This is a genomic window from Peribacillus sp. NPDC097675 (genome assembly GCF_050277655.1).
Classification (GTDB): Bacteria; Bacillota; Bacilli; order Bacillales; family DSM-1321; genus Peribacillus.
On sequence record NZ_JBNNSK010000001.1, the window covers coordinates 230,686 to 288,356 of the forward strand.

At 42.5% G+C, this 57,671-nt stretch carries 51 protein-coding genes, 1 other RNA gene and 1 other annotated feature (1 of these 53 running past the window's edge); of the genes, 46 read left to right on the forward strand and 6 right to left on the reverse strand.

Translation table 11 applies throughout. The features are described 5' to 3' along the window. Window positions 1-152: 152 nt before the first annotated feature. The 5 genes from secDF to dtd all read left to right on the forward strand — a co-directional run bounded on the left by secDF (window position 153) and on the right by dtd (window position 8,380). Window positions 153-2,405, forward strand: coding sequence for a protein translocase subunit SecDF (gene secDF / locus ACQKL5_RS01105; RefSeq protein ID WP_427606117.1), 2,253 nt, complete (start codon window positions 153-155; stop codon window positions 2,403-2,405). 121 nt (window positions 2,406-2,526) lie between these two features. Further along, window positions 2,527-4,902, forward strand: coding sequence for a single-stranded-DNA-specific exonuclease RecJ (gene recJ, locus ACQKL5_RS01110; RefSeq protein ID WP_427606119.1), 2,376 nt, complete (start codon window positions 2,527-2,529; stop codon window positions 4,900-4,902). Next, complete coding sequence (locus ACQKL5_RS01115; protein ID WP_427606121.1) at window positions 4,893-5,405, forward strand: adenine phosphoribosyltransferase; 513 nt, start codon at window positions 4,893-4,895, stop codon at window positions 5,403-5,405. Before recJ ends, ACQKL5_RS01115 begins: the two co-directional genes overlap by 10 nt. A 317-nt stretch (window positions 5,406-5,722) precedes the next feature. Beyond that, window positions 5,723-7,921 carry a RelA/SpoT family protein gene (locus tag ACQKL5_RS01120; protein WP_427606123.1) on the forward strand — a complete coding sequence of 733 codons (2,199 nt, stop codon included), beginning with the start codon at window positions 5,723-5,725 and terminating at the stop codon, window positions 7,919-7,921. A 15-nt stretch (window positions 7,922-7,936) separates the two neighbouring features. Beyond that, a complete protein-coding gene (gene dtd / locus ACQKL5_RS01125) occupies window positions 7,937-8,380 on the forward strand; it encodes a D-aminoacyl-tRNA deacylase (protein WP_427606125.1) in 444 nt (147 codons plus the stop codon). Between the two features lie 73 nt (window positions 8,381-8,453). Here the strand turns inward: dtd and ACQKL5_RS01130 are convergent, their stop codons facing one another. Next, the gene (locus ACQKL5_RS01130; RefSeq protein WP_427606127.1) at window positions 8,454-10,211 is read right to left on the reverse strand and encodes an SH3 domain-containing protein; all 1,758 of its coding nucleotides are present in this window, start codon (window positions 10,209-10,211) and stop codon (window positions 8,454-8,456) included. Window positions 10,212-10,339: 128 nt separating this feature from the next. Here ACQKL5_RS01130 and ACQKL5_RS01135 point away from each other — a divergent pair, with 128 nt between their 5' ends. The 15 genes from ACQKL5_RS01135 (at window position 10,340) to ACQKL5_RS01205 (ending at window position 27,444) form a co-directional block, all read left to right on the forward strand. Beyond that, window positions 10,340-10,513 carry a hypothetical protein gene (locus ACQKL5_RS01135; protein ID WP_427606129.1) on the forward strand — a complete coding sequence of 58 codons (174 nt, stop codon included), beginning with the start codon at window positions 10,340-10,342 and terminating at the stop codon, window positions 10,511-10,513. A gap of 79 nt (window positions 10,514-10,592) precedes the next feature. Continuing rightward, window positions 10,593-10,829 (forward strand) — a binding site (T-box leader). 75 nt (window positions 10,830-10,904) lie between these two features. Continuing rightward, entirely contained in the window at window positions 10,905-12,176 is a 1,272-nt protein-coding gene (gene hisS / locus ACQKL5_RS01140; protein WP_427606131.1) for a histidine--tRNA ligase, read from the forward strand. Window positions 12,177-12,188: 12 nt separating this feature from the next. After that, a complete protein-coding gene (aspS, locus tag ACQKL5_RS01145; RefSeq protein ID WP_427606133.1) occupies window positions 12,189-13,958 on the forward strand; it encodes an aspartate--tRNA ligase in 1,770 nt (589 codons plus the stop codon). An 87-nt stretch (window positions 13,959-14,045) separates the two neighbouring features. Next, window positions 14,046-14,231, forward strand: a non-coding RNA gene (ssrS, locus tag ACQKL5_RS01150) — 6S RNA. 205 nt (window positions 14,232-14,436) lie between these two features. Further along, window positions 14,437-15,408, forward strand: coding sequence for a nuclease-related domain-containing protein (locus ACQKL5_RS01155; protein ID WP_427606135.1), 972 nt, complete (start codon window positions 14,437-14,439; stop codon window positions 15,406-15,408). A 215-nt stretch (window positions 15,409-15,623) separates the two neighbouring features. Continuing rightward, window positions 15,624-16,736 (forward strand): M20 family metallopeptidase, encoded by a 1,113-nt coding sequence (locus tag ACQKL5_RS01160; protein ID WP_427606137.1) that lies wholly within the window; start codon window positions 15,624-15,626, stop codon window positions 16,734-16,736. A gap of 111 nt (window positions 16,737-16,847) precedes the next feature. Next, on the forward strand, window positions 16,848-17,609 hold the full coding sequence (locus ACQKL5_RS01165; RefSeq protein ID WP_427606139.1) for a tRNA threonylcarbamoyladenosine dehydratase: 762 nt from the start codon (window positions 16,848-16,850) through the stop codon (window positions 17,607-17,609). A gap of 159 nt (window positions 17,610-17,768) precedes the next feature. Next, complete coding sequence (locus ACQKL5_RS01170) at window positions 17,769-18,956, forward strand: ABC transporter substrate-binding protein (RefSeq protein WP_427606140.1); 1,188 nt, start codon at window positions 17,769-17,771, stop codon at window positions 18,954-18,956. 535 nt (window positions 18,957-19,491) lie between these two features. Continuing rightward, complete coding sequence (locus tag ACQKL5_RS01175) at window positions 19,492-20,676, forward strand: ABC transporter substrate-binding protein (protein ID WP_427606142.1); 1,185 nt, start codon at window positions 19,492-19,494, stop codon at window positions 20,674-20,676. 141 nt (window positions 20,677-20,817) lie between these two features. Further along, entirely contained in the window at window positions 20,818-21,696 is an 879-nt protein-coding gene (locus ACQKL5_RS01180) for a branched-chain amino acid ABC transporter permease (RefSeq protein WP_402960472.1), read from the forward strand. A gap of 13 nt (window positions 21,697-21,709) precedes the next feature. Continuing rightward, window positions 21,710-22,675: a branched-chain amino acid ABC transporter permease gene (locus ACQKL5_RS01185; RefSeq protein ID WP_427606143.1), complete on the forward strand. Its 966-nt coding sequence runs from the start codon at window positions 21,710-21,712 to the stop codon at window positions 22,673-22,675. Further along, entirely contained in the window at window positions 22,647-23,429 is a 783-nt protein-coding gene (locus ACQKL5_RS01190) for an ABC transporter ATP-binding protein (protein ID WP_427606144.1), read from the forward strand. Before ACQKL5_RS01185 ends, ACQKL5_RS01190 begins: the two co-directional genes overlap by 29 nt. Next, on the forward strand, window positions 23,429-24,136 hold the full coding sequence (locus ACQKL5_RS01195) for an ABC transporter ATP-binding protein (protein WP_427606146.1): 708 nt from the start codon (window positions 23,429-23,431) through the stop codon (window positions 24,134-24,136). Before ACQKL5_RS01190 ends, ACQKL5_RS01195 begins: the two co-directional genes overlap by 1 nt. Before the next feature lie 124 nt (window positions 24,137-24,260). Further along, window positions 24,261-25,892, forward strand: coding sequence for a S8 family serine peptidase (locus tag ACQKL5_RS01200; RefSeq protein ID WP_427606147.1), 1,632 nt, complete (start codon window positions 24,261-24,263; stop codon window positions 25,890-25,892). A 127-nt stretch (window positions 25,893-26,019) separates the two neighbouring features. Beyond that, window positions 26,020-27,444 carry a S8 family peptidase gene (locus tag ACQKL5_RS01205; protein WP_427606149.1) on the forward strand — a complete coding sequence of 475 codons (1,425 nt, stop codon included), beginning with the start codon at window positions 26,020-26,022 and terminating at the stop codon, window positions 27,442-27,444. Window positions 27,445-27,542: 98 nt separating this feature from the next. On the opposite strand, the gene ACQKL5_RS01210 is transcribed toward ACQKL5_RS01205, so the two are convergent. After that, the gene (locus tag ACQKL5_RS01210; RefSeq protein ID WP_427606150.1) at window positions 27,543-27,929 is read right to left on the reverse strand and encodes a hypothetical protein; all 387 of its coding nucleotides are present in this window, start codon (window positions 27,927-27,929) and stop codon (window positions 27,543-27,545) included. A gap of 515 nt (window positions 27,930-28,444) precedes the next feature. Here ACQKL5_RS01210 and ACQKL5_RS01215 point away from each other — a divergent pair. Continuing rightward, window positions 28,445-28,948: a VanZ family protein gene (locus tag ACQKL5_RS01215; protein WP_427606151.1), complete on the forward strand. Its 504-nt coding sequence runs from the start codon at window positions 28,445-28,447 to the stop codon at window positions 28,946-28,948. Between the two features lie 57 nt (window positions 28,949-29,005). Beyond that, a complete protein-coding gene (locus ACQKL5_RS01220) occupies window positions 29,006-29,407 on the forward strand; it encodes a hypothetical protein (RefSeq protein ID WP_427606153.1) in 402 nt (133 codons plus the stop codon). Window positions 29,408-29,922: 515 nt separating this feature from the next. Here ACQKL5_RS01220 and ACQKL5_RS01225 read toward each other — a convergent pair. Next, window positions 29,923-30,852 (reverse strand): LytR family transcriptional regulator, encoded by a 930-nt coding sequence (locus tag ACQKL5_RS01225; protein WP_427606155.1) that lies wholly within the window; start codon window positions 30,850-30,852, stop codon window positions 29,923-29,925. Window positions 30,853-31,223: 371 nt separating this feature from the next. Between ACQKL5_RS01225 and ACQKL5_RS01230 the strand changes: the two genes are divergently transcribed. From ACQKL5_RS01230 to ACQKL5_RS01240, 3 genes are all read left to right on the forward strand, one after another. Further along, a complete protein-coding gene (locus ACQKL5_RS01230; protein ID WP_427606157.1) occupies window positions 31,224-32,507 on the forward strand; it encodes a hypothetical protein in 1,284 nt (427 codons plus the stop codon). A 204-nt stretch (window positions 32,508-32,711) separates the two neighbouring features. Continuing rightward, a complete protein-coding gene (locus ACQKL5_RS01235; RefSeq protein ID WP_427606159.1) occupies window positions 32,712-33,851 on the forward strand; it encodes a hypothetical protein in 1,140 nt (379 codons plus the stop codon). Between the two features lie 219 nt (window positions 33,852-34,070). Next, window positions 34,071-34,718, forward strand: coding sequence for a DUF2642 domain-containing protein (locus ACQKL5_RS01240; RefSeq protein WP_427606161.1), 648 nt, complete (start codon window positions 34,071-34,073; stop codon window positions 34,716-34,718). Window positions 34,719-34,745: 27 nt separating this feature from the next. On the opposite strand, the gene ACQKL5_RS01245 is transcribed toward ACQKL5_RS01240, so the two are convergent. Both ACQKL5_RS01245 and ACQKL5_RS01250 read right to left on the reverse strand, forming a co-directional pair. After that, the gene (locus tag ACQKL5_RS01245) at window positions 34,746-36,017 is read right to left on the reverse strand and encodes a replication-associated recombination protein A (protein WP_427606163.1); all 1,272 of its coding nucleotides are present in this window, start codon (window positions 36,015-36,017) and stop codon (window positions 34,746-34,748) included. A gap of 139 nt (window positions 36,018-36,156) precedes the next feature. After that, a complete protein-coding gene (locus ACQKL5_RS01250; RefSeq protein ID WP_427606165.1) occupies window positions 36,157-37,143 on the reverse strand; it encodes a nuclease-related domain-containing protein in 987 nt (328 codons plus the stop codon). 272 nt (window positions 37,144-37,415) lie between these two features. On the opposite strand from ACQKL5_RS01250, the gene cymR reads away from it, so the two are divergent. The 14 genes from cymR (at window position 37,416) to ACQKL5_RS01320 (ending at window position 51,110) form a co-directional block, all read left to right on the forward strand. After that, window positions 37,416-37,835 (forward strand): cysteine metabolism transcriptional regulator CymR, encoded by a 420-nt coding sequence (gene cymR, locus ACQKL5_RS01255; protein ID WP_427606166.1) that lies wholly within the window; start codon window positions 37,416-37,418, stop codon window positions 37,833-37,835. 184 nt (window positions 37,836-38,019) lie between these two features. Then, entirely contained in the window at window positions 38,020-39,165 is a 1,146-nt protein-coding gene (locus ACQKL5_RS01260) for a cysteine desulfurase family protein (RefSeq protein WP_427606168.1), read from the forward strand. A 27-nt stretch (window positions 39,166-39,192) separates the two neighbouring features. Further along, a complete protein-coding gene (mnmA, locus tag ACQKL5_RS01265; RefSeq protein WP_427606170.1) occupies window positions 39,193-40,308 on the forward strand; it encodes a tRNA 2-thiouridine(34) synthase MnmA in 1,116 nt (371 codons plus the stop codon). A 136-nt stretch (window positions 40,309-40,444) separates the two neighbouring features. Further along, the gene (locus tag ACQKL5_RS01270) at window positions 40,445-41,110 is read left to right on the forward strand and encodes a tetratricopeptide repeat protein (RefSeq protein WP_427606171.1); all 666 of its coding nucleotides are present in this window, start codon (window positions 40,445-40,447) and stop codon (window positions 41,108-41,110) included. Window positions 41,111-41,147: 37 nt separating this feature from the next. Further along, window positions 41,148-43,577 (forward strand): SF1B family DNA helicase RecD2, encoded by a 2,430-nt coding sequence (recD2, locus tag ACQKL5_RS01275; RefSeq protein WP_427606173.1) that lies wholly within the window; start codon window positions 41,148-41,150, stop codon window positions 43,575-43,577. A 99-nt stretch (window positions 43,578-43,676) separates the two neighbouring features. Next, the gene (locus ACQKL5_RS01280; RefSeq protein ID WP_427606174.1) at window positions 43,677-44,243 is read left to right on the forward strand and encodes a LemA family protein; all 567 of its coding nucleotides are present in this window, start codon (window positions 43,677-43,679) and stop codon (window positions 44,241-44,243) included. Continuing rightward, entirely contained in the window at window positions 44,243-45,010 is a 768-nt protein-coding gene (locus ACQKL5_RS01285; RefSeq protein ID WP_427606175.1) for a TPM domain-containing protein, read from the forward strand. Before ACQKL5_RS01280 ends, ACQKL5_RS01285 begins: the two co-directional genes overlap by 1 nt. A gap of 111 nt (window positions 45,011-45,121) precedes the next feature. Then, a complete protein-coding gene (locus ACQKL5_RS01290) occupies window positions 45,122-45,583 on the forward strand; it encodes a PRC-barrel domain-containing protein (RefSeq protein WP_427606177.1) in 462 nt (153 codons plus the stop codon). Window positions 45,584-45,600: 17 nt separating this feature from the next. Beyond that, window positions 45,601-45,792: a hypothetical protein gene (locus tag ACQKL5_RS01295; protein WP_427606593.1), complete on the forward strand. Its 192-nt coding sequence runs from the start codon at window positions 45,601-45,603 to the stop codon at window positions 45,790-45,792. Between the two features lie 229 nt (window positions 45,793-46,021). Beyond that, on the forward strand, window positions 46,022-47,098 hold the full coding sequence (locus tag ACQKL5_RS01300; protein ID WP_427606179.1) for an AI-2E family transporter: 1,077 nt from the start codon (window positions 46,022-46,024) through the stop codon (window positions 47,096-47,098). A gap of 305 nt (window positions 47,099-47,403) precedes the next feature. Then, complete coding sequence (gene alaS / locus ACQKL5_RS01305; protein ID WP_427606181.1) at window positions 47,404-50,040, forward strand: alanine--tRNA ligase; 2,637 nt, start codon at window positions 47,404-47,406, stop codon at window positions 50,038-50,040. A 67-nt stretch (window positions 50,041-50,107) separates the two neighbouring features. Next, window positions 50,108-50,377: an IreB family regulatory phosphoprotein gene (locus ACQKL5_RS01310; RefSeq protein ID WP_402970790.1), complete on the forward strand. Its 270-nt coding sequence runs from the start codon at window positions 50,108-50,110 to the stop codon at window positions 50,375-50,377. Next, window positions 50,377-50,802, forward strand: coding sequence for a Holliday junction resolvase RuvX (ruvX, locus tag ACQKL5_RS01315; protein WP_402970731.1), 426 nt, complete (start codon window positions 50,377-50,379; stop codon window positions 50,800-50,802). Before ACQKL5_RS01310 ends, ruvX begins: the two co-directional genes overlap by 1 nt. An 11-nt stretch (window positions 50,803-50,813) precedes the next feature. Further along, window positions 50,814-51,110, forward strand: a complete 297-nt coding sequence (locus tag ACQKL5_RS01320; protein WP_402869697.1) for a DUF1292 domain-containing protein — start codon at window positions 50,814-50,816, stop codon at window positions 51,108-51,110. A gap of 57 nt (window positions 51,111-51,167) precedes the next feature. Here ACQKL5_RS01320 and ACQKL5_RS01325 read toward each other — a convergent pair whose 3' ends face one another. Beyond that, complete coding sequence (locus tag ACQKL5_RS01325; protein WP_427606182.1) at window positions 51,168-51,323, reverse strand: hypothetical protein; 156 nt, start codon at window positions 51,321-51,323, stop codon at window positions 51,168-51,170. 326 nt (window positions 51,324-51,649) lie between these two features. Between ACQKL5_RS01325 and mltG the strand changes: the two genes are divergently transcribed. The 7 genes from mltG to ACQKL5_RS01360 all read left to right on the forward strand — a co-directional run. Beyond that, window positions 51,650-52,786, forward strand: a complete 1,137-nt coding sequence (mltG, locus tag ACQKL5_RS01330) for an endolytic transglycosylase MltG (protein WP_427606183.1) — start codon at window positions 51,650-51,652, stop codon at window positions 52,784-52,786. Between the two features lie 311 nt (window positions 52,787-53,097). Then, the gene (locus ACQKL5_RS01335) at window positions 53,098-53,709 is read left to right on the forward strand and encodes an O-methyltransferase (RefSeq protein WP_427606594.1); all 612 of its coding nucleotides are present in this window, start codon (window positions 53,098-53,100) and stop codon (window positions 53,707-53,709) included. Then, a complete protein-coding gene (locus ACQKL5_RS01340; RefSeq protein WP_427606184.1) occupies window positions 53,696-54,625 on the forward strand; it encodes a peptidase U32 family protein in 930 nt (309 codons plus the stop codon). Before ACQKL5_RS01335 ends, ACQKL5_RS01340 begins: the two co-directional genes overlap by 14 nt. A 24-nt stretch (window positions 54,626-54,649) precedes the next feature. After that, window positions 54,650-55,921: a peptidase U32 family protein gene (locus ACQKL5_RS01345; protein ID WP_427606185.1), complete on the forward strand. Its 1,272-nt coding sequence runs from the start codon at window positions 54,650-54,652 to the stop codon at window positions 55,919-55,921. A gap of 1 nt (window position 55,922) precedes the next feature. After that, window positions 55,923-56,561: a uridine kinase gene (udk, locus tag ACQKL5_RS01350; RefSeq protein WP_427606187.1), complete on the forward strand. Its 639-nt coding sequence runs from the start codon at window positions 55,923-55,925 to the stop codon at window positions 56,559-56,561. A gap of 285 nt (window positions 56,562-56,846) precedes the next feature. Further along, window positions 56,847-57,323 (forward strand): transcription elongation factor GreA, encoded by a 477-nt coding sequence (gene greA / locus ACQKL5_RS01355; protein WP_402970756.1) that lies wholly within the window; start codon window positions 56,847-56,849, stop codon window positions 57,321-57,323. A gap of 92 nt (window positions 57,324-57,415) precedes the next feature. Further along, window positions 57,416-57,671, forward strand: partial view of a peptidoglycan D,D-transpeptidase FtsI family protein gene (locus tag ACQKL5_RS01360; RefSeq protein ID WP_427606189.1) — the beginning only. 1,496 nt of this gene lie beyond the right edge of the window; the window shows 256 of its 1,752 coding nt (coding positions 1-256); its start codon is at window positions 57,416-57,418; its stop codon lies off the right edge, out of view.

The window sequence follows — 57,671 nt, forward strand, 5'->3', positions numbered from 1 at the left end:
AATAGATATGGTTATGCTTTTTTTTGGAAAAAAGCATGAAGAACTGTGCCTTTTTTCTTAAAATTAAAAAGCAAACTAGCTCATTCATGAAAAAATAAGCAGTTATTTATACTCCAAGAACAGGCGTAATAAAGAAAGGGGCCTACTACATAATGGTAAAAAGAAGCAGAATCGTTGCGTTTTTTCTAATCGTCCTTTTGATTGCCGCAGCGATGGGAACGACTTCAAAAGGAATCCTTGGGAATATCAAGCTTGGTCTTGACCTTCAAGGCGGTTTTGAAGTGTTATATGAAGTTAAACCGCTTGACGGGGAAAAAATTACCCAGGATGTTTTGAGCAGTACAGCGAGTGCGCTCGATCGGCGTGTCAATGTACTCGGGGTCAACGAACCTATCATCCAAATTGAAGGGAAAGATCGGATCCGTGTTCAGCTAGCGGGTGTTCAAGATCAAAATAATGCCAGGGAAATTCTTTCGACCCAGGCGAAATTATCCTTCCGTGATTACAATGATAAAGAAATGATGACAGGAGCTGACCTGAAAGAAGGCGGCGCTAAGCAAACGTTCCAAGATAATAAGCCTGTCGTTGAAGTCACATTGAAAGATGCAAACAAGTTTAAAGAAATCACTCAGAAAATTTCCTCAATGGAAAGCCCAACGAATGTACTGGCTATCTGGTTGGATTTTGAAGAAGGAAAAGACTCCATTAAAAAAGTAGATTCACAGGACAATATGATTTCCGCACCAGCTGTCAGTGAAGTCTTCAGTACTAATAAAGTATTCATAACGGGTCAATTTACGGTAGAAGAGGCGAAAGAGCTTGCCGGATTATTGAACGCAGGTGCCCTACCCGTTGACTTGAAAGAAGTGTACTCCACTTCCGTTGGGGCCCAATTTGGTGAAGGGGCTTTGAATGATACCATTTTTGCCGGCATTATCGGAATTGCACTTATTTTTATCTTCATGCTTGTGTATTATCGCTTCCCAGGTTTCATTGCGATCGTCACATTGAGCATTTACATTTTCTTAACGCTATTAGTCTTTGATTGGATGAATGCGGTTCTTACGTTACCTGGTATAGCCGCTCTAGTACTCGGTGTAGGGATGGCAGTCGATGCCAATATCATCACCTATGAGCGAATCAGGGATGAGTTGAAACTTGGACGATCTGTGAAGGCAGCCTATGCAGAAGGTACGAAGAACTCACTTAGCACAATTATGGATGCTAACTTGACAACATTGTTGGCCGCAGCCGTACTATTCTTCTATGGGACAAGCTCGGTTAAAGGGTTTGCCACAACGTTGATCATTTCCATCTTAATGAGTTTTATCACAGCCGTATATGGTACACGTCTTTTCATGAGCCTTTGGGTGAAAAGTGGGTTCCTGGACAAACGGAAATCTTGGTTTGGCGTGAAGGAAAAATACATTCACAATCTATCCGAGAAAATCGATTTAATGTCATTGCCAACTCGCTTTGATAAAATCGACTTCGTAAAACATCGGAAAGCCTTTTATGGCATTTCAATCGGGGTTACAATCATCGGGATCATTTTCTTGTTCGTATTCAGATTGAATCTGGGCATAGACTTTACCAGTGGTACCCGCATCGAAATTGCTTCAAAAGAGGCATTGACAACTGAACAGATTAAGAGTGAGATGGACAAGTTCGATATTGACGCGAAGGATATCAGGCTTGCCGGTACAGATAATAAAAATGCTGTCGTTCGTACGGTCGGTGTCCTTGATAAACAGGAAATCGCCGAATTGAAGGACCACTTCAATAAAGATTATGGTGCCGAACCTAATGTCAGTACCGTCTCTCCAACGGTCGGAAAAGAACTTGCCAAAAATGCCATGATCGCGTTACTGATCGCATCACTCGGTATTGTCCTTTATGTATCAATACGCTTTGAATGGCGGATGGCTTTACCGGCTATCGTAGCTCTTATACATGATGCATTCTTCATCATTACGATATTCAGCTTGCTTCGCCTGGAAGTGGATATCACATTCATTGCGGCAGTGCTGACGATTGTTGGTTATTCTATTAACGATACAATTGTTACTTTTGACCGTATCCGTGAGAACCTTCGATTTAGCCGTAAGGTCAAAACGGTCGAAGAGCTTGAGAATATTGCCAACATCAGTATTAGACAAACGTTGACGAGATCGATCAATACGGTCTTGACCGTTCTTGTTACAGTAGTAGCGTTAGCGATATTCGGAAGTGATGCTATTCGAAACTTCTCAATTGCATTATTTATCGGTTTATTATGTGGCGTATACTCGTCCCTACTGATTGCTTCTCAGTTCTGGCTCGATTTAAAAATCAAAGAATTGAAGAAAAAGGGACCACTGAATACAGCAAAAGAAAAGAAACAGAGTATGGAAGGTCAAGTTTAATAACTGAGAGGAGGCTGGCATAATTGCCGGCCTTCTTTTTTTTCTGAACAATAAAGTCTATAATATAAAATTGAAACCAAACTTGTGATTTTGTATAATAAGTAGGTTAAGGGGTGAATGCATGTTAAAGCCAAAAACTCGGTGGAACGTAAAATCCGTCGATGAAAATAAAGTAGCCATACTAGCCGAAGAGCTTCATGTGACACCTTTGGTTGCGACATTACTAGTGAATAGAGGCCTGGATACCATTGAAAGTGCCCGTTCCTTTCTATTTGTAAAAAATCAAACTTTCCATGATCCGTTTTTAATGAAAGATATGGATAAAGCGGTATATAGAATAAGAGAAGCGATTCAAAATAAAGAGAAAATCAGGATTTTCGGGGACTATGATGCTGATGGTGTTACGTCCACAACGGTCATGATGACGACATTGACTAAACTAGGTGCTGATGTCGATTTTTACATTCCCAACAGGTTTACAGAAGGATATGGACCGAACCCGATGGCTTTCCGTCTAGCGGCGGATCAAGGGGTCAAGGTATTAATAACCGTCGATACAGGAATCTCTGCAGTGGAAGAAGCGAAGCTAGCGCAAGAACTGGGCATGGATTACATTTTGACGGATCATCATGAACCGGGTCCTGTCTTGCCTGAAGCTCTTGCCATCATTCATCCTAAGCTGGATGATAGCGACTATCCTTTCAAAGATCTTGCAGGCGTAGGCGTTGCTTTTAAACTGGCACATGCCTTGCTTGGTGAAATGCCCGAAGACCTGCTGGAAATTGCAGCAATTGGTACCATTGCTGATTTGGTCCCATTACAAGGGGAGAACCGTCTGATTGCTGCAAAGGGAATCGAGCAGCTACGGGTGACCAAACGTCCAGGATTACTAGCTTTGATGAAAGTGGCGAATATTCAGCAAGAAGCATTGAACGAAGAATCAATTGGATTTGGGATGGCACCTCGGATCAATGCTGTTGGTCGCCTTGGAGATGCCGATCCAGCTGTCGATTTACTGATGTCGGATAATCTGGAAGAAGCAACGGAGCTTGCTGTTGAAATTAATGATATCAATAAAGAGCGTCAAACGATGGTAGCGTCCATGGCGGAAGAAGCCATTCGGGAAGTGGAGGAAAACTATCCGCCTGAGTCCAATGGTGTACTTATCATTGGAAGGGAAGGCTGGAATGCTGGGGTAGTCGGTATTGTAGCCTCTAAGCTGGTAGAACGCTTTTACCGTCCAACCATTGTTTTGAGTTTCAATCAGGAAAAGGGACTTGCCAAGGGATCGGCCCGGAGCATAGCCGGTTTCGATCTTTTCGAAAGTCTATCTACTTGTCGTGAACTATTGCCACATTTCGGTGGACACCCTATGGCTGCCGGGATGACATTGAAAATCGATGATGTTCAAGAGTTGCGGGACCGTATGAACCAGATTGCGGGCGAACAGCTTAACGAAGAGGATTTCACACCAGTCACCAATCTAGATGGAGCGACGACCTTAGCAGAAGCCTCCATCCAAACGATTCAGGAAATGAGTTTGCTTGCGCCCTTCGGTGTAACGAACCCAAAACCCAAAATCTTGATAGAGTCTGTCCAGCTTGCAAGCGTGCGGAAAATTGGCGCTAATCACAATCACTTAAAAGTGCAGCTAGAAGATAGTGAAAACCATAAACTTGATGGAGTGGGGTTTGGTCTTGGCCACTATATGGATGAGATTGCTCCACATGCAAAAGTTTCACTCATTGGGGAACTTTCCATTAACGAATGGAATAATATCAAAAAGCCGCAAATCTTTGTCCAAGATATAGAAGTCGACCATTGGCAACTTTTCGACTATCGAGGTAAAGGACAAGCTGAAAAATGGATCGCCGATATTCCGGCATATAATCGGAAAATCGTTATTTTCTCTGAAGATACGATTAAATCCTATCCTTTTTTACAGCAACATCCGGATCTTGTCTTTATCGAGAATGAAGAAGATGCGTTGCTACTAGATTGCCATGATGGACATGTCGTATTTATGGACATGCCACCATTCCGCAACCTTTTGAAACAGGTGGTTGAAAACAAAAATCCAGCACGTATTTATGCCCACTTTTCCCATGTGCAGGATCATTTTTTGAGTACGCTCCCGACACGGGATCATTTTAAATGGTTTTATGCGTTTCTAGCCAAAAAGGGTCCACTTGATGTAAAAAGGTACGGGGATGACCTTGCAAAATATCGCGGCTGGTCAAGAGATACAGTAGATTTTATTTCTAAGGTGTTTTTTGAGCTCGATTTTGTTACAATAGACAATGGATTAATTATGCTCACGACCAACCCGAAAAAACGCGATTTCAGTGAATCTGTTTCATTTAGAAGAAAGAAAGAACAATTTGAGCTCGAGCAAGAGCTAGTTTATTCTTCCTATCAGCAATTATTCGATTGGTTCAATCATATATTGATTCATGAGGCAATAGACCTTGAGGAGGAAACAAAGCAATGGATTTAAAGCAATTTGTAACGATTGTGGAAGACTGGCCAAAACCGGGTGTAATTTTCAAAGATATTACAACATTAATGGATAATGGTGCCGCTTATAAATACGCAACAGATCAGATCGTCGAGTATGCTCGCGATAAAAAGATCGACTTAGTTGTGGGACCGGAAGCGCGCGGATTTATTATCGGCTGTCCAGTCGCGTACTCATTGGAAGTGGGATTTGCACCAGTGCGAAAAGAAGGAAAGCTTCCACGGGAAACAATCAAAGTTGAATACGGCTTGGAATATGGCACGGATGTATTGACCATCCATAAAGATGCCATTAAACCTGGCCAACGCATCCTAATTACCGACGATTTGCTAGCTACTGGCGGTACAATCGAAGCAACGATTAAATTAGTCGAACAACTTGGTGGGATTGTAGCAGGTATTGCATTCCTTATTGAATTAACAGACCTAGATGGTAAAGATAAATTAGAAGGTTATGATGTTTTAACATTAATGACTTTCTAAAAAACAAGGGCACTCTGACCAGAGTGCCCTCTTTTTTTACGATTTTCACTGATTTTGTCGAATTTCCAATGAAAAATTGAAGCATTCTAAAGAAAATACATGTTTTACCCTTTACATCCTTGCATTTTTTTTCGATAATAGTAATAATAAAGAGTTTTTCTTCTAATAAGTTTATTTGCACTTGCATCCGTTTAGACGGATTTATTTTTTTTGGCAAATCATGTAGGCTTTTGCTGAAAGAAGGAAAGTCTTACCAATCATACTCAATCCGGACGAAAAATATCCGGTGGCAGTTAAAGTGGGGTTAAGGTGATTAAATGGCTAATGATCAAATATTGACTGCCGAGCAGGTTGTAGAACGGGCCAGCTTATATCTTCAGCCGGAAGAAGCTGAATTTATTCATAGAGCTTTTAAATATGCAGAGCACGCTCACCGAGAACAATTTCGTAAATCGGGAGAGCCGTATATTATTCATCCAATTCAAGTCGCTGGTATACTAGTTGATCTGGAAATGGATCCTGCAACTATTGCCGCAGGTTTTTTACATGATGTTGTTGAAGACACGGAGATAACGTTAAAGGATATTGAAGAAAATTTCAGTCCTGAAGTAGCCATGCTCGTCGATGGCGTAACCAAATTAGGAAAAATCAAATATAAATCACAGCAAGAACAACAAGCGGAGAATCATCGGAAAATGTTCGTTGCGATGGCCCAAGATATCCGGGTCATTTTAATCAAGCTTGCCGATAGATTGCACAACATGCGGACATTGAAACATCTTCCGCAGGAAAAGCAAAGAAGGATCTCAAACGAGACTTTGGAAATCTTTGCACCGCTCGCACACCGTCTAGGAATTAGCACGATTAAATGGGAGCTTGAAGATACCGCTCTACGGTATTTGAATCCGCAACAGTATTACCGCATCGTCAATCTCATGAAGAAAAAGCGTGCGGAACGAGAAGAGTACTTAGAAGAAGTCATTGAAGAAGTGCGTAAAAATGTTACGGAAGTCCATATAAATGCCGACCTTTCCGGCAGACCGAAACATATTTACAGTATCTATCGTAAAATGGCTCTCCAAAACAAGCAGTTCAGCGAAATTTATGATCTGTTAGCGGTTCGAATTGTGGTGAACAGCATCAAGGATTGTTATGCGGTCTTAGGTATCATTCATACATGTTGGAAACCGATGCCTGGCCGATTCAAGGACTATATCGCGATGCCAAAGCCAAATATGTATCAATCCTTGCATACGACGGTAATCGGGCCTAAGGGCGATCCACTTGAAGTGCAGATCCGTACATCCGAAATGCACCGCATTGCCGAGTTCGGGGTAGCTGCTCACTGGGCTTACAAAGAAGGAAAAGATGTTGATGAACAGCCATCCCTAGAGGAAAAATTGACATGGTTCCGGGAAATTCTAGAATTCCAAGATGACGCTACAAATGCCGAAGAATTCATGGAATCCCTGAAAATCGATCTTTTCTCCGATATGGTGTTCATTTTTACACCTAAAGGCGACGTAATCGAGCTTCCATCAGGATCTAATCCCATCGATTTTGCTTACCGTATCCATTCGGAAATCGGTAACAAAACGATAGGTGCCAAAGTGAACGGGAAAATGGTGCCGTTGGATTATAAGCTGAAAACAGGCGACATTATTGAAATTTTGACATCCAAGCACTCATATGGACCTAGCCAAGATTGGCTTAAACTGACACAAACGTCTCAGGCAAAAAACAAAATCCGCCAATTTTTCAAAAAGCAACGCCGTGAAGAAAACATTGAAAAAGGCAAAGAACTTGTTGAAAAAGAAATCAAGGATATGGAATTTGAATTGAAGGAAATCCTGACTCCGGAAAATATCAAGCGCGTGTCGGATAAATTCAATTTCCTAAATGAAGAAGATATGTATGCAGCAGTCGGCTACAACGGGATTACGGCCCTTCAAGTCGTCAATCGCCTTACTGAAAAATGGCGCAAGCAGAAGATGATCGAGCAGGAAGCGGATATTACAGAAGCAGTATCCGATCTTAAAACCTTCCCTAATTCATCGAAAAAACGTGACTCTGGGGTACGTGTGCCTGGCATTGATAATCTGCTTATCCGTTTATCAAGATGTTGTAACCCGGTTCCCGGAGATGAAATTGTCGGTTATATTACAAAAGGACGTGGAGTGTCCGTTCATAGACAAGACTGTCCTAACTTGGAAAGCGGCGAATCAGATCATCGACTCGTACCTGTTGAGTGGGAAAGCAGCATAAATGATCGTAAGGAATACATTGTTGAAATTGAAATCAGTGGATATGATCGTCGTGGTTTATTGAACGAAGTACTACAAGCGGTCAATGAAACGAAGACAAATATATCAGCGGTTTCGGGCAAGTCAGACCGCAATAAAGTGGCGACCATCAATATGTCCATCTATATTCATAACATTGCTCATTTACAAAAGGTCGTCGACCGTATAAAACAAATACCGGATGTCTATTCCGTAAGAAGGATTATGAACTAAGGAGTTTTTATCACTATGCGTGTTGTTCTACAACGATCCAAAGCTGCCAAGGTTGTTGTGGCAGACAAGACAATTGGTCAAATCGATAGGGGACTTGTGCTGTTAGTCGGAGTTACCCATGGGGATACCATGGATGACGCCGTCCAACTGGCAGAGAAAATCGTCCATCTTAGAATCTTTGAAGATGAAAATGAAAAAATGAACCATTCACTGCTTGATGTTGGTGGCTCCATCCTTTCCGTTTCACAATTCACCTTATACGGCGATTGTCGAAAAGGCCGTCGCCCAAATTTCATGGATGCTGCCCGTCCTGAAGAGGCAAACGTAATCTATGAATGTTTTAATGAAGAGTTACGTAAACGAGGCGTGCATACCGAAACAGGCCAGTTCGGTGCCATGATGGATGTCCAGCTCACCAATGATGGTCCAGTTACACTACTATTGGAAAGTAAAAAATAAATCCCTGCTAATATGCAGGGATTTATTTTTTTATACAGGAAAGCCGAGATTCCATTAGGAACTCGGCTTTTTATCATTTGAAATATCTCGCCAAACCATTGTAGATGGCGGACGTGACGGTTTCTTGGTATTCGTTCGTGGTAATTGTCAATTCGTCGACAGGATTACTTAAATAGCCTAACTCAATGAGTGTAGCAACACGCTTGTTTTCACGGATCACATGATAATCCCCATAACGGTAACCACGATTAGGGACCTGCATGGTGGAACCAAGCGAATTCGCAATGGAAGAGGCCAAAGCCTGTTGATAGCCGTGATAATAATAGGTGGTTATCCCACTTGTAATCTTGTCGATGGTGCTATCATAATGGAGGCTGACGAAGGCATCGGCATTATGGATATGGGAGATGCTGACACGTGAAGGGAGCGCTACATACGTATTGGAACTTCTTGTGAGAATGACTTTTGCCCCGGCTGCCTGTAGCTTGTCCCGAAGCAGCTCAGCCGTTTGAATCGTCAAGTTTTTTTCAAGAGTTCCTCCTACACCAATGGTTCCACTATCCCTGCCACCATGACCTGGATCAATGACGATGACTTTGTCTTTAAGATACTTCTCGACACCTGCCCGGTTGACTTGCTCGGCATCTCCTTCAATGTTAACAATCCAACCGGCTACATAGGCAGTTTTCCCATTTTTAATTTTAATGGAGTACCAATCTCCTTCCATCCCAAGAACGGAGAATGTTTCGCCCGCATTTACTTGTCCGATGATTTCAGAGCTAGTATTTGGTTTACTTCTCAATATCGTGCCATCATGTATGGTTGTAACTTTACTGCCTTTGATATGCTGGTTCTTTTTCTTGGCGGTTTGCCCCGCATTCTCAATTTCTAAGTACCAGCTTACGACCCACCCTTTTTTTGTATCGGAAAGTTGTAGCTGTGTCATTTGTCCTTTTTGTTGGAGGATTGGATAGGTCTCGTCCTTATTTACCGAACCGATGACTTTGCTATTTAAAGAGTCCTTTTGCCGAACATTTAAACCAGTGGCTGTTATTTTGGCCATCGTAATGCCTTTCGTGATTTTCTTTGTATCATCTTGATCATTACCTAGTTCTATGTAAGATTCGGAAACCCAACCCTTTTTTCCTTGAAAGTCAATTTGGGCCCATTCATTATGAATTTGATAAACGGTTACCGAGGTATCTTTATTTAGCTTGCCTAATGAGGCACTGCTTGTAGATGGTTCTGAACGAACATTAAGCCTGTCGACCGTAACGCGTCCAATTTTCGAATCACCAGATGTTTCAATAGTATCTTGCTTCACTGTTGTCTCGGAAGCTGAAGGAAGTTGTATATAAGCGGCCGCAACCCATCCTTCGATACCATCCGTCTTGATTTGAACCCAATTTTCATTTTTTTCAAGAATGTCAACAGATATTCCCTTTGTTAAAGTATTGACGGTTTGAAAGGTAGTACCCGGTCCTATTCGGACACGGACGGAATCACCTGTTATGGTACCTTGACCAGGTTTCTCCTCGATTTGATCCGTCTCCGTATTCTTGTCCACAAGCCAATTGGCAACCCAGCCCGTTTTACCAGTCCCAATTCTTATTTCATACCAATCATCTTTTTCACTAACAATTACATATTTGTCTCCCTTTGTTAGCCTTTTGACAATGGGGTAGCTCAGTCCCGCACCTTCACGGACGTTGACCACCTCTGACGTCACGATAATTTCTCCTTCACTTTCTCCAAGTACGCGATGTACCGGTAAAAATACTGTCACCATCAGCAACAGGATAAGGGCAGTTAATCCAGATTTCCATTTCATAAGTTGTCTCTCTCCCTTTTCTGTCTATATGTATGTATTCTCGTTCAATAAAAAAATTTCCTCTTTATTTTGCAAAAAACAATTTTTTTTGGAAAGACTAAAACTAACCAAACGATGGAGGTATTTCAATGAAATTCAGTGAAAAAGCCCAAACGACTTTAAACGGAGGCAATCAACTAATTGGCGTCGACCTACGCGATTTCATTCAAAAGGAACACAGTGCAAATCTCGTTGAAATCGCATCCGAATTTGATGTTAACGTCCGTACCATTAAAAACTTGAAAAAGAATATCAATCAATAATGTTTCGACAAATTTCTTATGGAATCTTGACATTTGAAGGTAACGTCCGTATGATTATAAAATATCAGAACTATTACTGCAATAACCAATGATGGAGAAGAGTAATTAAGAAACACATGAATAAGAGAGGAAATGCCAGGGCTGAAAGCATTCCACATGATGACTTAATGAAAGAACCCTCCGTAGGCTTCACTCTGAACGATTTACTAGTAGGAGATGGACGTAAGCAGGCGTTAACTGCTTTTAAGCGGAGGCACATATTTATTTGTGTTTCAACTAGGGTGGCACCACGGGATATTCAACTCTCGTCCCTTGTAACGATACTGTTACAAGGGGCGGGAGTTTTTTGTTTGGCTAAAATAGCGTTTCGCTTTAAAGGAGGAAATAATTCATGTCGATTCAGATTCCAAGAGGCACACAGGATTTACTGCCTGAGCAAACGGAAATTTGGCAGTATATTGAAAAGACTGCACGAGAAATTTGTCAACGTTATCAGTATAAGGAAATCCGCACGCCGATATTTGAACATACGGAATTATTTTTGCGTGGTGTAGGTGATACTACCGACATTGTGCAAAAAGAAATGTATTCATTCCAGGATCGCGGCGAAAGAAACCTGACGCTTCGTCCTGAAGGGACAGCTTCTGTCGTCCGTTCTTACATTGAAAATAAAATGTTTGGTTGGGCGAATCAGCCGGTCAAACTTTATTATATTGGACCTATGTTCCGTTATGAACGTCCACAGGCTGGTCGCTTCCGCCAGTTCGTCCAATTCGGGATCGAGGCTTTAGGCAGTAAAGATCCTGGCATTGATGCAGAGGTTCTTTCATTGGCCATGAATCTCTATAAAGCACTTGGTTTGAAGAAACTGAAGTTGGTCATTAATAGCTTAGGGGATAAGGAAAGCCGGACGGCACACCGAAATGCCTTAATCCAGCATTTCGAACCACGTATCGGTGAATTCTGCGGCGATTGCCAGCAACGTCTGGAGAAAAATCCACTGCGCATACTTGATTGTAAAAAAGACCACGATCATGAATTGATGCAAACGGCACCTTCCATCATTGATTACTTGAATGATGAATCCCGCATTTATTTCGAAAAAGTGAAACAGCACTTAACTAATTTGGAAATTGAATTTGTTGAAGATCCAACACTTGTTCGCGGCTTGGATTATTACAATCATACAGCTTTTGAAATCATGAGTGATGCGGAAGGATTTGGTGCCATTACGACTCTTTGCGGTGGTGGCCGTTATAACGGGCTTGCCGAAGAGCTTGGTGGTCCGGAAACGCCAGGGATTGGCTTTGCACTTAGCATCGAACGTCTCATTGCTGCGCTGAAAGCTGAAAACGTCGAGCTTCCGATAAAACAAGGCATCGACTGCTACCTGGTATCACTTGGTGAAGCGGCTAAGGATTATAACGTCAAACTTGCTTATGATTTGCGTAATGCAGGATTCATAGTTGAAAAGGATTATCAGGATCGTAAAGTTAAAGCCCAATTTAAATCAGCCGATCGTCTTGAAGCGAAATACGTGGCGACACTCGGTGATGATGAATTGGCGAACAATAAAATCAGTCTAAAGTTCATGGAAACGGGCGAACAGGTTCAAATGGATCTTGCTACATTCGTAGAACAATTCAAAAAGCTACAGGCTTAAGGGGGAAATACCATGTATGGCAGAACATACTTCAATGGTGAAGTAACAGAAGCAGCTATTGGTGAAAAAGTTACATTAAAAGGATGGGTACAAAAGCGTCGTGACCTAGGTGGAGTTATTTTTATCGACCTTCGTGACAGAAGCGGAGTCGTACAAGTTGTTTTCAATCCGGACATCTCGGCAGAGGCTTTGGCAACTGCTGAAAAAATCCGTAATGAATACGTTCTTGATATTGAAGGAACGGTCATCAAACGTGAAGAAGCAAACATCAATCCGAACGTTACAACAGGCACAATTGAAGTTCAAGCGGAAAGCGTCACAATCTTGAACGAAGCAAAAACACCTCCTTTCATCATCGACGAAAGAACGGAAGTATCAGAAGATATCCGTTTAAAATATCGTTACTTAGACTTGCGTCGTCCGGCGATGTTCGAAACGTTGAAAATGCGTAACCAAACGACAAAAGCAATCCGTGATTTCTTGGACGGCGAAGGTTTCCTTGATATCGAAACACCGATTTTGACTAAAAGCACGCCAGAAGGCGCACGTGATTACTTAGTGCCTAGTCGTGTCCATGATGGTGAGTTTTACGCATTGCCACAATCTCCGCAGCTATTTAAACAGCTGTTGATGGTATCCGGCTTTGAACGGTATTACCAAATTGCCCGTTGTTTCCGTGATGAAGATTTACGTGCTGACAGACAGCCTGAATTCACGCAAATCGATATTGAAACTAGCTTCATGAGCCAGGAAGATATCATCAAAACGGCTGAAAACATGATGGCTAAAGTCATGAAAGACGTAAAAGGAATGGACGTAACCCTTCCGTTCCCTCAGATGACGTATAACGAAGCGATGAGCCGTTTTGGTTCAGATAAACCGGATACACGTTTTGCTATGGAACTGAAAGATGTTTCTGAAATCGTGAAAGACAGTGACTTTAAAGTATTCACAGGAGCTGTAGCAAACGGGGGACAAGTAAAAGCCATCGTCGTTAAAGACGGAAATGCAGACTACTCCCGTAAAGACATCGATGCATTGGCAGAATTTGCAGCGATTTACGGTGCCAAAGGTCTTGCTTGGTTGAAAGTCGAAGAAGACGGCGTTAAAGGACCAATCGCTAAATTCTTCGCTGAAGACCAACAACAATTAGTGGCTGCAGTAGAAGCGGAAGTGGGAGATCTTATCCTGTTTGTTGCTGATAAAAAAGGCATCGTGGCAGATACACTTGGTGCACTTCGTAACAAGCTTGGAAAAGAAAGAGGCTTAATCGACGAAAGCAAATTCAATTTCCTATGGGTAACGGACTGGCCATTATTTGAATATGACGAAGACGAAGGCCGCTACTATGCAGCACATCATCCATTCACCATGCCATTCCGTGAAGACTTGGATAAACTGGAATCCGATCCAGCCAATGTCCGTGCACAAGCATATGACCTTGTCTTGAATGGTTACGAGCTTGGCGGTGGATCATTGCGTATTTTCGAACGTGATATTCAAGAAAAAATGTTCAAAGTCTTAGGATTCACAGAGGAAGAGGCTAATGCACAATTCGGCTTCCTTATGGATGCTTTCGAATACGGAACACCTCCACACGGTGGAATCGCCCTTGGACTTGATCGTATGGTAATGTTGCTTGCGGGTCGTTCAAACCTTCGCGACACCATCGCGTTCCCGAAAACAGCTAGCGCTAGCGATTTGCTTGTGGATGCTCCAAGTCCAGTAAGCGACAGACAATTAGCTGAACTAAGCATCAGATTGGCTCCAAAGAAAAAGTAAAACAACTGGTAAAAAATGCGAAATTATACCTAGGTGCTTTCTCTTGAAACAGAGCTAAGCGATGTGCTATGATAATTTCAACAAGTAAGAGTCCTGATGTGTTCGTTCTTTAACCTATAAGTTTTGACCGAACACTTATAGTTACCGGGAGCACTAGTTTCCAGGCCGCGTAAATGCCTCCTTCGTAGAGGACTTACAAATGCAAGGAACCGAGCACCCACCTGCGGAGAGCGGGTTCAAAACAAAGGCATAAACGGCACAATCGGGACTCTTATTCATAACAAAGCAACTCATGTTGAGAAAACATGGGTTTTTTTGTGTCGTTTGGGGTTGTGGACTGATATAAGTGTTGTTTTGACTGATATATGTACCCGTTAGACCGATAAAGTTGCTGAATTAACCGATAAATACCATTGAGGCTCTTTTTTGCAGGAGTCATCCGTTCCATGTCGAAAAAGTACGCAAGGAGAGTGATGAATTGATCAAAAAACCATGTAAGAAACCATTGAAGATGTTCAAACTAGAAGCTTTAATCAGGAGGCTTCCGCTAAATCACCCTAAGCAGAAATATATAACGAGTGATTACCGAAAAATGCTCACGGGCCACAAAGGAGAAATGACGATTGGAGCAGAGTTAGCCTATCTATCAGGAGGATTTTACATCTTTCATGATCTGCGATTACAGCATGATGCAACCCGTTTTTTCCAACTTGATCTATTGCTTTTGTCCAAAAACGTAATGATGATTATTGAGGTAAAAAACTTTGCCGGTTCGCTATATTTTGACCGAGCTTATCCTCAATTAATTCGTACGAAAGATGGGCTGGAACAAGCTTACCTTGACCCACTTATACAGGTGAATATCCAGAAAGAGCGTTTAATGAATTGGATGAAACTTCATAAATTTCCGGAGCTTCCGATTGAAACCCTCATCGCCAACGCAAATTCTAATACCATCATTAAAACCACGCCTGGACACACTTCAATTCTCAAACAAATCACCGGTAAAGAAACCCTCATTTCTAAAATTCAATCCCTTGAAAATAAATTTCCTTCCAAACTGTTGACGCCAAGGCTGCTCAACAAAATTTCGAACGCTCTTCTTCAAAACCACATTCCTCTCAATCAGAATATCCTGAATTTATATCAGATACCTGAAACAGATTTACTTAAGGGCGTTCAATGTCCAAAATGTTTAGCTCTCCCGATGAAACGAGAGCGAGGAAAATGGATATGCAATTCATGTTCATATCACTCCAAATGTGCTCATATCAAAACATTAAGTGATTTTGCGGTCCTTATCCGTCCCACGGTGACAAATAAAGATGTGCGCTCATTTTTACAGATTGAATCAGAAACCATTGCCAACCGGATACTGTCAGGAATGGACTTGGAGCATTACGGTTCCAATAAAGGACGGGAATATGTTCTTGAAATGAACGGGGACTGATATAAAGAGGTTGTTGACCGATAAATGTGTGAAACTGACCGATATAAATACGTATCTGACCGATAAAAACCCATAACGGACCGATACAACATCATAACTCCCTATTAAAGGAACACTCCGTCACGTACCTTCGTAAATTAAGTAGTAGGAGTATTTAACATAAGCGAGGAAAGAAAGTAGTGAGGGTTTTGAAGGACTTATTGCATGTGAAAAGAATGGAAATGCTTCAATTATTGGAGCGACTTGTGAATATTGATAGCAGTTCTTATACAAAGCAGGGAATTGATGAAATCGGAGCGATATTAAAAGGGAAATTTGAGGAACTTGATTTTCTCGTAAAAAAAATGAAACAGCAGAAATTTGGTAATCATTTAGTCATCCAGCACCGTGATGCAAAATCCCCGCATATTCTCGTCATTGGTCATATGGATACTGTCTTTCCGGAAGGCACGGCTAGAAAACGACCATTTAAGATGGAGGGAACGCGTGCATATGGCCCAGGTGTAGTGGATATGAAAGGAAGCCTGGTTCAACTTTTGTATGCGATTCTCTGCATGAAACAAACAGGTCAATCAGGGTATAAGCATATACAGATTATCTTGAACAGTGATGAAGAAATAGGGTCACCGTCATCTGCAGCACTAATTTTAGAAAAAGCAAAGAACATGAAATATGCGCTCGTTTTGGAGCCTGCGAGACCGGACGGTTCAATTGTGACAGCGAGAAGAGGGGTCGGCCAATTTAAGGTAGAAGTTGTAGGTAGGGCCGCACATTCTGGGATAGAACCGGAAAAAGGGCAGAGTGCCATTGAGGAATTGGCTCATAAAATCATTGCCTTTCACAAGTTAACAGACCTGCATCAAGGCATTGGTCTAAATGTAGGAATCATAGAAGGGGGTTCGGCGGTCAATACGGTTGCGCCCCGAGCATCTGCTTTAGTCGATGTGCGGTTCTCCAATAAAGATCAGGTTGAATTCATCCTTAAGCAAATGAAAAGCATCTGCGCCAAAACATTCGTGCCAGGAACCAAAACAAGCCTTAGCGGCAAGGTGGACCGGCCTCCCATGGAGAAGACGGAGCAAACGATTGGCCTATTGGAAATCATCCGGCAGTCAGGAGATGAAATGGGTCTTACCATTACCGATACGTCAACGGGTGGAGGTTCGGATGCATCATTCCCCTCTGAATTAGGTGTCGCGACGATTGATGGACTCGGACCGATTGGCGATTGTGCGCATAGCGACGACGAATATTTAGAAATAGAAAGCCTATTTGATCGGACGCTACTGTTAGCGACCGTTCTTCAAAAATTATCTCAGATTGACTAGTACACCAATTCCGATAAAACTGCTCTTATTTAGCTTGTCATCCTTGATGTTTATGATATATTGGTAATTAGGAACATAAATAAGAACAGAATTTATTGGAGTTGAAAATATATGTTACATCAGTTTTCACGAAATGAATTAGCCATTGGTAAAGAAGGCATGGATACCCTGAAAAATACGACGGTTGCTGTACTTGGTGTAGGCGGAGTCGGTTCTTTTTCAGCCGAAGCCTTGGCACGTACAGGCGTCGGCCGGATCATCCTTGTTGATAAAGATGATGTCGATATTACAAATGTGAATAGACAAATCCATGCTCTGCTCTCGACTGTAGGCCAGCCGAAAGCAGAATTGATGAAAGCCCGCATCCAGGATATCAATCCAGAGTGCGAAGTCATTGCCTTGAAAATGTTTTATACAGAGGAAACATTCGAGGAATTCTTCAGTTATAATCTGGATTATGTCATTGATGCATCAGACACGGTCATTTATAAAATGCATGTAATGAAAGAATGCCTGAAACGGAATGTTAAAATCATTGCAAGTATGGGAGCCGCAAATAAAATGGACCCAACACGCTTCCAAATCGCCGATATTTCCAAAACGCATACCGATCCGCTTGCAAAAGTCATCCGTACGAGATTGCGTAAAGAAGGGATTACGAAGGGGATACCTGTCGTATTTTCTGATGAAAGTCCGATTGTCATTCGTGAGGATGTACGGAAAGAAGTCGGTAATGACGAGGCGAAAATCCGCAAGGCTCAAATGCCCCCATCTTCCAATGCGTTCGTTCCATCTGTAGCGGGATTGATTGCGGCAAGCTGGGTAATCAACGACATTCTAAAAGAAATTGAAGTTCGTCGTGTTAATGATTAATAAAACGGTAAACTGACTCTAATGAAGGGTCAGTTTTTTTCGCTTTAAAAATTACATATATTTACTTTTTATCCAAAAAAATATAGACAAAGGTGGTGTAATGAGATACATTGTTTTCAGAATATTGTTTTTATTCTTAAAGAAAAAAGGGGGTTTCAAATGAAAAAGAAAAAGCTAGCAGGGATGGTTCTTTCACTATCATTAGTGGCAGGAGCACTAGCAGGTTGTAATGGTGACTCGAAAACCAGTAGTTCAGGCGGAGGGTCATCCAGTTCCGGAGATACCATTAAAATTGGTGCCAATCTTGAATTATCAGGAGGGACAGCCTCGTTTGGGCAGTCGGCAGCGGATGGTTTGCAATTGGCCATCGATGAAATCAATAAAGAAGGAATTAATGGTAAGAAAATTGAAATTAAAACAGTGGATAATAAATCGGATGCAGCCGAAGCCACAAATGGTTCGATTAAACTTGTCAGCCAGGATAAAGTAGTGGCGATTGTGGGATCTGCTACAAGTACGAACACATTAGCACAGGTGCAAGTCGCGCAAGATAATAAGATTCCTCTACTTACACCGACTGCAACTAATCCTGATATCACGAACAAAGCCGGGAAATTGAATGATTATGTATTCAGAACGTGCTTCATCGATCCATTCCAAGGAACCGTTGCCGCAAACTTCGCAACAGATGAAGTGAAGGCGAAGACGGCTGCCATTTATGTGGATAGTGCAAGTGATTATTCAAAAGGACTGGCTGCTGCCTTTAAAGAAGCATTTACGAAAAACGGCGGGAAAATTGTCCGTGAAGAAGCCTATGTAACGAAAGATACTGATTTCCGTGCAACATTGACCCGCATCAAGTCCGCAAAACCGGAATTCGTGTTTCTCCCTGGTTACTATGAAGAGGTCGGCCTGATCTTGAAACAAGCTCGTGAAAATGGAATGGACATTCCGTTCATGGGAGGAGACGGTTGGGATTCACCAAAAGTGGTGGAAATTGCGGGAGCAGAAGCTTTGAAGAACACCTTTATTACCAATCACTATTCTCCAGAAGATGAAGATAAAAAAATTCAAGATTTCGTTTCAGCTTTCAAAACGAAATACAAAAAAACACCTGATGCTTTTGCTGCATTAGGCTACGATACGGGATACTACTTGGCTGACGCCATTAAAAGAGCTGGAGATCCTACACCTGAAAATATCAGAAAAGCACTGGAAGATGTGAAGGATTTTCAATTGGTATCAGGTACATTGAACCTGGATGAAAATCATGACCCGATTAAATCGGCCACTATCTTGGAATATGTAGACGGTAAACAAACCTTTAAAACAAAAATCGATCCATGATTGTATCTACTAGAAGAAGGAATTGACGCACTAAAGACCGCCATTTGGCGGTCTTTTTACTGTGACCGCAGATACATGTTTAAATTCATGCATATTTATATAGTGTTATACAATTGTACAATAGAAAACCACGCTAATAATACGTTCCAGATGTAAGGGTAAAAACCTATCAGGATACTCGAGAATAGAAAATAAAGGAAAAAAGAGAGTTGTAAATGACTAATCGAAGAGTAGTCATTTACAGATGATGAAAAGGATTTTTCAACATTTAAATAATGATAAATTACTATAACTCCATATTTGCAACTTAATTTACATATATTAGTATAATGAACAATTTGGATGCTCTATGAGATATAGACTAGTTGACGAATTGTTCATATAATTTACGTCTAGACGAAGTGAAAATTATGCGGTACACTATTTTCAAAATATTTATTAAATTGTAAATATTTATATTTTTCCTGCATTTTAAGGGCGTAGTGAATAAATATTCATACGTTACAAACAAAGATGACAAAATAGGGGGTTCATTATGAAAAAGAAAAAATTAGCAGGTGCATTACTTTCATTCACACTTGCAGCGGGTGTACTGGCAGGCTGTTCTAGTTCAGACTCTGCTTCGTCAGACAAAAAGGGTGAAGAAGGAGATACGATTAAAATCGGGGTAAATCTTGAATTATCAGGAGGGGTAGCCTCGTATGGTCAATCCATCTCTGAAGGACTGAAGCTTGCGACTAAAGAAATTAATAAAGACGGTATTGATGGAAAAAAAATCAAACTTATACCCGTTGATAATAAATCCGAAGCGGCAGAAGCGACAAGTGGTGCCATCAAGCTGACCTCTCAAGATAAGGTCAAGGCAATCGTAGGTGCAGCAACAAGTACGAATACAATCGCACAGGTACAGATTGCGCAAGATAATAAGATTCCAGTCATCTCTCCTTCTGGTACAAGCCCGGAAATCACGTATAAAAATGATAAATTGAACGATTATGTTTTCAGGACTAGTTTTATCGATCCGTTCCAAGGAACCGTTGCGGCCAACTTTGCCACAAGTGAAATCAAAGCAAAAAGTGCAGCCATCTATATCGACAGTGCTAGTGATTATTCAAAAGGGTTAGCGGCAGCCTTTAAAGAGCAATTCAAAAAAAATGGCGGAAAAGTCGTAACGCAAGAAGCTTATATTGCCAAGGATACCGATTTCCGTTCTACACTGACTCGTTTGAAATCGGCAAAACCGGATTTCATTTTCTTACCAGGTTATTATGAAGAAGCTGGATTGATTGTTAAGCAGGCCCGTGAAATGGGACTGGACGTACCATTCATGGGCGGCGATGGTTGGGATTCTCCTAAGCTAGTCGAAATAGCTGGGGAAAAGGCACTAAACAATACTTTCATAACAAATCATTACTCATCAGGGGATCCTGATGAAAAGATTCAGAATTTTGTGTCTGCATTTAAAGCGGAATACAAAGACAAGTCTCCTGACGCATTTAACGCATTAGGGTATGATACAGGCTACTTCCTTGCTGATGCAATCAAACGTGCTGGGTCAACGGATTCGGATAAAATCAAAGAGGCGTTGGAAAAAACGAAAGATCTAGAGCTTGTAACAGGAACCTTTACATTGGATGAAAAACATAACCCTATCAAATCAGCCACTATCCTTGAATTTAAAGATGGCAAGCAAGTATTCAAGACAAAAATTAATCCTTAATGATCGTGAATTAGTGGTAGCCTTCGCCGGCCCTTCTCATCCAGAAGGTGCTGGCGAATTCTCATTTTTAAAAACTACTGGTATAGGAAAAGAGACTAGACGTGACGAATTATAAAATTAGATGTTCAAGGAGAGTCGAATATGGAATTGGTACAACAGCTAATAAACGGGGTGTCACTTGGTAGCATTTATGCCCTTATCGCTCTCGGATATACGATGGTGTATGGAATTGTTAAACTGATAAACTTTGCACATGGAGACGTTTTCATGGTCGGTTCATTCGTTGGCTTTTATTCGATAACCGTTTTGGATCTTTCGTTTGTGCCAGCCCTTTTAATTTCAATGACGGTCTGTGCGCTGTTTGGTGTATTAATTGAACGTATTGCCTACAAGCCGTTACGAAATGCAACGCGAATTGCCGCTCTTATCACCGCCATCGGTGTATCGCTTTTGATTGAATATGGATTCATCTATGTACGAGGCGCACAGCCGGAAGCTTATCCAAGTGATGTGTTGCCAACGGATAAAATCAACATATTCGGTGCTTCAATAAACAGCCAGTCGGTACTGATCTTTGGCGTTGCCGTTGCTTTGATGATTGTTCTACAAATCATTGTTCATAAAACGAAAATCGGGAAGGCGATGCGTGCGGTTTCCTTCGACGCAGATGCCGCAAAGCTGATGGGAATCAACGTCAATAATACGATTTCAGCAACCTTTGCAATCGGTTCCGCATTAGCGGGAGCAGCAGGGGTGATTTTTGGAATTTATTATATAAAAATTGAGCCACTGATGGGTGTGCTCCCTGGCCTTAAAGCCTTCGTAGCCGCCGTACTGGGGGGAATTGGAATCATTCCGGGTGCGATGGTAGGTGGGTTATTGCTTGGTGTCATCGAGGCATTGGTTAGTGCCGCCGGATATTCATTATGGCGGGATGCCGTAGCCTTTATCGTACTGATTCTTATCTTGATTTTCTTGCCACAAGGCTTGTTCGGTAAAAACAAAAAAGAAAAAGTATAAGGGAGACAAAGCTATGACAACTTTTAAGCGAGCTAAAGGTTTTTGGCTCTCGATTGTGCTATCACTGATCTTTTTCGCCGTGATTCAGATTTTAATCGGCGACGGATCTTTGAATCCTTTTTATCAAAACACGCTCATGTTCATCGGGATCAACATCATTTTGGCAACAAGCCTTCATTTAATCATTGGGATAACGGGTCAATTTTCGATTGGGCATGCCGGATTCCTGGCGGTTGGTGCCTATGCTTCTGCCGTCGTGACAATGAAGTTGCAAATGCCTTTTCCCCTGGCGTTAATAGTAGGTGGTTTAGTCGCTGCACTTGCTGGCTTGATCATCGGGATTCCAAGTTTACGCCTAAAAGGAGATTACCTTGCAATCGCGACCTTGGGATTCGGGGAAATCGTCCGAATCGTGCTCTTGAACATTGATTATGTGGGCGGAGCAAGCGGGATGCAGGTTTCGCATTTGACTACTTGGCCATGGGTGTTCGGTTCAGTACTCATCACCATCCTCGTTATCCGGAATTTTACAAGCTCGACACATGGAAGGGCCTGCATCTCGATCCGCGAGGACGAAACGGCTGCCGATTCAATGGGGATTAACACGACCTATTATAAAGTTGTCGCATTCGCAATCGGCGCTTTTTTTGCCGGAATCGCCGGAGGCTTATATGCCCACAACTTTTATATCATCCAGCCATCGAACTTCGGGTTCTTGAAGTCATTTGATATCTTAATTCTAGTCGTACTAGGTGGACTTGGAAGCTTGTCCGGTTCGGTATTGGCCGCTATCTTATTAACGGTCGTCACGACGTTCCTGCAAGATTATCCAGAAACAAGAATGATTATCTATAGTCTCGTTCTTATTGTGATGATGATTTATCGTCCACAAGGTTTGATGGGTACGAAAGAAATCACGTCCATGTTCAATCGTAAAGGAGGCAGCAGCCATGACAACAACAAAAACACCGCTGCTTAAAGTCGACTCGGTCGGCATCAAGTTCGGGGGGCTAAAAGCCGTTTCCAATGTGAATGTCGAGCTGTATCCAGGAGAATTGGTCGGTTTGATCGGACCGAATGGGGCAGGGAAAACGACTTTTTTCAACTTATTGACTGGGGTTTATGTCCCGACGGAGGGCACGATTTCTCTGGACGGAGAAAACTTAAGGAAAAAGCCGCCATATAAAATCACCCAAAAGGGGATTAGTCGGACGTTCCAGAATATTCGCTTGTTCAGTGAACTTTCGGTGATCGATAATGTGAAAGTAGCTTATCATTCCCTTTCGAAACATAGCATTTTCAGTTCAATCTTGCGTTTTCCTACCCACTTTAAAGGGGAGCAGGAAATGGAAGAAAAAGCGATTGAGTTCTTGAAAATCTTTAACCTGGATCGATACAAGCATGAAAAGGCGAAAAACCTGCCATATGGTCAGCAAAGACGATTGGAAATCGCCCGTGCTCTTGCCGCTAATCCTAAACTGCTTTTACTCGATGAACCAGCGGCTGGGATGAATCCTCAGGAAACACACGAGCTGATGAAATTGATTGCGCTAATCCGTGAGAAATTCGACCTGACCGTGCTGTTGATTGAACATGATATGCCGCTTGTCATGGGTGTGTGTGAGCGAATCTATGTGCTCGATCATGGCCAATTAATCGCTCATGGTAAGCCAGAAGAAATACGTAACAATCCAAAAGTCATCGAAGCCTATCTGGGCGAGGAGGTTTCATAATGCTAACAATCGAGGATATTAACGTATATTACGGAAACATACAAGCGCTAAGGGGCATTTCACTCCATATCAACCAAGGTGAAATCGTCACCCTGATTGGGGCAAATGGTGCAGGAAAAAGTACGATGCTCAAAACGATTTCTGGCTTACTGAAGCCCAAGCAAGGAAAGATTCTATTTGAGGAGCAATCCATCGGTGGAAAGGCTGCCCAATCGATCGTGAAGCTGGGAATCTCCCATGTCCCTGAAGGGCGCCGCGTTTTCGCGAATATGACGGTCGAAGAAAACCTTCAACTAGGTGCTTATTTACGAAAAGACAAAGCAGGAATCAAGAAGGATATGGAAAAGGTATACGAACTGTTTCCGCGTTTGCTTGAGAGACTGAAGCAACAATCGGGGACCCTTTCCGGCGGGGAGCAACAAATGCTCGCCATGGGTCGTGCCCTCATGGCAAAGCCGCGTCTGCTCTTATTGGATGAGCCTTCCATGGGACTTGCACCGTTATTGGTGAAACAGATTTTCAGCATCATTGAAGAAATCAATAAAACGGGCACGACCATTCTGCTCGTCGAACAAAATGCGAACCTTGCCTTATCCATTGCCGATCGAGCGTATGTAGTGGAAACAGGCCGCATTGTACTATCGGGTCAAGCCGATGAACTGACGGCAAGTGAAGAAATCAAGAATGCCTATTTAGGAGGACACTGAAACCGCATATTGCGGTTTTTTCTTTTGATATAAATGGAAATGATTCGTATTGACTAGACGAAAAGATTAGTAAATTTAAATCTATGAGTATACAATTTAGATATCAATCTTTTGGAGAGTGTATATGCGAAAATTTTTTCAGTCCTTCCTACCTATCATATTTCTGCTACCATTTGTGCCAATTCAACAGCCAGAGACCGCTTTTGCAGAGGAAACTCTCAATGCCGATGGTGTCATCGTAAAATACATAGAAAAAAATGATGAGCCAGTCAGCGATTTAATTGAGGTGGTAGACATCCCTATAGGGGAAACCACTGATACGCTGATAGAAAAGCTTGAAGATCAGAAGAAAGTGGAGTATGCGGAACCAAACTATCTTTTCAAGAAGATGGGAAGTGCGACTGACCCGTTGTTAATCAAACAATGGCATCATCAAAAAATCGGAACGAAAACAGCGTGGAAAAAGACCATGGGCTCAAATGAAGTGGTCGTCGCCATTATAGATGATGGAATTGACCGGAATCATGAAGATTTAAAAGGGCAAATCTATAAAGGGTATGACACCGTACGTGAGCGGAAAAACATCCTGCCCAAAGGAGAACATGGTACACATGTTGCGGGCATCATAGCCGGGTCGGCCAACAATCATGTAGGTGGAACGGGTGTCGCCCCTAGTATAAAAATTATGCCAATTAACGTGTTTGACGGGTTATATGCAGATACCGTCGATATCATTGAAGCGATTCATTATGCCGTTAAAAACGGAGCCAACATTATTAATATGAGTTTGGGAGAAACCTATTATTCAAAAGCATTAAATAATGCCGTACAAGAGGCTTATCAAAAAGGGGTACTGATCATCGCAGCGTCTGGAAATGAAGGGGATATGAAAAAGAGCAATATGCGTGTATACCCCGCTGCATTCAGTCATGTCATCTCGGTGGGTGCGACCACTTCAAAAGACAAGCGTGCCACTTATTCCAATTATGATTCATCAGTGGACATTACAGCACCTGGTGATAAAATATTATCGACATTCCCAAATAATGACTATGCCTATATGAGTGGGACTTCGATGGCGACACCTGTTGTCAGCGGTGTCGCCGCACTCATTTGGTCAAATGAACCGAAACTGTCTAGATCAGCGGTCGAATATCGACTCTATGACTCGGCCGTCGATCTTGGTACAAAAGGGAAAGACGTCTACTATGGCAACGGACGGGTCAATGCCAAAAAGGCGCTTGAGATGAAGACGCTCAGCAAACCTTCTGTGACTACCATCTCGGATAAGGATACGAAGATCAAAGGGACGATACCTAGTACTTTTAAAACAGGCACCGTCTCCATTTATACAAGTGAAAAAACGCTTGCAACCGTGAAAATTAACGGTGAAAAGACATTTTCAGCGACTATCGGCAAACAGAAAGCTAACCAGAAAATTCACATAAGGGTAGTCGATAAAACAGGAAATAAAAGCGTTCCGATCACCCTTACGGTTAGCGATAAAACGGCACCTAGCACTCCAATCGTCAATAAAATCACACCCAAAACAACAAAGGTGACAGGAAAAGCGGAGGCAGGCTCAACCGTATATATTCAAGCATCGAATAAGGTCATCGGCTCTGCCAAAGCTAACTCAAAAGGCATGTTCACGGTAAAGATTCCGAAGCAAAGTGTCGGGAAGATTCTGTATGTCTATGCTAAAGATGTAGCGAAAAATACAAGCAAGTCTAGAAAATTGACAGTTAAAAAATAAATCTATCATTGATGAGAAGCCTCCGAGGGAAACTGGGAGGCTTTTTATATGAAATTAACTTGCAAAATTCATATATTAATTGGTTGATTACTGGTAATATTATAGTTCGAGAGTCGGAGGAAGAGGGATGGAAATGAAACGTATTTTTTCCTTATTGGTTATCATCGTTTTTGGAATGCATGTAGGCCTAGGAACCACCACTGATACGCTAGCCGCTGGACAGCCAAGGTCAGTAGACATAGAAACAGATAGAGTCATAGTCAAAATGAAACCTTCAGCTAAAGAGGGAAGTTTGAAGAAGTATAATACGAGGGAGCAAACAATCGATAATCAAGGTCTATTGAAAACGGTGGAAGTGCCTGATGAGACAAATGTTAAAGGGTTTATAAAAAAATTAGAAAATGATAAAAATGTAGATTATGTGGAACCGGATCATCTTATCCAAAAGATGAAAAAACCAAGTGATCCTCATTATACAACGCAATATCATCACAAGTTGATTCAATCGGAAAAAGCCTGGGACAAAACGATGGGTTCCAAAAGCATTATCGTAGCGGTCATTGATGATGGGGCGGATTTGAATCACCCAGACTTGAAAGGGAAGTTTTATGCGCCATACGACATGGTGCATTTTAGTAGCTCTTATTTGCCTAGAGGTGAGCATGGAACCCATGTGTCCGGGATCATTGCAGCTAGCATGAACAATGGTTCCGGTGGAACGGGTGTCGCCCCGAATACTAGAATCATGCCGATTAATATATTCAATCGCGATATTAGTTATTCATCTGATCTAATCTATGCCATTTATTATGCCGTTGAATATGGCGCCAATATTATCAACATGAGTTTAGGCGGCTTCGATTATTCGTATAGTGAAGATCAAGCCATCCAGTATGCCCATGAAATGGGGTTGGTCATTGTCGCTTCAGCGGGAAATGAAGATACCTACTGGGATTCCTATCCTGCCTCCTATGATAATGTCATCTCGGTCAGTGCGACATCCAAGAAAGATCGAATCGCCGATTATTCTAATTATGGCTACAATATTGACCTAGCAGCACCTGGGGACTCGATTTATTCAACGCTTCCCTCTAAAAAATATGGATATATGACAGGAACATCGATGGCCGCACCCATCGTCACAGGGGTCGCAGCATTGGTATGGGGAAACAAGCCATCCTTAACGAATATACAAGTCGAAGAACGTTTATTCAGCACGGCCGATGATCTAGGAGACAAGGGAAAAGATGTCTTTTACGGGTATGGCCGCGTGAATGCCGAAAGAGCGGTTAACTACGTTGCTAAACCAATCGTCAATACCATCAAGGACAATGTCAAAACGATCACAGGTAAAGCTGAAAAAGGTTCGACCGTCACGGTCAAAAAAGGAAGCAGTCAGCTGGGAAAAGCAACCACGAACAGTTCAGGGACATTTAAACTATCTATAAAAAACAAACAAAAAGCAGGAACCAAGCTGTCCGTTACTGCCAAAAGCAAATCGGGATATTACAGTAAAACAAGATCTGTGACAGTCGTTACATCAAAAAAATAGCCAGAAGTAGTCTCCGAAGAAATTCGGGGGCTGTTTAAAACGCCCTCATACCAAAAAAAAGAGCCAAAGAAGAAGGCTCAAAAAAATGCTTATTTCTACTAACAGTCTGAATCGATTTGTACAAGCTGATAGTCAAGTACAGTGTTTCCTTCTTGCGCAGCTAACGTACCGCTTCTGCCAAAACAGTTCGTGATTATATTTTTATTTTCGGAATAGCTGACACGAATCTCATAGAATAACACGCCCGTTAAATTTGCATACATCACCGCTAAATTATTCGGCTCAAGAATATAAGGGAAAGTTACAGGCACATTGTTTCCAATCAGAACGGGAAGAAGAGTGGGATTGGAATACAAAGACCAGTTCCAAACCTCCACCCTGACTTGGTGCCTCCGATTATCCAAATTAACTAGATTGACCACAGCAGAAACGGTTCCCGGTTCTACCCGTAATACACCAGTCGATAACGTTACCCTTTTACTCACTAAAATCACTCCTTTCATATGAAGCTAGTAATACACTATGCATATTAGTAGAAAGGGAGTGGACAGGTCTCCTGAGAAGTGAAAATAAAGAGAGTAAGTAGTATCAATAATGGTAGATAATAGATAGGGTGCCGTTTAGCATATTAGGGGTGGTAGAGAACCTTTTTATGATGTTGTAGAGCATGAATAAAATAATTATGACTAGAATTACAAGGGATAATTAGTAGAAAACGTTGAATGCTTTTTTGGTAAATCGACTGTTGAAGGAATTGAAGAAACATATAACACTTTAATATTCTTTTATTATCTATTAGGTGAGCTAAACTTCTCTTTTTTACTTATAATAGCAATATATACTTACTTTAAAAATAGTTTGGAGTGGATATAACTAATGATCTTTAATGATATTTTATTAACTATGCTTTCAAGAGTGGATTCAGAAAAAGAAGTAACAGTATATGTTTTAGTAGAGGGACTGAAGGGAAAAATGAGCGGAATTATGGAAGGACCTTTACATGAGGGGCCGTAAGTGGGTCTTTCCGACTTTGCTCGTATTGTGGGCAATGCTGATATTCTTTTTTTCTACACAAACGTATGAGGAGCAGAGTCTTTCTTCTTTTTTAGGACAGTTCAATACTCCGTATTGGTATGAATTGCTTGAGGGCATTTCATTTATGTATGGTGGGGCTGAGGTGAGTGCTCATACCGCTGGGGTGGATGGTTTTCTTGAGTTTTTTATTCGAAAGGGTGCACATCTTTTTATCTTTTTTGTGTTTGGTTTTTTGACATTTGGTGTTTGGCGGGCTTTTGTGATGAACAAGGTTATTAGTTTCTCAGGAGCTATTGTTTGCGTGCTGCTTTATGCGAGCGCGGATGAGTTGCATCAGAAATTTACCGGAGGGCGAACGCCTTTGGTGCAGGACGTTATGATTGATACGTTTGGTGGTGTGTTAGGTATTTTGTTTTTTCTTCTGTTGAATAGATGGTGGAGACGTCCTTCACGAAAAAAGCGCGTCTAAATGCCTGCTTGTTTTTTTACTCCTCTCATATATAAAAGAATAGCCTTTCTGTAGGTGATGAGACGGAATAGAAGTCCAATTGGGATAGGAGCTCTTATAATCGCGATAGTAGTCGTTGGGGGCTGTATTTATTTTCTTTGGCCTAGTGGGCCTGAGCGGCTTGTCGATGAGTTTTATGAGTACGAGAGTGAGGCAGAATTCGGGAAGTCGTGGGATTTATTGAGTGCTGAAATGAAACTGCGGTTTCCGGATCGTGCGGATTATGTACAAAATCGGGCGCATGTGTTCTTACAACATATGGACGTGGAGACCTTTCAATATGAAGTGGGCCATTCGAAGAAAGTGAAGAATTGGCGCTTGGGCAAAGGTGGGAAGGTGCATAAAAGAGCGTATAGGATTCCTGTTACTCAGGTTTATGATTCTGGGTTTGGGTTGTTTACAATTGAACAAAACTTTTAGGTGGTGAAGGAAAAAGGCGAATGGCGTCTGTTTTGGGATTATTTATTTGAATAGATGCCTCTCCTTTTTCAACAGTTTAGCTCCTTTTATCGAAAAGGGAGAGGGTATTTATAAGGATATTGTTGAATGAAAGTATCATTCATGAAGCATATTTCATTCTAGAGCGGTCACTGATGGCCTTCAGAATAAACATTTTGTCTTGTTTGCTTAGCATTGCCCAACTACCTGCCTTGATTTTCATACAATCCACTCCTTTTATTTTTTGAAATGCGTTGTTTATAGTATGATGATTAGCAATACCTTCGAGTCCAAAGAATGTTGTGTCTAGTATTGAAATGTTCAAGGGGAAGAAGGAATTTCTTAGCTCTTATTAGATTATACCGTCTTTTTACATCTAATAAACAACAAAAATTCCAACAAATCTCTACATTAGGTGTCCATTTTTTGTCAGAATGTTGGATGGTCAAAATGAAAAAGCTGTCTGGATGCGGTCCAGGCAGCTTTTTCGTTTTGCGTTATTTGACGGTTAAATGTTCCTTTAATTTTGTTTGCACCTTTTTTTGTTCTTCTTCCGACACGAGATAGTAGTAGATTCCGTCGATTTTCGTTCCGGTACCGGTTATCGATGATTGGGTAATATTATTACTTGCGTCTCTATAGTTCTTTTGAATGTCCATCATGTCATCAAACGTCAAATTAGTCTGGATATTTTTACTTAGTGCGTCGAATACGTCGTCGTAACTCGTCAAGGTGGATATGCTCGCGCCTTCTTTGATGACTGCTTCGATGATGGCACGCTGTCTGGACTGGCGACCGAAATCACCGTTCGGATCCTCGTATCTCATTCTTGCATAGCTCAACGCTTCTTTTCCGTTCAGCTCGATAGTTCCTTTGTTAAAGGTCGTCCCATCTTCCGTGAAGTTCAAATCGTTCTGGACGGTGACACCGCCGACTGCGTCCACGATATCCTTGAAGCCTTCCATATTGATCTTCATATAGTAGTCGATCGGGATATCAAGGAAATTCTCGACCGTATCCATCGCCATTTCGGCTCCACCGAATGCGAAGGCATGGTTGATTTTATCCTGTGTACCGTGTCCGACAATTTTTGTACGGGTATCACGTGGGATGCTCAGCATTTTAACCGATTTCAGTTCTGGATTCACGGTTAAGACAATCATAGTATCCGACCGTCCTTTGTCGCCATCCCGTTCATCGACACCGAGCATCAGCATGCTAAAAGGCTCACGGTCCGATAGTGCGAGTTCTTTTGCTCGTTTATCTGTATTACGCTCTATGGGGGTATGCATGGTTTCTACGGTCTTTGTTAAGGAATTCCAGACGGAGAAAGCAAAAGCACCCCCGGCTAGTATAAAAAGAAGGACGATGATTCCGACAACTTTTAGCCAAGTTCGTTTCTTTTTCTTCTTTTTTTCATGTCTCATGTTACCCATCCTTCCTCACTCACTTAGTAATCCCTTTATCTATTATAGTGAATTATATATTGAAAAAATAGATAGTTTGTCAGATTATTATATATTATACATTTAATTCCTTTTAAACGAAAGTGAATGGGGGTAAGCTGTGAGTTGATGGGCGAGTAGGATACAAGGAAGAACTGTATAGGCTAATGGTCGGATATTAAATGAGTTTCGGAGTCCTCTTTCCTGTAAAAAAGCTATTGGTTATAATTACCACATAAGAAATTGTTGAAAATTTTATATTTTAGTAGGAAAATATAACTAATATCATTTAACTACTATTTTACATATGAAGGGAAATGAACGATGTGCGGAAACAAAGATACAAAAGATTTTTGATTGTTTTTGGGGCGATCATCTTCATGCTCTCGGTGGCAGGGAAAACGGATGTGCAGGCGGCGGCCATGAATCAAGCAAAGACGATCAAAGTGAACAGTCTGTATAAGGGAACTTTAGCGAATAAGAAGGGAATTTCTTACAAAGTGACTTTGCCAGAGGCGGGTAATGTCACGTTATCGATTAAGCGGAACGCGAAGACTTCTTTTGCGGGGCAGATCCAGAATAGCAAAGGCTACATCTATACGTTCGTTTATACGAAGAGGCAGGATGATACATCCGTGTTTGATGAAGTGCAAGTAGGTTTGCCGAAAGGGACGTACTATGTTTCCATCAATAATAGTGGCGGGCAAGTTTCCAAAGCTGATTATCAATTTACAACGAAGTACATAAAAAGTGATTATTATGAAAAAGAATCGAATGATAAGATAGCTACGGCAAATGCCATAAACCTGAATGCTACCTATAAAGGGGTCATCAGTCACTCGGATGATCGTGATATCTTTAAATTCGTTGTCCCGCAAAATGGGAATGTCACATTGGCGATGAAACAAAAACGTGACACGATTTGGCGTGGACATATAGAGAATACCAAGGGCGAGCCATTTGGTGAATTATATTCGAATGAAAACGGAAGCCTCACAACGTATATGAAAAAAGGGACGTATTACTTTTTGATGGAAAACTATGATGATTCCGTCGATGTTCCATATGAATTTACGATTTCAGATAGGAACGCCCCATTAACTGCTTCCCAAATCAAAGTGACGAACAATACAGGAAAAGCGGACGTTGTAAAAGTGAGTAATCTTAAAAAAGGCGATATCATCACTGTCTATAATGCACAAAGCAAAGGGAAAGTTCTAGGGAAAACGACCGCGAAAGGAACTTCCGTGAGCCTGACGGTCAACCAGCTTGGCAAAAAAACAGGTAAGGTATACGTGACCGTGACGAAATCACCTTTGAGAGAAAGTGATCGTGTAGCTCAAACCTTTAAGGGAGAAACCTCTCCTTCTGTGAAAACAAGCCAGGTAAAGGTGACGAATCATAAAGGCAAAGCCGATACCGTGGTATTCAGTTCCCTTGATAAAGGCGATGTGGTGAAAGTATACAATGCACAAAGCAAAGGGAAAGTGTTGATGAAAGGAACGGCTAAAGGCAAACAAATCACTCTTTCTATAAAACAGCTCGGAAAGAAAGCAGGCAAAGTATATATAACGACAACAAAGTCAGGGCAACTGGAAAGTGTCAGAGTTGCAATTTCTTATAAAAATGAAAAATAGAGGAAACCCCGGATGATGATCCGGGGTTATTTTTTTGTTATAGGCTTGGTTTTGGTCTTTTTTCGTGTAGTCTCTCTAGGTAAACGACGATTTACTGGAAAATGGGTGCGTAGAAGAGTCCGTAATAGAAAGCAGGCGCATATATATGCAGTACGGATATCACTAAAGTATAAATAACTATAACTATTGGAGGCTAAAGGAAAAATGGCAGAAATAATTAGTTTACCGTACCTTGAAGCTTTGCAGGGGAAATTTGTAAGAGTATTTAAAGGAGGGCCTGACTCAAGAGAAGGCAGGCTGATAGAAGTGAATGCAGAATATATCGTCCTTCTGACAGAAGATCGGCAACTTGTGTATTACACGATTGCACAATTGAAAATCGTAGTTGTGAACGCAAAAAAATCTCGTGAAGATCTTCTACCGCCTTTCGATGATGGATATGCATTCGCACCAACGTTCTTAGGTTTATTGGAAACACTAGATACTAGGTACGTTCAAGTGAATGGTGGTGGTCCAGCTTCAAAAATCGGGCGGATCATCGAGGTCACAGCAGAATTTATCGTGTTATCTACTAAAAAGGACGGGCTGGTTTTATTCCCGATTGCCCTTATTAAAAGCGTAGCTATTGTTGAGACTTCCTTCCATTCAAGATGGCCGGAGTTTCCAATCGTTGATATCCCGACGTTAAATGGGGCTCTTACACAATTGGTTTATTTCTGGATTTCGGTTCATGCAGGCGGTCCTGAAAAGGTCGAAGGTGTATTGATACAAGTGACTGAAGAGTATATTGTGGTCGTCAATAAAGACGAAATATTTTATTTAACCACAGGGCAAATCCAATCCATCGGACTGTTTTTCCCAAGGGAAAATGATGGTGGAGGAAATGGTAATGAAAGTTCATCGGACGAAAGCAGTTCTAGTTCGCATGAGAGTTCATCATCAAGTGAAAGCAGCTCGAGTGAAAGCAGTTCTAGTTCGTTTGAGAGTTCATCGTCATGTGAGAGCAGCTCGAGTGAAAGCTCATCATGTGAAAGCAGTTCCAGTTCGTTTGAGAGTTCATCATCATGTGAAAGCAGCTCCAGTGAGAGTTCATCGTGCGAATGTAAAGCCGTTGAAAGTTCATCATCATGTGAAAGTAGCTCGAGTGAAAGCTCATCATGTGAAAGCAGTTCCAGCTCGTTTGAGAGTTCATCGTCATCATGTGAAAGCAGCTCGCATGAAAGTTCAGACGTTTGTAAAAAACGTCGCCGTCGTCACAGAAAGGATCAAAGCAGACCACGCGTCAATACGTTTAAGAAATTGTGGCTAGAGAACCTGATCAAAGCTTCAAATACTTCCCTATAAAGATTGACCACACAGGTACAGCAACCATGAAGTTGTTGTGCCTTCTTATTAAAAGAGGACATGCTTTGGTAATGAATGTTCAAAATCTGTGCATGGAGGTATCTTAATAGCTGAATGTACGTAAAGGCATCCATGAAAATGGGCCAAGCCATGACAGTTTTTGCTAATCGTTGAACTAGTAAGCTACGGATTTCACTTATAAAAGAAGGAGGACCATACTTGTTATCAAAATATATTGGTCGGTATATGGATTTAGAACTCTCTGGGAATATTCGCGTGTATGGGAACTTAATAGAAGAAAGTGCAGACATCATCGTGCTGTATACGGGGGAGGTGTACCGTTATGTACCACATCGCCACATTAAGAACTATTCTTTTCCGATAATAGATGAGGAGATTGAAGGGGGAGCGGATCAGGAAATCAGTGAGTCGTCATTTCGGAAGATGCTTATGAATGCAAAAGGGGTTTTTGTGGAAATTTTGCTCAGTAAAGAGAAACCGATTTATGGATATATTGTGGGCATCATGAATAACTATTTCATTTTTCACTCTCCTGTATATAAAACGATGTTCATCTCGATGGAGCACGTAAAGTGGCTAACCGTTTGTGATAATGAAAAAGGTCCATACGGATTGAGCAAAAGTGAGCAGCTCCTTCAGGTTTCCAGTCTAAGCTGGGCACGCACCTTGGAGGAACAGCTGAAAAAGTTGACCGGTAAATTGGTGGTACTGGATTTAGGGCAGCACCATATGGATATAGGGAGAATCGTCCAACTGAAGGATCATGTCATCCAGATGATGAATGCACAAGGTGAAGTGTTCTATGTAAATATGCGACATGTGAAAAGCTTTCATTTTCCGCAATGAATAACTCCGGATCTCAGAGATCCGGAGTTATTTCTTTTTCTCGATATTTTCATACACCGAGGCGAGGGCTTGTTCGAATTTCCCGCTCTTTTTCGGTTGATAATATTTCTTATTGCGTAGTTTATTTGGTAAGTACTGCTGTTTCACCCATCCGCTTTCATAGTCGTGCGGATAGAGGTATTCTACGCCTCGGCCTAGTTCTGTGGCCCCTTTGTAATGTGCATCTTTCAGGTGGTCGGGCACGTCGCCGCTATGACCTGTACGGATATCGCCTAGTGCTGCGTCAATGGCTTTATAGGCGGTATTTGATTTCGGTGATAAACAGAGCTCAATCACGGAATTGGCGAGCGGAATGCGTGCTTCCGGGAAACCAAGTCGCTCGGCTGCCTCGACTGCTGAAAGGGCACGAGGACCAGCTTGTGGATTTGCCAGGCCAATGTCTTCATAAGCGATAACGACCAAGCGACGGGCGATGCTGACAAGGTCGCCAGCTTCTATCAATCGACCCAAATAATGAAGGGCAGCATTCACATCACTGCCACGGATGGATTTTTGGAAGGCGGACAGGACGTCATAATGAGCATCACCATCCTTGTCATGCGAAAAGCTCTTTTTCTGCATGCACTCTTCGGCAATTTTTACATCGATGACGATCGTTTCTGATTCGTCAGGCTCGGTAGAAATGACAGCGAGCTCGAGTGCGTTCAGGGCACTGCGGACGTCCCCGTTCGAAGCTGTTGCAAAATGTGCCAGGGCATCGGTGCTTACATCCGTTTTATATTGACCGAGACCGCGCTCCTCATCTAGGAGTGCGCGTTCGAGGGCTTTAATTATATCCATAACTTCCAATGACTTCAGCTCGAAAATCTGGCATCTGCTGCGGATGGCCGGATTGATGGCGTGATAAGGATTACTTGTCGTCGCGCCAATCAAGGTGATCATCCCGTTTTCGAGGTAGGGTAAGAGAAAATCCTGTTTCGCTTTATCCAGACGATGGACCTCATCGAGTAGCAGGATCACTTTACCGGACATCTTGGCTTCGGCGGCAACGATTTCCATGTCTTTCTTGTTATTGGTTACGGCGTTCAGTGTCCGGAATGCAAACTTAGTGCTACCGGCAATGGCGCTCGCAATCGATGTTTTCCCAATTCCGGGAGGACCGTACAGAATCATCGAAGATAGCTGTTTGGCCTTGACCATCCTTGCTATAATTTTTCCTTCGCCGACGAGATGCTCCTGCCCGATGATTTCATCAATCGAACGTGGCCGCATCCGGAAGGCAAGCGGTTTAATATTCATGGGACACCTCTCCTTTTTATATAAGGTATCACAATTGTAGGGGGAAATGCTCTGAATATGCGTTTGGGGGAGGAGAATTCGACGGTTGGACGGCGTAATTCAACATTCAGCAGGATAATTCAACATTCAAAGCAATAATTCAACATTCACGCCATTTATTCAACATAAGCGAATCCAAGAGATACATCCTACCCTTCGTCTGTCCTATATGGCCTAAGTTAAGGGAAAGCAATAAATTCTTTGCGCTGGATGAAGATTGTAGTTGGAGGAAGCGGCGACATTCGCCGTTGGTAATCGTAGGTTTGATGAGGATTGCATAATCCTGAAGTGCAGGTATATGTGCATCATATGACGAAGACGGACATGTGCGGCATACCCATTTTCTTAATCGCCTTTCCATGGAAAAGTTACAACAATGAGGGCAATATACATCGGTTTGCAGGGACTCTCTAGGGATTTTATAGATATCTAAAAGGTTCGGTAGATGAGGGGTATGTTCTTTCATGAATAAAGCGGATACTTTTTTCAGCGCTTTAGGTGTAAGGATTTTTTTAATATATTTTCCCTTGAATTCGCCAATTTTTAAAAGCAGATAATCTTTACGTATAACTTTTTTGTTCATATTTGTATTGGAAGCCCGCACAATAGCTGACGAATTGGCACTCACGACTAACGTTTCCACTGGAAGCTTAGTGTATGACTTGGATTTCAACCAAGCTAACAGCTGTTGGCGCTGCCGGTCCACTTGCAAAATTGGATCGTCAAACGCTTCTGTTTTTCCGTCTGCTTTCGTTCGAATCAGTTGATTGAAAGTCTGATCAAAATAGATTTCACCAGCGATGTTTTTCACTTCAAGAATGAGGAGAAAGTATGGAGTGAGAATGAGGATGTCCATTTGGAAGGGGTAGGGGGTTCCAAGGAGACGGAGGTCATGAAAGATTAAATACTCTTTTTCAGGAAGTGCTCTTAGTGCGGAAATGACTCGTTGTTCGCCTTTGTAACCGGCCATGTTTTTGTTGAAGTCTGAGGTTAAGATAGGTTGTAAGTGATGACTGCTGGGCAAACGCCTTATAAGTGCTTCAAGCATGCAAGTTTTTATAGGAATCTCGCAATCTTTAATAATCATGGATATCACTCCTTATGGTTTATGATAATCATTCTATATCTTTTGCAAAATCCCTTTTGATTTTCCTGGAATTCGACGTTCATGTTCAATAATTCAACATTCAACCGATTATTTCAACATTCACAGCGATAATTCAACACTTACGCTATTTTCCCGACCTCTCCAATTAGAATAATTTGACAAATACAAAGTGGGTGAATGCATTTCTAACGGGGATATGCTATAATTTCAAGAGAATTTAGTAACGGATTAATAATTTGAGGTGTATATAAATGAAGATATCTACTAAGGGCCGGTATGGCTTGACGATCATGATTGAACTTGCTAAGCATTACGGAGAGGGACCGAAGAGTCTGAAGTCGATTGCTCAAACGCATAATTTGTCCGAGCATTATTTGGAGCAGCTGATTGCGCCCCTTCGTAATGCAGGATTGGTGAAGAGTGTTCGTGGGGCATATGGCGGGTATGTCTTAACGAAAGATCCTCATGAGATTACTTCCGGTGATGTTATTCGCGTATTGGAAGGACCGATTACCCCGGTTGAAGGAATCGAGGATGAGGAGCCGGTGAAGCGCCAGCTGTGGATCAGGATTCGCGATGCCGTTAAAGAAGTACTGGACAATACGACATTGGTCGACTTGGCCAACTATAAGGACAATGGTGAAACGAACGATTACATGTACTATATATAAGTTGAGCTAAGATTGATAATATGAAGCAAAAATACCTATTCTAAAGGGTTCTATCTTAATAATCATGTATCTGAGTTATTGGACTACTGGTTGATTTAAAGGTAAAATCCTATGGGAATAGGCATTTTTTTGCAAGTTTAATTTTAAACACTAGAGTCAACTATTCTATGGAGGCGACAAATAAGTGAACAGAATATATTTAGATCATGCTGCGACTTCACCGATGCATCCGAGTGTGATTGATAAGATGATGTCAGTCATGAGCCATGACTTTGGGAATCCGTCGAGCATTCATGCGTTTGGGCGGGAAGCGCGCCATGTTTTAGATGAAGCGCGTTCGAATATTGCCGCAAGCATTAAAGCCGGACGGAATGAAATCATTTTTACAAGTGGTGGAACGGAAGCGGATAATACGGCGATAATCGGGGCTGCGCATGCGAATAAGGAAAAAGGCAAGCACATCATTACGACAGAGATTGAGCATCATGCCATATTGCATACATGTCAATTCCTAGAGAAGTCAGGCTTTGAAGTCACTTATTTACCTGTGGATGAAGCGGGGCTTATTTCGGTTGTTGATTTAAAAGCAGCATTGCGGGATGATACGATTTTGGTTTCTGTCATGTTTGGTAATAATGAAGTGGGCACGATCCAGCCAATTGCTGAAATCGGACAGCTATTGAAGGAACATCAAGCCCTTTTCCATACGGATGCGGTGCAGGCATATGGCCTCATTCCCATCAATGTCCGTGAGCTGGGCGTGGATTTGTTGAGTGTTTCCGCTCATAAAATCAATGGGCCAAAAGGAACCGGCTTTTTATATATGCGTGATGGATTGAAATTCCCTCCTCATTTATACGGTGGCGAACAGGAACGGAAGCGGCGCGCTGGAACGGAAAGCGTCCCTGCGATTGCTGGCTTTTCGGAGGCGGTGTCCATTGCTCAACGTACGATGGAGAAGAAAACGGAGCAATACAACCATTTCAAAGACGTATTGCTTGCCGTTTTTGATGAGGCGGAGGTACAATATGAGATTAACGGATCGAGGGAGCATGTGCTGCCACATGTGCTGAATGTGAGTTTTCCTGGTACGAATGTTGAATCGATGCTCGTGAATTTGGACTTGGCTGGTGTTGCGGTATCAAGCGGGTCTGCTTGTACGGCCGGATCCATAGAACCGTCGCATGTTTTGGTCGCGATGTTCGGAAAAGGTTCGGAGCGGACGAAGAATGCAATTCGATTCAGCTTTGGTCTGAACAATACCGAGCAGGAAGTCAGGGAAGCTGCTGAGGCAACCGTTAAGATTGTAAAAAGATTGGTACAACTATAATTTTATTTAAATAGATGAGGTGACAGAATGAAGAAAGCACCACAAGACACCCGTGTAGTCGTAGGGATGTCAGGAGGCGTCGATTCTTCTGTGTCTGCCCTGCTTTTGAAAAACCAAGGCTATGACGTGGTCGGGATTTTCATGAAAAACTGGGACGATACGGATGAAAACGGAGTCTGTACAGCAACGGAAGATTACAATGATGTCATTGCCGTTTGTAATCAGATCGGGATTCCATATTATGCGGTCAATTTTGAAAAACAATATTGGGACAAGGTCTTCACCTATTTCTTGGAGGAGTACAAGGCGGGACGGACACCGAATCCGGACGTGATGTGCAATAAGGAAATCAAGTTCAAGGCATTCCTTGAGCATGCGGTGAGCCTGGGTGCCGATTATGTGGCGACAGGTCATTATGCACAGGTTAAGTATCAAGATGGCGAGTACAAAATGCTTCGCGGTGTGGATAATAACAAGGATCAAACGTATTTCCTGAACCAGTTAACGCAAACACAACTGGAAAAAGTCATGTTCCCGCTAGGGCATATCGATAAGAAGGAAGTTCGTGAAATTGCGAAGGAAGCGGGTCTTGCAACGGCAACGAAGAAAGATTCGACAGGTATTTGCTTTATCGGGGAACGCGATTTCAAAGGCTTCTTGAGTACGTATCTGCCGGCACAACCCGGTCAAATGACGACGATGGATGGCAAAGTCATGGGGAAACATGATGGGTTGATGTACTACACGATCGGCCAGCGCCATGGTCTTGGTATCGGCGGAAGCGGCGAGCCTTGGTTCGTAGCGGGTAAAGACCTGAAAAACAATGTTCTATATGTGTGCCAAGGCTTTGACAATGACGTCCTATACTCTGATTCACTGAAGGCTGTGAAGATGAGCTGGGTGGCAGAACATATGCCTGCAACGGAATTTACGTGTACGGCGAAATTCCGCTACCGTCAAGTGGATAGCGGCGTTTCGGTGAAAGTATTGGAAAACGGCGATGTTGAAGTTGTATTTGACGAGCCGGTTCGTGCGATTACACCAGGTCAGTCGGTCGTATTTTATGACGGTGAAGTCTGCCTAGGTGGCGGTACGATCGATGAAGTGTTTAAAAAAGGTGAAAAACTGACTTACGTAGGGTAAAATAAGCATGTCCCCAGCTGTATTTGCGGTTGGGGATTTTGTTTGCATTGTGAAAGACTGGCAATGCACGTACATACATAAAAAAATCAAATAGCATATGCTATACTTTTTAATAAAAAATGGAGCGTGATTGGTGATGGATAAGAATCAACAAGGTATTGAGTTTATGCAACAAGGAAAATATGAGGAAGCGGCGAAAGTTTTTAATGAAGCGATTGAGGAAAATCCTACTGAGCCGGTTGCCTACATAAACTTTGGGAATGTGCTGACTGCAGTTGGCGAGACGGATAAAGCTGTTAAGTTCTATAAAAAGGCGATTGAGCTGGATGAAAATGCAGCCGCTGCTTATTATTCGTTAGGAAACTTATATTACGAAGTCGATTCCAAATTGGTTGAAGCGAAGGACATGTTCGAGAAGGCAATCCGTTTGGGCCTTGATAACAGTGATGCATACTTCATGCTTGGACTGACATTGATGGCGTTGGATCAGCCAAAATTGGCGATGCCTTATTTGCAAAGAACGGTGGAATTGAGTCCTGAAGATGTGGATGCAAGATTCCAATTTGCACTTTGCCTGGCTAATGCGGAATTGTATGAAGAATTGATCAAGCAGTTGAATCTAGTGGTGGAACAAGATTCAAATCATGCGGATGCTTATTATAATTTAGGTGTGGCGTATGCTGGGTACAAGGAAGATTCCGAGGCTGCGATCGGTTATTTTGAAAAAGCTCTAAAAGCACAGCCAGATCATATGTTAGCGGCACACGGCAAGAAACTGATGGAAGAAATGTCTGCTGAATAAATAGACAAAAGAAACATGTGAAGGGTGGGGAGAAGCGTTGGCCCAGCAGGATTCGATGGATTTGTTTTCAGAAGAGAAAATGTTTATGAAAGGCCGCCATCTAGTGACGATCTTTCATAATGAAGATAATATGTATTCGGTCGTCCGAATCCGTTTGAATGAGACAAATTTGAATTATGATGAGAAGGAAGCGGTCGTTACTGGGTATTTTCCGAGGATGCATGAGGATGAGGTGTATATATTCTATGGGGCGCTTAAGGAGCATCCCAGGTTTGGCCTTCAGTTTCATGTTGAGCATTTTCGCAAGGATCTTCCTCAGTCCAAGGAGGGGGTCGTCAGCTATTTATCCGGTGAACTATTCAAGGGCATCGGGAAAAAGACAGCCGAGAGCATCGTTGATAAGCTCGGGGAGAACGCGATTTCTAAAATCCTGGCCCAGCCATCCATACTTGATGATATTCCGAAACTCACTGGGGAAAAAGCGAAGAGCCTCTACGATACATTAGTCGAACATCAGGGTCTTGAACAGGTGATGATTGCCCTGAATCAATATGGCTTTGGTCCCCAGCTTTCGATGAAAATCTACCAAATGTATAAGCAGGATACCGTCACGATGCTACAAGGTAACCCTTATAAGCTTGTGGAGGATATTGAAGGGATTGGTTTTGGACGGGCGGATGAGCTTGGCCATCAGCTGGGCATATCCGGCAGTCATCCCGACCGTATCAAGGCTGCATGCTTGTATACGCTCGAATCTCAATGCCTGCAGGACGGGAACATATATATGGAGGCCGAGCAGCTGTTAGAAGGGGTCAAAAGGCTTTTAGAAGAGAATAAGCGGGACCGGATTGAGTTCAGCAGCATTTCCACGGAAATAATCGAATTAACGGAGGAGGGTAAAATCGTTGTGGAGGATCAGCGAATTTATTTGCCGTCCCTCTATTATTCGGAAAAGGGAATCGTGGCGAATATCAAGCGCCTGCTTGCTCAAACGGAGTATGAAGATCAATTTCCCGAATCGGAATTTCTACTTGCGCTAGGTAAGCTGGAGGAGCGGCTCAATGTTTCCTATGCACCTGCGCAAAAGGAAGCGATTCAAACGGCCCTGGAGTCACCGATGCTGATCTTGACGGGTGGTCCGGGTACGGGGAAGACCACTGTCATTAAAGGGATTGTCGAGTTATATGCGGAACTTCATGGCGTATCCATGGACATCCACGATTATAAAAAAGAAGGGGCCGATCCTTTTCCCTTCGTGCTTGCGGCTCCTACAGGCCGTGCGGCAAAACGGATGGCGGAATCTACGGGGCTGCCGGCGGTAACGATCCATCGATTGCTTGGTTGGAACGGGAGCGAGGGCTTTGCCCATGATGAAGATAATCCGTTGGAAGGTCGAATCGTCATCATTGATGAGGTTTCCATGGTGGATACGTGGCTGGCCCAAAAACTGTTAAAAGCCTTGCCGGAAAATGTCCAGTTGATTTTGGTGGGTGATGAGGATCAGCTTCCATCGGTCGGGCCAGGTCAAGTGCTGAAGGATTTGCTCGGTTCCAATTGCGTGCCGACTGTCAGTCTTGAGCATATATACCGGCAGGCGGATGGTTCATCGATCATCGAACTGGCCCACGATATAAAAAAAGGACGGCTACCGGATGATGTGACGAAGCAACAGGCCGATCGATCGTTCATTCGCTGCCAGACTGGCCAGATTGCTCAAGTGATAGAGAAGGTCGTCGCCAATGCCAGGACGAAGGGCTTCACGGCAAGGGACATTCAGGTTCTGGCACCAATGTACCGGGGACCTGCAGGGATTGATGCATTGAATAAGATGCTGCAAGAAGTCTTTAATAGCAATAAGGATGAAAAGCGGCGCGAAATCAAGTTTGGTGACGTCGTTTACAGGACCGGTGATAAAGTTCTCCAGCTGGTGAATCAGCCGGAGGAGGGTGTCTTCAACGGAGATATGGGTGAAATCGTCTCGATCCTGTTCGCGAAGGAAAACACAGACCATGTGGATAAGGTGATTATCTCGTTTGAAGGCATTGAAGTAACGTACACGAAGCAGGATCTGAACCAAATTACGCATGCGTATTGCTGCTCTATCCATAAATCACAGGGAAGTGAATTTCCAATCGTGATTTTACCAGTCGTGAAGAGTTACTACCGGATGCTACGCCGGAATTTATTGTATACGGCCATAACCCGAAGCAAGAGTTTCCTGATCCTGTGCGGAGAAGAAGATGCATTCCGCCTTGGCATTGAGCGGAATGACGAAATGCGCAGGAAAACGACCTTGCTTGAAAAGCTCCGGGAAACCTTGGATGGAGACAAGGAAGCGGTCGAGATGGATGGAAAAGTAGAAGTGCCGATTCAAGGGGAGAGCTATTTCGATATACTCATGCACACTGATCCGATGATTGGTATGGACGGTATGACACCATATGATTTCATGGAGCCGAAGATGTAATCTTCGGCTTTTTTATGGTGTTTTAGTTTATAACTCATAGATTTAGTGGAATAAATATAGAATGTAATGATACTTAGTAAAAAATGAGGGGGATACAGAATGAAAAAAGGGTGGTTAATCGGACTAGTTGTCGTGGTCCTGCTTATCATTTTTGGCGCGACTTCCTATAACAGTCTCGTCAGCAGCAGTGAAGATGTGGACAATAAGTGGTCGCAGGTAGATAACCAATTAAAGCGAAGGGCAGATTTAATACCGAACCTTGTGGAAACGGTAAAAGGATATGCCTCACATGAAACGGAGGCCATTAAAGCGGTCAGTGATGCTCGCGCGAAATTAGCGGGTGCGAATACAACCGAGGATGCCATCGATGCCGATCAAGAAATGAGTGGGGCATTGAGCCGGCTCTTGGTGGTCGTGGAGAAGTATCCGAATCTAAAGGCCAACGAGAATTTCAAAAGTCTGATGGACAGCCTAGAAGGAACAGAGAATAGGTTGACGGTCGCGAGAAAGGATTATAACGATGAGGTCACCACGTACAACAAGACCATCAAACGCTTTCCGAAGAACCTGATGGCAGGCATGTTCGGTTTCGATGCAAGACCTTATTATGAAGTGAGTGAACAAGATAAAGAAACGCCAAAGGTTGATTTTGGGAGCGATAAGTAATGAAAAAGCTTGCTGTGTTTGCGCTCCTTTTACTTTTCACTTTCAACTTTGCAAACGTAGTCGCAGCAGAACCGAATATCCCAAAACCAGTTGGTGATATCTATGTCCAAGACTTTGCCGGTGTATTGAATGACCAGGAAAAAGCCGAACTGATTAATTTGGGAAAGAGATTGGAAGATGCAACTAAAGCCCAGGTAGCCGTATTGACCGTTGACTCCATGGAAGGCTCCGAAATCGAAGAATACTCTGTCGAGGCCTTAAGGGCATTCAAACTTGGTGATGCAGATTTGAATAATGGGGTCCTTCTTGTCCTTGCCGAGGAGGAAAAGAAAATCCGTATCGAAGTGGGGTACGGATTGGAAGGTGCCATTACGGATATTAAATCAGGACAGATTTTGGACAATGTCGCCATTCCCTATTTAAAGGAAAACCAATACAATCTTGCTCTGACTGAAACATATAAGGCGATCTATAACGAGGTTTTAAAGGAATATGATTTAGGCGAAGATTTTTATCAAGATTATGCCGTTCAACCCGAAGAAAACACACAGCTATCGGGCATTCAGATTTTCCTCATCATCATCGTAGCCATTATTGTGGTCTTTTTGGACGCTAAACTGTTCAAAGGATTTTTCCTTCAAACCTTACTCAATATCCTCTTGATGTTCATCAGTCGCGGAGGCGGAGGGGGCGGCCGTGGTGGTGGCGGTCCTCGAGGCGGAGGCGGAGGAAGCTCGGGAGGCGGAGGTTCCAGCAGGGGTTGGTAGAAGGCAAGGCCGGGAAACCGGTCTTTTTTTTGCGTATAAAAGTAATGGAAAACCTTTCAGTACATGTATTGGACGGGTGCTAGAAATACTAAAAATGTTCGGAGGGGCGGGATGACTTTGCGGACGTTTTCTATATTGAAGGGGTTGCCGGTTTTCACTGCCCAGGGAGAGAGGATTGGGACAGTCCATGATTTGTCCCTATCGGATGCCGGGCATGTGAACGGTTTGGTCATCCATCGGCAAGCATTGTTCAAGAAGGTTGTTCTTATGACGCTGGATGATATCTTGTCTTTTGGGCCTGATGGGGTCGTCTTACAACAGGATACAACACCAAAGAAAGTGATGGACGATTCCATTTGGTTCACAAAGGATGAGGTAGTGGGACGTATGCTTCTTTCAGAGATGGGCGACGAGCTAGGGCTACTGCAGGATGTATATTTCCTGGAAAAAATGGGCACGATTATAGCGTATGAAACAACGGATGGTTTTTTCTCGGAATCGACAGTGATTGAGTCAAAACAGCCACCTACTTTAGGGAAGGATGCCATCATTGTTTCAGTTTATGAACAGTGAGGTGTCCTATTTTGGAAATACAATGTCCGAATTGTCGCAGTAAAGATGTCGGGAAAATTGGCGTCAATCAATTCTATTGTTGGAATTGTTTTATTGAAATGACCATTTCTGATGGAATCATTAATACGCACCAGGTCGAAGAAGATGGAAGTTTAAGCTCTTTGGATGACTTGTTCGAGGAAAATGACCGCCGCTTCAAATGTAATTAACGGAAGAGGTGCTTGTAATGGCTAGAGGGTTCATGAACATGATGAATTCCAAAACGATCAACAAGAGAATGAAGAAATTACGCAAGAAAATAAAATCGATGCTCTAATTCCTTTAGGTGAAATGATTTCCAAAAAGCGATGCAATCCGTGTGATTGCATCGCTTTTTCTAGTGATATGTATGAAAAACTATTTCACTTCCAATAATAAACGGGCGAGGAGATGGTAAGCATGAGTTTTCGTGTGAAATGGTTTTATCGGCTCGGATTTATCCTGCTCTTATTTTTCATCATCTATATTTTTATGAAACTGAAGCCAATGTGGGGACCTGCTGTTTCTGTGCTTATAACAGTATTCCTGCCATTTTTCATAGGGGCATTCATTAGTTACTTGCTGCATCCCGTTGTGGAATTTCTGAATGAGAGAGGGATGCGCCGTTGGTTATCAATTGTGATTATTTATCTGCTATTTTTCGGTGGGATTGGATTTGCGGTATATATGGGAATTCCCATGATGACCAGTCAGGTACGGGAGCTTTCTGAGAGCGTACCGGAACTCGTCGAGCAATATCGGAGCAGGGTGGAAAAGCTCAATCACCAAACGGCAGACTGGCCGTTCGGTATCCATGAACGTTTCGAAGAAGGGGTTGTCCTTTTTGAAGATTGGTTAAGTTCCATACCAGAAAAAGTAATGGAGTTCGCCCTGAAGCTGTTTGATTTCATCCTTCTGATTGGATTAATCCCTTTCATTGCTTTTTATATTCTAAAAGACTTTGCTTCATTGAAAAAAATGGCGTGGTTCATGACGCCGAAAAAGTGGCGCAAGCAGGGGCGTGCCTTCGTCCAAGAGGTCGATGCTTCACTTGGTGGATACATTCGCGGACAAATCATCGTATGTGCGGCGATAGGGGTGATTTCTTCGTTGCTTTTTTGGATTGTCGGGATGGAATATCCCTTATTGCTTGGCGCCATCATCGGGGTAACCAATGTAATTCCCTATTTTGGCCCTATCATCGGGGCCATTCCGGCTGTCATCATTGCAGCAACCATTTCTGTGAAAATGGTGATTATCATCGTGGTCATCGTGATCATTCTGCAATTCCTTGAAGGAAATATCTTGTCGCCCCTCATTGTCGGAAAAAGCCTCCATATGCACCCCCTTTTTATCATGTTTGCTCTATTGGCAGGTGGTGAGGTGGGGGGCATTCTTGGAATGGTGCTTTCGATTCCGATACTGGCGGTTCTGAAAGTTTCCATACAGCAAGCAAGCGTCCACTTCAGAAAGAAGCCGCCGCTTATTGACAAATAAAAGTCTTGTGAATATAATCCAATACATAAGATAATTCGTTGAAGGACGAAGTATGCTGAAGACCATTTAGAAGAGAGGTGTCCCCTTAGGCTGAAAGGGACTGCCAGGTGAAGATCAGCAGAAAGCTAGTCCCGAGAGCAGCTAATACCTGCCGTCTTGCCGCGTTAAGGCATTTATGAAGGTGATGGACGAGTTGTTTTGTGTCCATAATCAGGGTGGTACCGCGAGTTGACTCTCGTCCCTGTTTTGGGATGGGAGTTTTTGCTGTGCTCAAAATTACATATTTTTTAGAGGAGGATATATAGATGAAGTTTTTAACTGGCGCTCAAATCCGCCAAATGTATTTAGATTTCTTTAGTGAAAAAGGTCATAACATCGAACCGAGTGCGTCATTGGTTCCTCATGAGGATCCATCATTACTTTGGATCAATTCTGGGGTAGCAACGTTGAAAAAATATTTTGACGGACGGGTGATTCCGGAAAATCCAAGAATTACGAACGCTCAAAAAGCGATTCGTACAAATGATATTGAGAACGTGGGGAAAACTGCACGCCATCATACATTTTTCGAAATGCTTGGAAACTTCTCCATCGGAGAATATTTCAAGGAAGAAGCGATTACTTGGGCTTGGGAATTTTTGACCGATGAAAAGTGGATCGGATTCGATAAAGAAAAGTTAGCAGTGACAATTCATCCGGAAGATGAAGAAGCATTCGAAATCTGGAATAAGAAAATCGGCATTCCTGCTGAACGAATCATTCGCTTGGAAGAAAATTTCTGGGATATCGGCGAAGGTCCGAGTGGCCCGAATACGGAGATTTTCTATGACCGTGGACCTGAATACGGGGATGACCCGAATGATCCGGAACTTTTCCCGGGTGGCGAAAATGAACGTCATCTAGAAGTTTGGAACCTTGTCTTCTCTCAGTTCAATCATAATCCGGACGGTTCTTACACACCGCTGCCAAAGAAGAATATCGATACAGGCATGGGGCTAGAACGTATGGCATCCGTCGTGCAAAATGTGGCAACGAATTATGATACGGACCTTTTCATTCCAATCATCCGTGCGGTTGAAGAAATCTCCGATGTGAAATATGGTGTCGATGCCGAGAAAGATGTGGCCTTTAAAGTTATCGCCGATCATATTCGTACAGTAGCATTCGCTGTTGGCGATGGTGCGCTTCCATCCAATGAAGGCCGCGGCTATGTATTACGCCGTTTGCTGCGTAGAGCGGTTCGTTATGCAAAGCAAATCAACATCAACCGTCCATTCATGTTTGAGCTAGTGACAGTGGTGGGCGAAATCATGAAAGATTTCTACCCAGAAGTTCTTGATAAAAAGGACTTCATTGCGAAAGTGGTCAAGAATGAAGAAGAGCGTTTCCACGAGACACTTCATGATGGACTTGCAATCCTTTCTGACGTCATCAAGAAGGAAAAAGAAAAAGGCAACACGATCATTCCTGGTAGCGATGCATTCCGTCTGTATGATACATATGGCTTCCCAATTGAATTGACGGAAGAATATGCGGAAGAAGAAGGCATGACAGTTGACCAAGAAGGCTTTGCTAAAGAAATGGAAGCACAGCGTGAACGTGCACGTTCAGCGCGTCAAGATGTAGATTCCATGCAAATCCAAGGTGGAATATTAGGTGAAATCAAAATCGAAAGTGAATTCGTCGGATATGATCAAGCTTCAGTGGAAGCGAAAATCGTGGCCATCGTGAAAAATGGAGAGCTTGCAACAGAAGCGCATGAAGGCGAAGATGTTCAGGTGATCCTGGATCAAACTCCATTCTATGCGGAAAGCGGCGGCCAAATTGCCGATAAAGGAACGCTTGTGAGTGAATTGGTGAAAGTGGATGTCCTTGATGTTCAAAAAGCACCGAATGGACAAAATCTGCACCGTGTTACTGTAACGGCTGGTACGTTAACGACTGATTCAACAGTCATGGCAGCGGTCAATCAGGAAAACCGTATTCAAATCACGAAAAATCATACAGCTACACACCTTCTGCATCAAGCTTTAAAGGATGTCTTAGGAACGCATGTTAATCAAGCTGGATCACTTGTACAAGCTGAGCGCCTTCGCTTTGACTTCTCACACTTCGGTCAGATAACGGCAGAAGAAATCGAGCAAATCGAAGCGATTGTAAATGAAAAGATTTGGCAAAGCTTACAAGTGAATACGGACTATAAAAATATCGAAGAAGCAAAAGCAATGGGTGCGATGGCACTATTCGGAGAGAAATATGGCAAGATTGTCCGCGTCGTTCAAATCGGCGATTACAGCCTAGAGCTTTGCGGTGGTGTCCATGTTCCGAATACAGCGGTCATTGGCTTATTCAAAATAGTTTCTGAAAGTGGCATCGGGGCGGGTACACGCCGAATCGAAGCAGTAACTGGTGCTGGAGCCTATAACTTGATGGCTGACCAAATCCATGTCTTGAAGGACGCAGCTGCTAAACTGAAAACGAATCTGAAAGATGTTCCGGCACGAATCGAAACCATCTTGGCGGACGCGAAAGAACTTCAACGTGAAAACGACAGCCTGGCTGCTAAATTGAGCAATATTGAAGCCGGAAGCCTTGTTTCAAACGTGAAAGAAATCAATGGCGTTAAAGTCTTGGTGGCCAAAGTCCAAGCCACTGACATGAATAACTTACGTGCAATGGCAGACGACCTAAAACAAAAACTTGATTCAGTGATTATCGTGCTAGGATCGGCTCAAGGTGATAAAGTCAACTTAATAGCCGGAGTGACGAAGGATTATATCGAACGTGGTTTCCATGCCGGTAAATTGATCAAAGAAGTCGCAACACGTTGCGGTGGCGGTGGCGGTGGACGACCGGATATGGCCCAAGCAGGTGGTAAAGACCCAGAAAAATTAGATGCGGCCCTTAATTTTGTTGAAGAATGGGTCTTATCGATTTCATAAACGGTGAAAAGTGTTGTACAATGAGGTAATGATGGAATTCTAAGACGCTGAGGAGAGGTGTATGATCATGAGTTCCTTTGATAAAACGATGAAATTCAATTTTCCTGAAGAACCTTTCGAAAGAGATGTTCAGCAAGTATTGTCAAAAGTGTATGTCGCTTTGCAGGAAAAAGGGTATAATCCGATTAACCAGATTGTCGGTTATTTATTATCGGGTGACCCGGCCTATATCCCGCGCCATATGGATGCTCGCAACATCATCCGCAAGCTTGAACGCGATGAAATCATTGAAGAATTGGTCAAGTCGTATCTTAAGAACCATCGAGAGGAATATTAATGCGCACAATGGGTCTTGATTTAGGTTCAAAAACCATCGGTGTCGCGGTGAGTGACGCGATGGGTTGGACTGCACAGGGATTGGAAACAATCAAAATTAACGAAGCTGGAAATGACTTCGGCTTTAAACGCCTTAAGGAAATCATACAAGAACACGAAGTTTCTAAAATCGTCCTTGGTCTCCCGAAAAATATGAACGGAACCATTGGTCCGCGCGGCGAAATCAGTCAAGAATTCGCGACGCGTTTAGAAAGAAAATTTAAGCTGCCGGTGTTTCTCTGGGATGAACGGTTGACAACGATGGCAGCGGAACGTGTCCTTCTCGAGGCGGACGTGAGCCGAAGCAAACGCAAGAAAGTCATTGATAAAATGGCAGCTGTCATGATTCTACAAGGTTTCTTGGACAGACAAACAAATTCAATATGAGGTGAAGATAAATGGAACACGGCGAAAACAATATTACAGTAGTAGACGAGAACGGAAACGAACAGCTTTGTGAGATCTTATTCACATTCGATTCAGAGAAATTCAATAAATCTTACGTACTTTACTACCCAATGTCAGCTGAAGATGACGAGGAAGAAATCGAAATCCACGCTTCATCATTCACACCAAGCGAAGATAGTAAAGATGGCGAACTTGCTCCGATCGAAACGGAAGAAGAGTGGGATTTAGTAGAGGAAATGTTGAATACATTCCTTGATAATGAAGAAGCAGAAGAAGAAGGAAGATAATTTACACTGAAACTGACCTCGTAACTAAGGTCAGTTTTTTTATTGTGCACGCATGCCCTATCTTTTCTCTACAAACAAGAGAATAAAAGTGGCGAATGGACCTAAGACTAATGATAATAAAAACCAATGCAAACCCGTTCTGTTTTTACCCTGGGCAATCCCGGCATTGATCAGTGCCAACGTTCCCCATCCCACGACATAGGAATTATCCATTTTTTCACACCCTTCCATACTGGATGAATTTTATCATGATTAAACCAATTTTTGTATGGATTTTGATAGCTTTAAACAGGTGATTATGAAAATTCATTGTATGTTACATAAGTGAACCTATCACTCTTTTCCTATGAAATGCCTATCTTCTATTGACAAAACTAGCGATCATTTGCCATAAATAGAGTAGGAATGAAGGTAGTTATACAAAAAACATGTATTTATTTGTTGATTTTAGTATAATATTCGAAGCAAAGTTATAATTAGAGAAAGCATCTTCTAGAAAACATTCTGTAGTTGGTGTGCAGTTTGCAGGGGGAATTGAAATGGATGAAAAGAATCAAAAGCAATCTAAAAAACAACATATTCGAATGAAGATGCTAGAACAACAAGGGGAAGCCAGGCTTGTTCGTAAAATTATCATGATTACGATTGCTGCACTTATTTTAATAGTGGGGATAGTCGTGCTTGTGGGATTCTTATATATCAACTCGGCGATGAAGCCCGTTGATCCAGAGGACGATACGATTAAGACTGTGAAAATTCCGATAGGTTCTACCATTAGTGATATTTCATTATTGCTTGAAGAGCAGGACATCATCAAAGATGCACGTGTTTTTAAATATTATATTAAATTCCGAAATGAATCGGGGTTTCAGGCAGGGGAGTATAAGCTTTCTCCATCCATGCCGATTAAGGATATCGTGACCAGCATCAAAACCGGAAAACTCATGAAAGAGGCGGTTCTTAGGATAACGATTCCGGAAGGCAAACAGCTTGTTCAAATAGCCGACATTATTGCTGTGAAGACGGATCAGGACCCAAAAGAGATATTTAAGAAATTAAATAGCGAGAAATTTGTCAAATCCATGCAAACGAGATTTCCTGAGCTACTGACGTCAGAGATTGACAATGAAAATGTCAGGTATCCGCTTGAAGGGTATCTGTATCCGGCAACCTATGATTTCTATGAAGAGAAACCATCTGTTGAAGCCGTGGTGGTTGAAATGCTTCAGAAAACGGAGGATACGCTCCAGGAATTCGCACCGGAGATGGAGAAAAAAGAGTATTCGGCCCACCAGCTGTTGACATTCGCCTCGCTTGTTGAAGAAGAGGCCACAGCTCAGGTAGACCGCAAGACCATTGCTTCGATCTTTTATAACCGACTCAAGGAAGAAATGCCGTTGCAAACGGATCCCACTGTTTTATATGCAAAGGGCTCGCATAAAAACCGTGTGCTTTACAAAGATCTTGAGGTCAAGTCGCCCTATAACACGTACCAAAACAAAGGGTTGACGCCAGGGCCGATTGCCAACGCCGGTAAGTCTTCGATTGAGGCCGTCTTGAAGCCTAAGAAGACGGATTACTTGTATTTCTTGGCTACACCTGAAGGAGAAGTTCTATACTCCAAAACGCTTGACGAACATAATACTAAAAAGGCACAGCATATAACCAACAAATAAATGGTGACGGCAATAGCAACTAAGGGGAGAGGGATATTACTTTCCCCTTGTTTTTATGATAGAATAGTAAAAGTGAAAATTTCAGATCCGATTTTTATTGATGACTGTAACTCGGCTTTTGCCGGGTTTTATTTTGAAAAGATAAGTAAACGTAGATAGTCGGTGATGCTGGTTCTAGTTCGTTTTGAATATGATGCGACATTTCAAGAAGAGCCGGCCAAGACGCTTTCGTTTTTCTTATAATTGGAGGAAATGTCTTGAACGGAAAAATAGACCAATATCTTCACGACTTACTTCCGGAACGTACCGGAATGATTAAGGAGCTAGAGGATTTTGCAAAGGAACATAATGTACCGATTATGGAGCCTGAAGGAATAGAGGTATTGCTACAAATTTTGAGGCTTCACCAACCAAAGGCTATATTAGAAGTAGGCGCAGCGATTGGATATTCGGCAATCAGAATGGCTGAAACCTTACCGGACGTGCGGATTGTTACGCTGGAACGAAATGAAGCGCGTATAGAACAGGCGAAAGCCAATATTGCCAAGTCGGGTCTATCGGAGCGAATTACCCTCATAGAAGGCGATGCGCTAGAAGCTGGTCCCCTTGTAGAGAATCATGGCCCGTTCGACATCATCTTTGTGGATGCAGCCAAGGGACAGTACAAACGTTTCTTTGAGTTGTTTGAACCTTTCCTGAATCAAGCTGGTATAATCATTACTGATAATGTATTATTTAAAGGCTTGGTTGCTGAAAACATTGAAGAGATGGAAATGACGAGACGTAAGCGAGCGCTCATTAAAAAAATTAAAGATTTTAATATCTGGCTACACAACCATCCTCATTACGATACCGTGATTTTACCGATTGGTGACGGTGTGGCTATTAGTAAACATAGAGGTGACAAACATGAAAAAGCCTGAATTATTGGTGACTCCGATAAATATCGCACATCTTACAGAACTTATCGAAGCGGGTGCAGACGCATTCGTGATTGGTGAACAGCGTTATGGACTCCGTTTAGCAGGGGAGTTCACTCGGGTGGATGTTAAGAAAGCGATAGAAATTGCGCACACTGCAGGTAAAAGAGTATACGTATCCATGAATGCAATCTTTCATAATGATAAAGTGGACGAGCTTGAAGACTATGTAGCTTTCCTAAGTGAAGCGGGAGCAGACCGCATCATCTTCGGTGACCCCGCGGTCCTTATGGCTGTACGGGCAGTTGCCCCTGATATGCCGTTACACTGGAACACAGAGATGACGGTAACGAACTGGTATACCTGTAATTACTGGGGGAAACGTGGAGCGGTACGAGCCGTAGCTGCCCGCGAAATCAGTTTGGACGAGGTCATTGAGATGAAGGAACATGCCGAAGTCGAAATGGAAGTTCAAGTCCATGGTATGACATGCATGTTCCAGTCCAAGCGTACGCTGCTTGGAAACTACTTTGAATACCAAGGCAAGGCAATGGAAGTGGGGAACCGAATCGAGCAAAAGAATATGTTCCTGCACGATACGGAGCGCGAAAACAAATACCCGATATATGAAGATGAAAACGGTACACATATCATGAGTCCAAATGATATGTGCATGATCGATGAGCTTCAGGATTTAATGGAAGCGGAAATGGATTCACTGAAAATAGATGGAGTCCTTAAAACGCCTGAATATATTGTGGCCGTCACAAAATTATACCGTGAGGCGATTGATCTCTGTGCAGAAGATCCAGATCGCTACGATGATATCAAAATGGAATTCCTTGAGAAAATCCAAGCAATCCAACCGGATAGTCGCGAGCTAGATACAGGGTTCTTCTTTAAAGAATCGGTTTATTAAGTAAGGGAAAGAGGAGGAATAGCCTTGAATGCTATTGCTGATAAAATTTCCAAGATTGTTGATGGAAAGAGAGTCATTGTAAAAAAACCGGAGCTGCTGGCTCCTGCTGGTAACCTTGAAAAATTAAAAATTGCTGTCCATTATGGCGCAGATGCCGTATTCATTGGTGGCCAGGAATATGGTTTACGTTCGAACGCCGGGAATTTCACGTTTGAAGAAATGAAAGAAGGCGTCGAATTCGCTAAAAAATACGGTGCGAAAATATATGTGACTACAAATATTTTTGCCCATAACGAAAATATCGATGGCCTTGAAGAATATATGGAAGGTCTTCGTGAAACGGGCATTCATGGGATTATCGTGGCCGATCCGTTGATCATCGAAACGTGTAAGCGGGTTGCTCCAAACATTGAAATCCATTTGAGCACGCAACAGTCGCTATCCAACTGGAAAGCTGTCCAGTATTGGAAAGACGAAGGTTTAGAGCGTGTCGTGCTAGCTCGTGAGACAAGCGCTGATGAAATTCGTGAAATGAAGGAAAAAGTCGACATCGAAATTGAAACCTTCATTCATGGAGCCATGTGCATTGCTTATTCTGGTCGCTGCACACTTTCGAACCATATGACAGCACGTGACTCGAACCGAGGAGGCTGCTGCCAGTCTTGCCGTTGGGACTATGACTTGTATGAATTGAATGAAAATGGGGAAAAAGCCCTATATGATAAAGAAGATGCGCCTTTCGCGATGAGTCCAAAAGATTTGAAACTGATCGAATCCTTGCCAAGCATGATTGAAATTGGGATTGATAGTTTAAAAGTCGAAGGCCGGATGAAGTCCATTCACTATATCGCAACGGTAATCAGTGTTTATCGTAAGGTAATAGATGCGTATTGTGCAGATCCGGATTCTTTTGAAATCCTGCCTGAATGGTTGGAAGAACTTGATAAATGTGCAAACCGTGAGACGGCTTCTTCATTCATGGAGGGAGAAATTCCTGGGTATAAACAACAAATGTTCGGGAATCATACCGTAAAGACTCGCTTCGACTTCGCTGGACTGGTGCTTGATTATAATGAGGAAACTCAAATTGCGACCTTACAGCAGCGTAACTTCTTCAAGCCTGGTGATGAAGTGGAATTCTTCGGGCCGGAATTGGAGAACTTTACTCAAAAAATCGGCACCATCTGGGATGAATTGGGTAAAGAGTTGGACGCAGCACGGCATCCGCTTCAAATTGTGCGCATTCAAGTAGATAAGCCGGTATATGTGAACAATATGATGCGTAAGGAGAATTAACATGACAAGGAAAAAACCAGTAGTTATCGGGGTCACCGGTGGGTCGGGATCAGGTAAAACAAGTGTTACACGCTCAATTTTTGAATTTTTTAATGGGCATTCAATCTTGATGCTTGAACAAGATTATTATTATAAAGATCAAAGTCACCTTCCGTTTGAAGAACGGTTGAAGACCAATTATGATCATCCGTTTGCATTTGATAATGATTTATTGATTGAACACATCAATTCATTGCTGAAATATGAAACCATCCAGAAACCGGTCTATGATTATGCAAATCATACGCGTTCAGATGAAATCATCACCGTTGAGCCGCAAGATGTTATCATTCTTGAAGGAATCTTAGTGCTGGAGGATGAACGTCTAAGAAACCTGATGGATATGAAGCTGTATGTGGATACCGATGCAGATTTACGAATCCTTCGCCGGATGACTCGCGACATTAAAGAGCGCGGCCGTTCATTGGATTCTGTCATTGATCAATATATCAGCGTTGTTCGACCGATGCACAACCAGTTCATCGAACCGACGAAGCGTTACGCGGATATCATCATTCCTGAAGGTGGACAAAACCATGTGGCAATTGACCTTATGGTGACAAAAATACAAACAATCCTTGAACAAAAGTCTTTTTTGTAATAACATAGCATAAATAATGATAGGTGCGTTTTTCCGTCCATAAATATAAAATTCCAATTATTTATTGGGAAAGACTGGACAAATGTTGGAAAACACAATAATCTATTCTTGATACAGAACGAAAACCGGCTGCTCAAATGCAGTCGGTTTATATACTAAGGGACGAATTTGTTTCTTAGTGTAGATGCGCGCTTATATATATTTTTATACGGGTAAGCACTTATAGAGTACATAAACTTGTCACGGCTAAAGTCAGCTGTGAAGAATTTGAAGGAGTGAAGGGTTTTGGCAATTGAAAAAGAATACCCAATGACTATTGAAGGTAAAGCGAAGTTGGAACAGGAACTAGAACAGTTAAAATCGGTAAAACGTAAGGAAGTCGTAGAAAGAATTAAAATCGCCCGCAGCTTTGGGGATCTTTCAGAAAACTCGGAGTATGATTCTGCTAAAGAAGAGCAAGCGTTTGTTGAAGGGCGCATTACAACAATCGAAAACATGATCCGTAATGCCAAAATCATTGAAGATAATAATTTGAATACTGATACAGTATCACTTGGAAAGTCCGTAACATTTGTCGAACTTCCAAATGGTGACGAAGAAACATATTCCATCGTAGGTAGTGTTGAAGCGGATCCATTCGAAGGGAAAATTTCCAATGATTCTCCAATCGCTAAAAGCTTGATCGGTAAAAAAGTGGGCGATAAAGTATCAATCCAAACACCAGGCGGCGAAATGAGCGTCAAAATCGTTTCCATAAGCTAATCGTCTTTTTTGAGAGGATGTCCATAAGGGCATCCTTTTTTTAGTGTTTAAAAATCCAAACCTCGTCAACAATGGTAACGAGGTGTTTCTATATGAAAAAGAAACGAATGAGGACAGTTGCCATCTTCTTCACCATTTGTATGCTGATGATGATTGGCAGGATAGCTTATATCCAACTGGTGTCTACAGAATCCTTTTCCAAGCATGATGTGAATCTAATAGAAGCGAGTGTAAACCAGCGTTCGCAGATTTTAAAGATTGATGATGGCCGTGGGAAGTTTTACGACCGCAATGAAGAGCCGCTTGCACATGAAGAGATTCCGACACTTGTATTGTTTCCATTTTTAA

Excerpts from the sequence above, each read along its gene's own strand:
- secDF (WP_427606117.1), top strand. The coding sequence starts at position 153 with ATGGTAAAAAGAAGCAGAATCGTTGCGTTTTTTCTAATCGTCCTTTTG.
- recJ (WP_427606119.1), top strand. The coding sequence starts at position 2,527 with ATGTTAAAGCCAAAAACTCGGTGGAACGTAAAATCCGTCGATGAAAAT.
- ACQKL5_RS01115 (WP_427606121.1), top strand. The coding sequence starts at position 4,893 with ATGGATTTAAAGCAATTTGTAACGATTGTGGAAGACTGGCCAAAACCG.
- ACQKL5_RS01120 (WP_427606123.1), top strand. The coding sequence starts at position 5,723 with ATGGCTAATGATCAAATATTGACTGCCGAGCAGGTTGTAGAACGGGCC.
- dtd (WP_427606125.1), top strand. The coding sequence starts at position 7,937 with ATGCGTGTTGTTCTACAACGATCCAAAGCTGCCAAGGTTGTTGTGGCA.
- ACQKL5_RS01130 (WP_427606127.1), bottom strand. The coding sequence starts at position 10,211 with ATGAAATGGAAATCTGGATTAACTGCCCTTATCCTGTTGCTGATGGTG.
- ACQKL5_RS01135 (WP_427606129.1), top strand. The coding sequence starts at position 10,340 with ATGAAATTCAGTGAAAAAGCCCAAACGACTTTAAACGGAGGCAATCAA.
- hisS (WP_427606131.1), top strand. The coding sequence starts at position 10,905 with ATGTCGATTCAGATTCCAAGAGGCACACAGGATTTACTGCCTGAGCAA.
- aspS (WP_427606133.1), top strand. The coding sequence starts at position 12,189 with ATGTATGGCAGAACATACTTCAATGGTGAAGTAACAGAAGCAGCTATT.
- ACQKL5_RS01160 (WP_427606137.1), top strand. The coding sequence starts at position 15,624 with ATGGAAATGCTTCAATTATTGGAGCGACTTGTGAATATTGATAGCAGT.
- ACQKL5_RS01165 (WP_427606139.1), top strand. The coding sequence starts at position 16,848 with ATGTTACATCAGTTTTCACGAAATGAATTAGCCATTGGTAAAGAAGGC.
- ACQKL5_RS01170 (WP_427606140.1), top strand. The coding sequence starts at position 17,769 with ATGAAAAAGAAAAAGCTAGCAGGGATGGTTCTTTCACTATCATTAGTG.
- ACQKL5_RS01175 (WP_427606142.1), top strand. The coding sequence starts at position 19,492 with ATGAAAAAGAAAAAATTAGCAGGTGCATTACTTTCATTCACACTTGCA.
- ACQKL5_RS01180 (WP_402960472.1), top strand. The coding sequence starts at position 20,818 with ATGGAATTGGTACAACAGCTAATAAACGGGGTGTCACTTGGTAGCATT.
- ACQKL5_RS01185 (WP_427606143.1), top strand. The coding sequence starts at position 21,710 with ATGACAACTTTTAAGCGAGCTAAAGGTTTTTGGCTCTCGATTGTGCTA.
- ACQKL5_RS01190 (WP_427606144.1), top strand. The coding sequence starts at position 22,647 with ATGACAACAACAAAAACACCGCTGCTTAAAGTCGACTCGGTCGGCATC.
- ACQKL5_RS01195 (WP_427606146.1), top strand. The coding sequence starts at position 23,429 with ATGCTAACAATCGAGGATATTAACGTATATTACGGAAACATACAAGCG.
- ACQKL5_RS01200 (WP_427606147.1), top strand. The coding sequence starts at position 24,261 with ATGCGAAAATTTTTTCAGTCCTTCCTACCTATCATATTTCTGCTACCA.
- ACQKL5_RS01205 (WP_427606149.1), top strand. The coding sequence starts at position 26,020 with ATGGAAATGAAACGTATTTTTTCCTTATTGGTTATCATCGTTTTTGGA.
- ACQKL5_RS01215 (WP_427606151.1), top strand. The coding sequence starts at position 28,445 with ATGAGGGGCCGTAAGTGGGTCTTTCCGACTTTGCTCGTATTGTGGGCA.
- ACQKL5_RS01220 (WP_427606153.1), top strand. The coding sequence starts at position 29,006 with ATGAGACGGAATAGAAGTCCAATTGGGATAGGAGCTCTTATAATCGCG.
- ACQKL5_RS01225 (WP_427606155.1), bottom strand. The coding sequence starts at position 30,852 with ATGAGACATGAAAAAAAGAAGAAAAAGAAACGAACTTGGCTAAAAGTT.
- ACQKL5_RS01235 (WP_427606159.1), top strand. The coding sequence starts at position 32,712 with ATGGCAGAAATAATTAGTTTACCGTACCTTGAAGCTTTGCAGGGGAAA.
- ACQKL5_RS01245 (WP_427606163.1), bottom strand. The coding sequence starts at position 36,017 with ATGAATATTAAACCGCTTGCCTTCCGGATGCGGCCACGTTCGATTGAT.
- ACQKL5_RS01250 (WP_427606165.1), bottom strand. The coding sequence starts at position 37,143 with ATGATTATTAAAGATTGCGAGATTCCTATAAAAACTTGCATGCTTGAA.
- cymR (WP_427606166.1), top strand. The coding sequence starts at position 37,416 with ATGAAGATATCTACTAAGGGCCGGTATGGCTTGACGATCATGATTGAA.
- mnmA (WP_427606170.1), top strand. The coding sequence starts at position 39,193 with ATGAAGAAAGCACCACAAGACACCCGTGTAGTCGTAGGGATGTCAGGA.
- ACQKL5_RS01270 (WP_427606171.1), top strand. The coding sequence starts at position 40,445 with ATGGATAAGAATCAACAAGGTATTGAGTTTATGCAACAAGGAAAATAT.
- ACQKL5_RS01280 (WP_427606174.1), top strand. The coding sequence starts at position 43,677 with ATGAAAAAAGGGTGGTTAATCGGACTAGTTGTCGTGGTCCTGCTTATC.
- ACQKL5_RS01285 (WP_427606175.1), top strand. The coding sequence starts at position 44,243 with ATGAAAAAGCTTGCTGTGTTTGCGCTCCTTTTACTTTTCACTTTCAAC.
- ACQKL5_RS01290 (WP_427606177.1), top strand. The coding sequence starts at position 45,122 with ATGACTTTGCGGACGTTTTCTATATTGAAGGGGTTGCCGGTTTTCACT.
- ACQKL5_RS01300 (WP_427606179.1), top strand. The coding sequence starts at position 46,022 with ATGAGTTTTCGTGTGAAATGGTTTTATCGGCTCGGATTTATCCTGCTC.
- alaS (WP_427606181.1), top strand. The coding sequence starts at position 47,404 with ATGAAGTTTTTAACTGGCGCTCAAATCCGCCAAATGTATTTAGATTTC.
- ACQKL5_RS01310 (WP_402970790.1), top strand. The coding sequence starts at position 50,108 with ATGAGTTCCTTTGATAAAACGATGAAATTCAATTTTCCTGAAGAACCT.
- ruvX (WP_402970731.1), top strand. The coding sequence starts at position 50,377 with ATGCGCACAATGGGTCTTGATTTAGGTTCAAAAACCATCGGTGTCGCG.
- ACQKL5_RS01320 (WP_402869697.1), top strand. The coding sequence starts at position 50,814 with ATGGAACACGGCGAAAACAATATTACAGTAGTAGACGAGAACGGAAAC.
- ACQKL5_RS01325 (WP_427606182.1), bottom strand. The coding sequence starts at position 51,323 with ATGGATAATTCCTATGTCGTGGGATGGGGAACGTTGGCACTGATCAAT.
- mltG (WP_427606183.1), top strand. The coding sequence starts at position 51,650 with ATGGATGAAAAGAATCAAAAGCAATCTAAAAAACAACATATTCGAATG.
- ACQKL5_RS01335 (WP_427606594.1), top strand. The coding sequence starts at position 53,098 with ATGATTAAGGAGCTAGAGGATTTTGCAAAGGAACATAATGTACCGATT.
- ACQKL5_RS01340 (WP_427606184.1), top strand. The coding sequence starts at position 53,696 with ATGAAAAAGCCTGAATTATTGGTGACTCCGATAAATATCGCACATCTT.
- udk (WP_427606187.1), top strand. The coding sequence starts at position 55,923 with ATGACAAGGAAAAAACCAGTAGTTATCGGGGTCACCGGTGGGTCGGGA.